Origin of the sequence: Pseudozobellia sp. WGM2 (genome assembly GCF_017810075.1) — a bacterium.
Lineage (GTDB): Bacteria > Bacteroidota > Bacteroidia > Flavobacteriales > Flavobacteriaceae > JADNYK01.
Window position 1 is genome coordinate 519,041 of the sequence record NZ_JADNYK010000004.1, and the last position, 57,671, is coordinate 576,711.

At 40.9% G+C, this 57,671-nt stretch carries 51 protein-coding genes, 2 tRNA genes and 1 pseudogene (2 of these 54 running past the window's edge); 13 read left to right on the forward strand and 41 right to left on the reverse strand.

What is annotated here, in order from left to right; translation table 11 throughout:
- On the reverse strand, nucleotides 1-450 hold the 5' portion of the coding sequence (locus IV512_RS12005) for a site-specific DNA-methyltransferase (protein ID WP_209403655.1). It extends 1,413 nt beyond the left edge of the window; 450 of the gene's 1,863 nt are visible here — the first part of the coding sequence; its start codon is at nucleotides 448-450; its stop codon lies off the left edge, out of view.
- A 103-nt stretch (nucleotides 451-553) separates the two neighbouring features.
- Nucleotides 554-2,434, reverse strand: a complete 1,881-nt coding sequence (locus IV512_RS12010) for a DEAD/DEAH box helicase (protein ID WP_209403657.1) — start codon at nucleotides 2,432-2,434, stop codon at nucleotides 554-556.
- Nucleotides 2,435-3,259: 825 nt separating this feature from the next.
- Here IV512_RS12010 and IV512_RS12015 point away from each other — a divergent pair.
- The 7 genes from IV512_RS12015 to IV512_RS12045 all read left to right on the forward strand — a co-directional run bounded on the left by IV512_RS12015 (nucleotide 3,260) and on the right by IV512_RS12045 (nucleotide 8,813).
- Complete coding sequence (locus IV512_RS12015) at nucleotides 3,260-3,607, forward strand: single-stranded DNA-binding protein (protein WP_209403659.1); 348 nt, start codon at nucleotides 3,260-3,262, stop codon at nucleotides 3,605-3,607.
- A gap of 75 nt (nucleotides 3,608-3,682) precedes the next feature.
- Nucleotides 3,683-4,138 (forward strand): RadC family protein, encoded by a 456-nt coding sequence (locus IV512_RS12020; protein ID WP_209403661.1) that lies wholly within the window; start codon nucleotides 3,683-3,685, stop codon nucleotides 4,136-4,138.
- A 6-nt stretch (nucleotides 4,139-4,144) separates the two neighbouring features.
- Complete coding sequence (locus tag IV512_RS12025; RefSeq protein WP_209403663.1) at nucleotides 4,145-4,363, forward strand: hypothetical protein; 219 nt, start codon at nucleotides 4,145-4,147, stop codon at nucleotides 4,361-4,363.
- 380 nt (nucleotides 4,364-4,743) lie between these two features.
- Nucleotides 4,744-5,340 carry a BfmA/BtgA family mobilization protein gene (locus IV512_RS12030; RefSeq protein WP_209403665.1) on the forward strand — a complete coding sequence of 199 codons (597 nt, stop codon included), beginning with the start codon at nucleotides 4,744-4,746 and terminating at the stop codon, nucleotides 5,338-5,340.
- Nucleotides 5,310-6,335, forward strand: coding sequence for a MobB family relaxase (mobB, locus tag IV512_RS12035; protein ID WP_209403667.1), 1,026 nt, complete (start codon nucleotides 5,310-5,312; stop codon nucleotides 6,333-6,335). The genes IV512_RS12030 and mobB overlap by 31 nt, the downstream gene beginning before the upstream one ends.
- Nucleotides 6,336-6,347: 12 nt before the next feature.
- Nucleotides 6,348-7,922 carry a type IV secretory system conjugative DNA transfer family protein gene (locus IV512_RS12040; protein WP_209403669.1) on the forward strand — a complete coding sequence of 525 codons (1,575 nt, stop codon included), beginning with the start codon at nucleotides 6,348-6,350 and terminating at the stop codon, nucleotides 7,920-7,922.
- 129 nt (nucleotides 7,923-8,051) lie between these two features.
- Entirely contained in the window at nucleotides 8,052-8,813 is a 762-nt protein-coding gene (locus IV512_RS12045) for a phospholipase D family protein (protein ID WP_209403671.1), read from the forward strand.
- A 139-nt stretch (nucleotides 8,814-8,952) separates the two neighbouring features.
- Here IV512_RS12045 and IV512_RS12050 read toward each other — a convergent pair whose 3' ends face one another.
- From IV512_RS12050 to IV512_RS12150, 21 genes and pseudogenes are all read right to left on the reverse strand, one after another.
- The gene (locus IV512_RS12050) at nucleotides 8,953-10,920 is read right to left on the reverse strand and encodes a heavy metal translocating P-type ATPase (RefSeq protein ID WP_209403673.1); all 1,968 of its coding nucleotides are present in this window, start codon (nucleotides 10,918-10,920) and stop codon (nucleotides 8,953-8,955) included.
- Between the two features lie 41 nt (nucleotides 10,921-10,961).
- Complete coding sequence (locus IV512_RS12055) at nucleotides 10,962-11,378, reverse strand: Fur family transcriptional regulator (protein ID WP_209403675.1); 417 nt, start codon at nucleotides 11,376-11,378, stop codon at nucleotides 10,962-10,964.
- A 22-nt stretch (nucleotides 11,379-11,400) separates the two neighbouring features.
- A complete protein-coding gene (locus tag IV512_RS12060) occupies nucleotides 11,401-12,600 on the reverse strand; it encodes an efflux RND transporter periplasmic adaptor subunit (protein ID WP_209403677.1) in 1,200 nt (399 codons plus the stop codon).
- A gap of 1 nt (nucleotide 12,601) precedes the next feature.
- Nucleotides 12,602-16,945 (reverse strand): CusA/CzcA family heavy metal efflux RND transporter, encoded by a 4,344-nt coding sequence (locus IV512_RS12065; RefSeq protein WP_209403679.1) that lies wholly within the window; start codon nucleotides 16,943-16,945, stop codon nucleotides 12,602-12,604.
- A 137-nt stretch (nucleotides 16,946-17,082) separates the two neighbouring features.
- Entirely contained in the window at nucleotides 17,083-17,391 is a 309-nt protein-coding gene (locus IV512_RS12070) for a DUF6660 family protein (protein WP_209403680.1), read from the reverse strand.
- Between the two features lie 99 nt (nucleotides 17,392-17,490).
- Nucleotides 17,491-18,789: pseudogene (locus IV512_RS12075) on the reverse strand (efflux RND transporter periplasmic adaptor subunit); the annotation flags it as partial.
- Nucleotides 18,790-18,795: 6 nt separating this feature from the next.
- Nucleotides 18,796-19,272, reverse strand: a complete 477-nt coding sequence (locus tag IV512_RS12080; protein WP_209403684.1) for a DUF305 domain-containing protein — start codon at nucleotides 19,270-19,272, stop codon at nucleotides 18,796-18,798.
- A gap of 26 nt (nucleotides 19,273-19,298) precedes the next feature.
- Nucleotides 19,299-21,800, reverse strand: a complete 2,502-nt coding sequence (locus tag IV512_RS12085) for a heavy metal translocating P-type ATPase (RefSeq protein ID WP_209403686.1) — start codon at nucleotides 21,798-21,800, stop codon at nucleotides 19,299-19,301.
- A 3-nt stretch (nucleotides 21,801-21,803) separates the two neighbouring features.
- On the reverse strand, nucleotides 21,804-22,373 hold the full coding sequence (locus IV512_RS12090; RefSeq protein ID WP_245224777.1) for a DUF3347 domain-containing protein: 570 nt from the start codon (nucleotides 22,371-22,373) through the stop codon (nucleotides 21,804-21,806).
- 53 nt (nucleotides 22,374-22,426) lie between these two features.
- Nucleotides 22,427-23,644, reverse strand: coding sequence for a TolC family protein (locus IV512_RS12095; protein ID WP_209403688.1), 1,218 nt, complete (start codon nucleotides 23,642-23,644; stop codon nucleotides 22,427-22,429).
- Nucleotides 23,641-27,408, reverse strand: a complete 3,768-nt coding sequence (locus IV512_RS12100) for an efflux RND transporter permease subunit (RefSeq protein WP_209403690.1) — start codon at nucleotides 27,406-27,408, stop codon at nucleotides 23,641-23,643. Before IV512_RS12100 ends, IV512_RS12095 begins: the two co-directional genes overlap by 4 nt.
- A 108-nt stretch (nucleotides 27,409-27,516) precedes the next feature.
- Complete coding sequence (locus tag IV512_RS12105; RefSeq protein ID WP_209403692.1) at nucleotides 27,517-27,939, reverse strand: hypothetical protein; 423 nt, start codon at nucleotides 27,937-27,939, stop codon at nucleotides 27,517-27,519.
- A gap of 82 nt (nucleotides 27,940-28,021) precedes the next feature.
- Nucleotides 28,022-28,585, reverse strand: a complete 564-nt coding sequence (locus IV512_RS12110; RefSeq protein WP_209403694.1) for a recombinase family protein — start codon at nucleotides 28,583-28,585, stop codon at nucleotides 28,022-28,024.
- A 47-nt stretch (nucleotides 28,586-28,632) separates the two neighbouring features.
- Nucleotides 28,633-29,460 (reverse strand): DUF4138 domain-containing protein, encoded by an 828-nt coding sequence (locus tag IV512_RS12115; protein ID WP_209403697.1) that lies wholly within the window; start codon nucleotides 29,458-29,460, stop codon nucleotides 28,633-28,635.
- On the reverse strand, nucleotides 29,457-30,383 hold the full coding sequence (gene traM, locus IV512_RS12120; RefSeq protein ID WP_209403699.1) for a conjugative transposon protein TraM: 927 nt from the start codon (nucleotides 30,381-30,383) through the stop codon (nucleotides 29,457-29,459). Before traM ends, IV512_RS12115 begins: the two co-directional genes overlap by 4 nt.
- A gap of 6 nt (nucleotides 30,384-30,389) precedes the next feature.
- Nucleotides 30,390-31,013 (reverse strand): conjugal transfer protein TraK, encoded by a 624-nt coding sequence (locus IV512_RS12125; protein ID WP_209403701.1) that lies wholly within the window; start codon nucleotides 31,011-31,013, stop codon nucleotides 30,390-30,392.
- A 10-nt stretch (nucleotides 31,014-31,023) separates the two neighbouring features.
- Nucleotides 31,024-31,854 (reverse strand): hypothetical protein, encoded by an 831-nt coding sequence (locus tag IV512_RS12130; protein WP_209403703.1) that lies wholly within the window; start codon nucleotides 31,852-31,854, stop codon nucleotides 31,024-31,026.
- Nucleotides 31,855-31,864: 10 nt separating this feature from the next.
- Entirely contained in the window at nucleotides 31,865-32,446 is a 582-nt protein-coding gene (locus IV512_RS12135; RefSeq protein ID WP_209403705.1) for a conjugal transfer protein, read from the reverse strand.
- Between the two features lie 10 nt (nucleotides 32,447-32,456).
- The gene (locus tag IV512_RS12140; RefSeq protein WP_209403707.1) at nucleotides 32,457-34,883 is read right to left on the reverse strand and encodes a TraG family conjugative transposon ATPase; all 2,427 of its coding nucleotides are present in this window, start codon (nucleotides 34,881-34,883) and stop codon (nucleotides 32,457-32,459) included.
- Complete coding sequence (locus tag IV512_RS12145) at nucleotides 34,873-35,154, reverse strand: hypothetical protein (RefSeq protein ID WP_209403709.1); 282 nt, start codon at nucleotides 35,152-35,154, stop codon at nucleotides 34,873-34,875. Before IV512_RS12145 ends, IV512_RS12140 begins: the two co-directional genes overlap by 11 nt.
- The gene (locus IV512_RS12150; RefSeq protein ID WP_100871509.1) at nucleotides 35,154-35,441 is read right to left on the reverse strand and encodes a hypothetical protein; all 288 of its coding nucleotides are present in this window, start codon (nucleotides 35,439-35,441) and stop codon (nucleotides 35,154-35,156) included. The genes IV512_RS12145 and IV512_RS12150 overlap by 1 nt, the downstream gene beginning before the upstream one ends.
- A 185-nt stretch (nucleotides 35,442-35,626) precedes the next feature.
- On the opposite strand from IV512_RS12150, the gene IV512_RS12155 reads away from it, so the two are divergent.
- On the forward strand, nucleotides 35,627-36,259 hold the full coding sequence (locus IV512_RS12155) for an N-acetylmuramoyl-L-alanine amidase (protein ID WP_209403711.1): 633 nt from the start codon (nucleotides 35,627-35,629) through the stop codon (nucleotides 36,257-36,259).
- 228 nt (nucleotides 36,260-36,487) lie between these two features.
- Here the strand turns inward: IV512_RS12155 and IV512_RS12160 are convergent, their stop codons facing one another.
- From IV512_RS12160 to IV512_RS12170, 3 genes are read right to left on the reverse strand one after another with little or no spacing between them, the layout of a single operon-like run.
- The gene (locus IV512_RS12160; protein ID WP_245224779.1) at nucleotides 36,488-37,753 is read right to left on the reverse strand and encodes an IS256 family transposase; all 1,266 of its coding nucleotides are present in this window, start codon (nucleotides 37,751-37,753) and stop codon (nucleotides 36,488-36,490) included.
- Nucleotides 37,754-37,791: 38 nt separating this feature from the next.
- Complete coding sequence (locus IV512_RS12165; protein WP_209403713.1) at nucleotides 37,792-38,841, reverse strand: LPO_1073/Vpar_1526 family protein; 1,050 nt, start codon at nucleotides 38,839-38,841, stop codon at nucleotides 37,792-37,794.
- 5 nt (nucleotides 38,842-38,846) lie between these two features.
- On the reverse strand, nucleotides 38,847-39,017 hold the full coding sequence (locus IV512_RS12170; RefSeq protein ID WP_209403715.1) for an LPXTG cell wall anchor domain-containing protein: 171 nt from the start codon (nucleotides 39,015-39,017) through the stop codon (nucleotides 38,847-38,849).
- A gap of 220 nt (nucleotides 39,018-39,237) precedes the next feature.
- Here IV512_RS12170 and IV512_RS12175 point away from each other — a divergent pair, with 220 nt between their 5' ends.
- Nucleotides 39,238-39,582 (forward strand): transposase, encoded by a 345-nt coding sequence (locus IV512_RS12175; protein ID WP_209403717.1) that lies wholly within the window; start codon nucleotides 39,238-39,240, stop codon nucleotides 39,580-39,582.
- Between the two features lie 22 nt (nucleotides 39,583-39,604).
- Here IV512_RS12175 and IV512_RS12180 read toward each other — a convergent pair whose 3' ends face one another.
- Together IV512_RS12180 and IV512_RS12185 are read right to left on the reverse strand one after the other, a co-directional pair.
- On the reverse strand, nucleotides 39,605-39,940 hold the full coding sequence (locus IV512_RS12180; RefSeq protein WP_209403719.1) for a hypothetical protein: 336 nt from the start codon (nucleotides 39,938-39,940) through the stop codon (nucleotides 39,605-39,607).
- Nucleotides 39,937-40,197 carry a hypothetical protein gene (locus IV512_RS12185; protein WP_209403721.1) on the reverse strand — a complete coding sequence of 87 codons (261 nt, stop codon included), beginning with the start codon at nucleotides 40,195-40,197 and terminating at the stop codon, nucleotides 39,937-39,939. Before IV512_RS12185 ends, IV512_RS12180 begins: the two co-directional genes overlap by 4 nt.
- Before the next feature lie 123 nt (nucleotides 40,198-40,320).
- On the opposite strand from IV512_RS12185, the gene IV512_RS12190 reads away from it, so the two are divergent.
- Entirely contained in the window at nucleotides 40,321-41,097 is a 777-nt protein-coding gene (locus IV512_RS12190; RefSeq protein WP_209403723.1) for an SOS response-associated peptidase, read from the forward strand.
- 17 nt (nucleotides 41,098-41,114) lie between these two features.
- Here the strand turns inward: IV512_RS12190 and IV512_RS12195 are convergent, their stop codons facing one another.
- The 11 genes from IV512_RS12195 to IV512_RS12245 form a co-directional block, all read right to left on the reverse strand.
- Complete coding sequence (locus tag IV512_RS12195) at nucleotides 41,115-42,218, reverse strand: endonuclease/exonuclease/phosphatase family protein (protein ID WP_209403725.1); 1,104 nt, start codon at nucleotides 42,216-42,218, stop codon at nucleotides 41,115-41,117.
- 10 nt (nucleotides 42,219-42,228) lie between these two features.
- Nucleotides 42,229-42,885 carry an ATPase gene (locus tag IV512_RS12200; protein ID WP_209403727.1) on the reverse strand — a complete coding sequence of 219 codons (657 nt, stop codon included), beginning with the start codon at nucleotides 42,883-42,885 and terminating at the stop codon, nucleotides 42,229-42,231.
- Nucleotides 42,869-43,540 carry a hypothetical protein gene (locus IV512_RS12205; protein WP_209403729.1) on the reverse strand — a complete coding sequence of 224 codons (672 nt, stop codon included), beginning with the start codon at nucleotides 43,538-43,540 and terminating at the stop codon, nucleotides 42,869-42,871. The genes IV512_RS12200 and IV512_RS12205 overlap by 17 nt, the downstream gene beginning before the upstream one ends.
- A gap of 8 nt (nucleotides 43,541-43,548) precedes the next feature.
- A complete protein-coding gene (locus tag IV512_RS12210; protein ID WP_209403731.1) occupies nucleotides 43,549-43,827 on the reverse strand; it encodes a helix-turn-helix domain-containing protein in 279 nt (92 codons plus the stop codon).
- 305 nt (nucleotides 43,828-44,132) lie between these two features.
- A complete protein-coding gene (locus IV512_RS12215) occupies nucleotides 44,133-44,969 on the reverse strand; it encodes an RteC domain-containing protein (RefSeq protein WP_209403733.1) in 837 nt (278 codons plus the stop codon).
- Between the two features lie 200 nt (nucleotides 44,970-45,169).
- Complete coding sequence (locus IV512_RS12220) at nucleotides 45,170-46,045, reverse strand: response regulator transcription factor (RefSeq protein ID WP_245224781.1); 876 nt, start codon at nucleotides 46,043-46,045, stop codon at nucleotides 45,170-45,172.
- Between the two features lie 54 nt (nucleotides 46,046-46,099).
- Nucleotides 46,100-46,588, reverse strand: coding sequence for an asparaginase domain-containing protein (locus IV512_RS12225; protein WP_209403737.1), 489 nt, complete (start codon nucleotides 46,586-46,588; stop codon nucleotides 46,100-46,102).
- Nucleotides 46,589-46,873: 285 nt separating this feature from the next.
- Nucleotides 46,874-48,139 carry a site-specific integrase gene (locus tag IV512_RS12230; RefSeq protein WP_209403739.1) on the reverse strand — a complete coding sequence of 422 codons (1,266 nt, stop codon included), beginning with the start codon at nucleotides 48,137-48,139 and terminating at the stop codon, nucleotides 46,874-46,876.
- Between the two features lie 226 nt (nucleotides 48,140-48,365).
- Nucleotides 48,366-48,440: transfer RNA gene (locus IV512_RS12235), tRNA-Pro, on the reverse strand.
- 30 nt (nucleotides 48,441-48,470) lie between these two features.
- Nucleotides 48,471-48,554: transfer RNA gene (locus IV512_RS12240), tRNA-Ser, on the reverse strand.
- A gap of 126 nt (nucleotides 48,555-48,680) precedes the next feature.
- On the reverse strand, nucleotides 48,681-50,729 hold the full coding sequence (locus IV512_RS12245) for an HD family phosphohydrolase (RefSeq protein ID WP_209403741.1): 2,049 nt from the start codon (nucleotides 50,727-50,729) through the stop codon (nucleotides 48,681-48,683).
- Nucleotides 50,730-50,843: 114 nt separating this feature from the next.
- Between IV512_RS12245 and IV512_RS12250 the strand changes: the two genes are divergently transcribed.
- Both IV512_RS12250 and IV512_RS12255 read left to right on the forward strand, forming a co-directional pair.
- Nucleotides 50,844-52,016, forward strand: coding sequence for an acetyl-CoA C-acyltransferase (locus tag IV512_RS12250; protein ID WP_209403743.1), 1,173 nt, complete (start codon nucleotides 50,844-50,846; stop codon nucleotides 52,014-52,016).
- A gap of 27 nt (nucleotides 52,017-52,043) precedes the next feature.
- On the forward strand, nucleotides 52,044-52,796 hold the full coding sequence (locus IV512_RS12255) for an NlpC/P60 family protein (protein WP_209403745.1): 753 nt from the start codon (nucleotides 52,044-52,046) through the stop codon (nucleotides 52,794-52,796).
- A 65-nt stretch (nucleotides 52,797-52,861) separates the two neighbouring features.
- Here IV512_RS12255 and IV512_RS12260 read toward each other — a convergent pair whose 3' ends face one another.
- Together IV512_RS12260 and gyrA are read right to left on the reverse strand one after the other, a co-directional pair.
- The gene (locus tag IV512_RS12260) at nucleotides 52,862-54,124 is read right to left on the reverse strand and encodes a tetratricopeptide repeat protein (RefSeq protein WP_209403747.1); all 1,263 of its coding nucleotides are present in this window, start codon (nucleotides 54,122-54,124) and stop codon (nucleotides 52,862-52,864) included.
- A 48-nt stretch (nucleotides 54,125-54,172) separates the two neighbouring features.
- Nucleotides 54,173-56,710, reverse strand: a complete 2,538-nt coding sequence (gene gyrA, locus IV512_RS12265; protein ID WP_209403749.1) for a DNA gyrase subunit A — start codon at nucleotides 56,708-56,710, stop codon at nucleotides 54,173-54,175.
- 260 nt (nucleotides 56,711-56,970) lie between these two features.
- On the opposite strand from gyrA, the gene IV512_RS12270 reads away from it, so the two are divergent.
- On the forward strand, nucleotides 56,971-57,671 hold the beginning of the coding sequence (locus tag IV512_RS12270) for an ATP-dependent Clp protease ATP-binding subunit (protein ID WP_209403751.1). Its footprint extends 1,855 nt past the window's final position; 701 of the gene's 2,556 nt are visible here — the first part of the coding sequence; its start codon is at nucleotides 56,971-56,973; its stop codon lies beyond the right edge, outside the window.

Sequence of the window (57,671 nt, forward strand, 5' to 3'; positions counted from 1 at the left end):
ACTTTCCTGCTTATATTCTTCGCTATCCTGAGTAAAATTATCTTTATACACGAAGTCCTTACCCGTATTGTAAGGCGGGTCTATATAAATCATTTTGATTTTACCCAAATAGCTTTCTTGAAGTAATTTGAGCACCTCCAAATTATCCCCTTCAATATAGAGGTTCTCTGTATTGTCAAAATCAACAGAGTCTTCTCGTATAGGGCGTAAGGTTTTGGTGGTAGGGAGATTTGCCGTTACAATAGCCTCTTTCTTGCCCGGCCATTCCAAGCGATACCGTTCTTTATTTCCCTCAACTACCGCATGGTTTAACTCTTGTTTTAGCAAATCAAAGTCTATGGCTTTACCCTCGGCACTCTCTGTAACGCAATTGGGAAAAAGTTCAGCGAGCTTTTCAAAGTTCTCATTGACTAAATCTGGGGAGGAAAGGTCTAGTTTTTCTGTGGTCATATTTTGGTCCAATTGTTAGTCAATATTTTAAAAGTAATTCTTATCACAGTTGCAAAAATAAGATAGCATTAAGACTTTACTATTGAAAAGAGATTTTGGTTTGTTATTTTTTAAATCTTTGATACCATTTCAAATTTTCAAGCTCTTTTATTTTTCTATACTGTTCATCGATTTTATCATATAAATTATTTGCTTCTGAATGCAAATAATTAATGTGCTCCTTAAATTCTTCGTTCTTGATTTTTAATTCTTTGTTAGATTGTGCCAAAAATTCATTTTCCTCTTTTTGAGCTATAATCTCATCATTCTGTAAATCCAAACTCAGCTTAAGAGCCTTATTTTCAAGTATCCGTTTTTGTAGTTTTTTATATTGAATTGGCGATGTCGAGCCTTTTATTCTATTGAGATAAACAATAATATATCTCTTGAAAGTATCAGTGTTTAAATCATTTCTCAGCTTTAAAGCTTCTTGAAGTTTTTCAAAAGCGATACCAAATGAACCTGCATTAAGCGCATTTCGTGCTTCCTCATATTTTCTATCAGCCATACCGGAGTTAAGAAAATTATCAATCAAGGTATCAGGTGTCTTTGTTTTTGCAAATTCCATTACCCTTGGGTCGGTAATAATTGCCGAAGGAGGAATTTCAGTTTTTAATTTTAACCCACTAAATGTTGTGCACCTGCTGAGCGCAACATATACCTGCCCTGAAGAAAAACAGTTTGCTAAGTCGGCATATACTTTTTCAAAGGTCAACCCCTGGCTCTTATGAACCGTAATTGCCCATGCTAATTTTATGGGAAACTGTTCAAACGTGCCTAATACAACTTCTTCTATTTTCTTTAGCTCTTTGTTCCATCGATATTCAATATTCTCCCATTCTGCTCTTTCAACTGTAATTTGAGACTTCTCACTATCATCAAATTCCGCAATAATTTCATCATTTGAAAGCGATACGATCTTAGCGATTTTACCATTGTAATATCTTTTAGATTCCCCTGTATCATTCTTAATGAACATTACCTGAGCACCTTCTTTTAATTTTAGAAGATCTTCAGATGGCTTTCTATTATCAGGAAATTGACCCGTTATATTTGCATGAAATTCAAAAAGCTCGGAAGTTAAAGAATTCAACTTGGTCAAATTGGTACTATTTACAATCGCATTATGGCTAGCTAAATAGATATAATTTTCGTTTTCTTTTGCGTTAAATGTAGGCTCGTGTTTCTGCTTTAAAATCTTGAAATCAGAACTATCCATCTGGTTTATCCTGATTCTGTTTAAAAGACCTATGAATTCCTTTTCATTTTGGCGATAAATCTTCTTCAATTCGATGTGACCCCATTGGTTAACACGAATAGCTTCCTCCACAATTTTGGCGCTAAAAAAGAAAGGGGTTTTATAGAATTGGGATAATATTTTCCACTCATTATTCATAACAACTGGTGGAAGCTGAAATGTATCTCCTATTAATACCACTTGCACTCCGCCGAAAGGGATGTAATGCTTGTTTCTAAATGTTCTTAGTAGATTGTCTATAACATCCAATAAATCACAACGAACCATTGATATTTCATCAATAACTAGTAGTTCAAGCTCTCGCATTATTTTTAAGCGGTCCTCATTATATCTAAACGTGTCGTAAATATTTGCAGATTTTTCTCCCGTTTCCTGGTTGATTATTAGCGATTTTCTACATAATCTTTGGTCATTTGGACTAAAGGGACTGAATGGTATCTTAAAAAATGAATGGATGGTTACGCCTTTGGCATTGATAGCTGCGACTCCGGTTGGCGCAACAATAGCTATTTTCTTTTTGGTGGTTTTTCTTAGGTACTTTAAGAATGTAGTTTTACCAGTACCCGCTTTACCTGTTAAATAGATAATTTGACCCGTATGTTCTACAAGCTTTATGGCCTTGAGAAACTCTTTATTCTCTTGATCAAGTTGGATGTTATCAACACTGAAGTTTTCGTTATTGGTCAAATTATATCAGTTGTTTTGGCGTAGGTATTTGTTTCTAAAGAGTATAAAACGCTAAAAATAAGTTAGTAATGCAAGTTTAGCAAAATAATTCCTACAAAAGATGGGATAACGATAATTGAACCATATAAGATAATTTCTTTACGGTTTAATGTAAACATCTTGCTGAGAAATTGCCATGGTTCCTATCAGATGTCATTAAAATATTTAAAAACATTTATTCGCCCCAACTAAATCCTATTCAGCCCATTCCCACTCCATTCCGTTGCTCTCCATTCCGGGAAATAAGCTTCATATATCATTATCTTAGACACAATCCCCGCTTTTGACTTTCCATTCCGCTAACCCTTCCCGATGCTCTGGGAAGGAACACTCCATTACAAGTCAAAACCGTGAATTAAGTCCGCTTGAACTCAAATTGATATTTAGTGTTTTGTTCCGCATCAAGAGGCTATTGAAACTTCACAATTTTAGGTTTTGACCCACTACCCGAACCGCCACCATTACCCTTTTTTGACGGCGAAAAAACAACATTCATTCTTGCACGACGGCATAAACCAGGCTCGTGCCTCGCTCTTTTTTATACGTCTTACCAAGCCTGAATATTGTAAAGCATTAAGCAACAAAAAAAAGGTAACAGCGACGGCTCTGTGGGAAGTAAATCAAAACCGGAAACCATGAAATCATATCAAATCCTCAAAAATGAAGCGGAACAAAAGTTAAAAAACAACAAAAAGGAAAACGCTCTAGGTGTAATAAGTAAATCGATTTTAAATGCTGTTCGAAGGGTTCGGACAGGCGTATTAATTAATCCTAAATTTTTCAATTATGAGTAGTATCAAAAATTATGTGCATCTGTTAGGGAACATCGGGGATGACCCTAAAGTAACCAAACTAGACGGTGGTAAAAAAGTAGCTCGTTTTTCATTGGCTACCAATGAAACCTACAAAGACCGAAAAGGAGAAAAGCAACAGTTAACGGACTGGCATACGGTCGTAGCTTGGGGCAAGACTGCTGAAATCATTGAAAAATATGCGCACAAGGGCAAGCAAGTGGCGGTAGTCGGTAAACTCAAAAGCAGAACCTATACCGAGCCTAAAGAAGGCAACGAAAGACGGGTAACGGAAGTAGTTGCCGACGAAATCCTGTTATTGGGCGGTAAGTCTGATAATTAAACCATAAAAACAAAGAGGGCGACACCGTGGAAAGTTACGCCCTCTTTTTCATCGTCTAATCTTAATAATAAAACAATGAGAAACGAAGTTAATGAAATTCAAATAAGCTATTGCGAAAAATTAGGGGTACTCAATTCAGAACCTGCGAACTCCTCCGATAGGGTTGCCGAATTATTGTATCAAACATGGGATAAAAACACTATCGGACTTCATGAAACCTTTAAAGTGTTATTGCTTAATAATGCCAATAAGGTCAAAGGCACCTTTCAAGCTTCCACTGGTGGATTGACGGGCACATTGGTAGATTTGCGAATACTTTTTGCGGTTGTACTCAAAACTCTCTCCACGGCCATCATTTTGGCGCACAATCATCCATCGGGTATTACCAAAGCTAGTGGTGCCGATATCGCATTGACCAAAAAAATAGAAAAGGCTGCCGAACTTTTTGACATTCGAGTGTTGGACCATCTGATCATACTTCCAGATGGCAACTATTTTAGCTTTCGAGATAATGGATTAATGAAAAATTAGAAAGTGATGGATATACATATTGATATACCTTTTCGTCTAAATTTCAATAACCTTGACCTTGAAACGCAAGAAAAACTCATGCATCAATCCAAGCAAGAGGTAGAACACAAATTCGGTGAGGACTTGAAAAAGTACGCAGATGAAAACTTCCTGGATTACGATTCGCTTTTGGAAGAAGAAGCCATTAAAAACCTCTATAACCACAAATTCAAGTTTACCATCTAAAGTAACACCATTTAGATTGATACAAGGCAGCCTTTTAGGTTGCCTTTTTCATTTTAGTATTCCCATCATTTATATCCCAAACCTGAAAATTCCTTAAAAGTCATCATTACAAACTCTTAAAATTTTGAATATGAAATCCGCCTTACGAACTGCAAACTAATTTGGGATGAAGGCTGGATTTTTCTCCTGCGGAGTAAAAAGGAAGAGCAAGAGGGTAACGCGCTGGCGCGGCGTTACTGGATTTCAGTTCATTACAACGTACTGAATATTAGTGTTTTAACTGTATTTAGAGAAAATTTATCGCTTAAAAATAGTCCTGTTTTGCGTCAAACGCCCTGAAAAGGCCCATAAACAGGCAAAAGTTTGAGTCAAATTGTATCATGTCAAGCAAAGAAACCTTTAGTACCCTTCGGATAAAAATTCCAACCGCAGAAAAGTTCAGGAAATTTTCCAAGCAGCTTTTTAAGACCCATTCCGATGCTTTACAAACCATGCTTGATTTTTTCCATTACAATGAAATTTCACCCTTGGAACGCTTTGGACCCACGGCTAGAACCTTGGAGACGCTAATAAAAAAAAGATTTAATGCGATGGCAGCTATCATGAAGGAAATGGATAAACGAGGGATAACACCTACCAAGGCCATGATGGAACTACTCTTCGAACATGCCCCTCAACAGAACAAGCCGCAAAAATCTCCATCATCCAATAAAGGTGATGCGCCCGTTAAGGATGATGCTTTCTTTAAGTCGGCTTTTGAAACCATTGAACTGCAGAAAGCGAATTCACTCATGGAGCAAAATCTCCAACAATTACAGCAACAGTTTCTGGATACCCTGAAAAAGGTGGAAGTGACCAAATCAAGCTTTGGCAAATCCAAGTTGTACTTAAATATGCCGATAAGGGAATACGAACAATTAAAAGCATCACTAAAACAGACTGAGCCATGTACATCAGTATTACAAAACAACATTTAGGAGACAACTTCTCCCAAAGTGCTTCTGATTTTATCGACTACCTAGAAAAAGAAAATGAAGGGGTCTTACCTGAAATGCAAGAACCTTTTTTTAATCAAACGACCGACGAAATTCCACCAGAACAGGTCATCAAAGAAATCGATGGGAATACCGCCAAGCTTAAGAAGGTCGAACCCAAATTTTATTCACTGACCATCAATCCGAGTCAAAGTGAACTAAAGGCCATAAATAACGACCCTGAACTACTTAAAAAATATGTTAGGGAAGTCATGAAAGATTACGCGGCTTCCTTTCACAGGGACCAACCTGTTACCGTAGACGAAATCAAGTACTTCGCAAAAATTGAACACGAGCGAACCTTTAAAGGTTTTGACCGCGAAATCCGGGAAAATCAGCCTTACCGTGCGCAAATCGTAAGACTCGAAAATGACATTCGGAAAGTGGAGCGAGGGGAACTCACTGGCAATGTAGCGGCCATGCAAAAAAAAATAGCAAAACTGCAATCTGAAATTCCCCATAAACTGCAAGGAAAGCCTATTGAACAGGGCATGAAAAAGCCAGGTTTCCAAACTCACGTGCATATTATCGTAAGCCGAAAGGATGCGAGCAATCGGTATAGCCTATCCCCAGGAAGCAAATACATGGAATCGGAAAGCAAGTTGAACGGTAAGATTGTCAAGCGCGGTTTCAACCGTGATCTATTCTACAAAAGGGCCGAAAAAACCTTTGATACCCTATTCGAATACAAACGTAATTTTGTGGAAACTTACGAGGCCAGAAAATCCTATCTCAAAGATCCCCATCAATATTTCGCACACCTACTCGGGCTTCCCACGAACGAGCGCAGCGCAGCATTTAAAATTTTGAGCAAAGCCGGGGTACGGGTTCCCCAGGTGAACATTCCTACGAATAAAGTCCAAATGGCGCTTAAGACCATCAAACAGTTCAAGAAGGCTATGGACTTGGCCCGGTCATCCAGTTCTATAGGAATCTAACAAAATAGGCAAATGCTTTCGACTATTCTTCTATATTATGTTTCCGCTTCCGGATTGATTCTCCTTGTGCATCGCTATTACCGCCATGCCTTTCTCAGTCTTGCCATGCTTTTTTTGTACTTGGGTATTCTGGGTTGTTTTGGAAACAGTTTCCGATACGGCTTATTCTTTTGTTTCCAATGGATTCTGCCTTTGTACGCCATCAGTATGGTTTGTCATGCCGCCTTAATTGAAAGCGATATGACCAACATGCCTAAAAAATACAATGCCAAGTTTCGGCTTAGAAACGGAATATTCAACATGAAAAACATCCGTAGGGGTGTTTCGATCATTGGATCAGCAGGAAGCGGTAAAACGGAATCGGTTGTCTTCAATTTTCTCAAACATTTCAACCGGCATTCATTCTGTGGAGTCATTCACGACTATAAACATTTTGAGATTACCGAAATGGCCTATCCCTTATTCCAGGATTCGAAAGTTCCTTTTCATATCGTTTCCTTTGATGATATCTATAAACGGGTCAATCCCATCGCTCCACGTTATATGGAAGATGAGGAAAGCGTCAATGAAATATCGCGGGTACTATTGGAGAACCTTTTGGAGCAAAAAGAATCGGTCGCCTCGGGATCTTCCAAGTTTTTCAACGATGCAGTGGAAGGCCTTTTGGGCGGATTGATATGGAGGCTTAAAACGGCACATCCCGATTACTGTACCTTGCCCCATCTGATCGCGACCTACCAATATCTGGATACCGAACAGCTTGTTGCTTTTCTTAGTTCGGACTTTACTTCAAAAGCCATGGCCGATGCCTTTATTTCCGGAATCGATTCCGAGCGGCAAACGGCTGGGGTAATGAGTACTTTGGCGAATGCCCTCAAAAAAATCAGTACTCCACGTATCTTTATGACCCTTTCGGCTGATGAAATTCCTTTGGATATTAATAATCCGAAGCATCCCTCGGTAATCGCCGTTGTCAACAATCCAAAGTTCGATACGGCATACTCCCCTGTAATCGCTACTATCATTCACACCATTACCAAACAAATGAGCGTTCGCAATCGGCTATCTTCCTTCTTCCTTGCGGAGGAAGCCTCCACTTTTCGGTTGTTGAACATGCAACGGATCCCGGCTACCTTGCGGAGTTATGATATTGCCACGGTTTACGTGCTCCAGGATAAAATTCAAAATGATCTGATGTACGGGGACAAGGCCAGTAAAGCCATATTAAGCAATCTCTCCTACCAGTTCTTCGGGAAGGCCAATGACCCCGATACGGCAAAATACTATGAACGCTTTTTTGAAATTATCAAGCAGCCCACCCGAAGTATCAGTAAGAGCAGCAATTGGAATTTCGATGCACGGATTACTAAAGGGGAAAAGGATGTTAGCAAAATTCGCGCAGATGTTTTTTTCCGATTGAAACGCGGGGAATTTATAGCCTTTGCCGATGGCAAAGACAAGCGGGTCAAATTTGATAGGCCTGATATAAAACGAGAGCTCCCAAAGCCGGTCTATGCCCAAAACCATCCTGAGATTCGCGCCAATTTTCAACGTATACATCTTGAGGTTCGAAGGCTATTCTCCTGATGGGAATTGGACCCAACGACATCCAATCAAGATGAAATTTTCTTCATTTTGATGGTGAAATTTCGTATATTTAATGGTTAACCCAATCCCTAAATCGTGTGGTTTAATCAGGCAAAATGTGATATTTACATGGGTACCGGAGCCGGCACCAAATTGTTGAAGGAAATCGGAAATGCCCAACATTCCGTGAAAATTTCCTCGCCCTACCTATCCCCTAAAATGGTCGATGAATTGGTTTGGTTACATAAAAAAGGCATAAAGGTCACCTTGATTACCTCCGATAAATTTGACAGTAGAAGTTATCGCCAGGAAAAGAGTATTCAGCCATTGGTGGTTCAGAACCGGCATTTAAATGAGAGTGCTAACAGAATCAGAAAACGATGGCTGTTCACCCAAAAAGTATTGATAGTTGGCATTATTGCCTTAACTCTATTTCTAGTTGTATTAACCATATTATCGTACGATTCAGCATATATCTACGGACTAGGCATTGCTCTCCTCCTTTTTTTGTGCTCCAGATATGCGAGGAGAAAAACTAAGAATATCAAAATTTATTCGTATACTTATTCATCGCTTTTTCCATTTAAAGTTTTCGTTGCCCCGGATTCTTACCAAATCAATGATATGTTTATCCATGGTAAAATCTATATAATCGATGGTCGTACGGCTTATTTGGGTTCGTTGAACTTTACGGAGAGCGGTACCAAATACAACTACGAAACTAGAATTCGAGTTACCGATATTGAAGCCGTTAGACAAATTGAGGAAGAATTTGATGTCTTATATGACCATCCCGATTTGGCTTTTTTTGGTATTGAAGAATGGGGCAAATCAATTTATGCTGAACCTATTAATCAAAGTTCTTCGGAATTAAGAGTAACTTTTAGTTGATTTTTAGTGTTCCTTAAAAGGTAAATTAAGGGGACTATTAAATGAGACCGCAATTGAGACCTTTGATTACCAGGTTCTAAAGAGTAGGCAAACTGTCTTATTAATCGGCCAATTTTTGGAACTTGGTTAAAAGCGTGTATTACGCCCACTTCATCTTTTGTAACCGTACCGCATTAAGAATAGCCAATAGAGCCACCCCCACATCGGCAAAAACGGCTTCCCACATGGTAGCTAATCCACCTGCGCCAAGAATAAGCACGATAATTTTTACACCAAAGGCCAAACCGATATTCTGCCAAACAATGCTTCGGGTAGAACGCCCAATTTTGACCGCCCTTGCAATCTTGCTCGGTTGGTCAGTCTGGATGATGACATCAGCTGTTTCGATTGCTACATCACTGCCCAGACCGCCCATTGCGATCCCTACATCGCTGGCGGCAAGTACTGGAGCATCGTTGATACCGTCGCCCATAAAAGCTACCGTAGTATCAGGTTGTTTCTTGAGTTCTTCGACCTCGTTCAGTTTATCTTCGGGTAGCAGACCGCCTTTTGCCCAATCGATGTTGAGTTCCTTGGAAATCTGTTGGGTAATGGAATCCTTATCGCCGGATAACATGATGATCTTGGAAATACCAGCTTCCCTTATTTGCTGTATGGCTTGGTGCGCATCTTCCTTAAGCTCATCGGCAATAGTCACGTAACCAGCGAATTTCCCATCAATAGCAACCATCACTATTGATTCTACAATGCTGTCGGTTTCAGAAGGTACTTCGATGCTGTTTGAGGTCATCAAGGCTTTGTTTCCGACCAAAACAGTTCTTCCGTTAACAGTTCCTTTTAGGCCCTTTCCAGCGACTTCGGAAACTTCGGTCGCTTCCAAATCTGCACCATCTGCCTTGTACTCCAAAATTGCCTTTGCGATGGGATGGGTGGACTGTTCTTCCATGGCCATCAGGTATTGCATAAATTCGGCTTCCGCAAAAGCAGACTTGTTGACCACTTCCTTAATTTTGAAGACCCCTTTGGTCACTGTTCCCGTTTTGTCCATTACCACGGTGTTTATTTTGGTCATTGCATCGAGAAAGGATGCGCCTTTGAACAGAATACCATTGCGCGATGCCGCACCTAGACCACCGAAATACCCCAATGGAATGGAAATGACCAATGCACAAGGACAGGAAATCACAAGGAATATTAATGCTCTATACAGCCAATCCCGAAATATATAATCATCAACAAAAAAATAGGGCAAGAATGTAAGACCGATAGCTAGGAAAACAACGATAGGTGTATAAATTCGCGCAAACTTTCTGATAAATAGCTCCGTTTTGGACTTTCGTGCGGTAGCGTTCTGTACCATATCCAAAATTCGTGCTATGGAACTATCCTTGAATTCCTTGGTCGTTTCCACTTCGATGACCCCATCGAGGTTGATGCTACCGGCAAAGACCTTTTCATCCTTTGCAATGGTAGCGGGTTTGCTTTCGCCTGTAATGGCCGCTGTATTTAGCGACGCTTTTTCAGATAAAAGAATGCCATCCAAAGGAATTTTTTCGCCCACACGCACCTGTATCTTTTCTCCAATTTCCACGGTTTCGGGATTGACGGAAACAAAGTCGCCGTCACGAAATACCAAAGCTTCGTCCGGTCGTGCGTCCAGCAAAGCCTTGATGTTTCCCTTCGCCCGATTTACCGCAGCGTTCTGAAACAATTCGCCCACTGCATAGAATAGCATCACGGCCACACCTTCTGGATATTCGCCTATGGCAAATGCCCCCAAAGTGGCAATTGACATCAAGAAAAACTCCGTAAAGAAGTCGCCTTTTAAGATGCTGTTCCAACCTTCCTTAATGACAGGAAACCCAACGGGAATGTAGGCAGCCGTGTACCATACGATTCTGACCCATCCCTTAAAGAATGGAACGGCATCGAAGTAGTCAACGGCAATACCCGCAATGAGCATTACAAAGCTGAAAATGGCAGGTAGATAGGTTCTGAAATTGGATGCTGCTTCCGGACTGCTGTGGTTGTGCCCGTCATCGTGACTGTGCTCGCCCTGGTGTTCTTTAGGGTCTAAGTCACGTAAGTTTACTTTTTTCTTTTTCATAGGTGCAATTTCCAAATTTGTTAAATGCAACGGAAGTGCATTTATTGTCCGCTGCATTTCTCACAAATTCCTTTCAGAACCAAATTCGCATCTTCCGCAATGTACCCGTCCGGAAGGTTGATATGGGGAATTTTATGTTCCGTCAAACAAACGGTCTCATCGCAATTATTGCAATGAAAATGCAGGTGCAAATCCTGTTCGAGTTCGCAATTGCACCCTGGTTCGCACAGGGCATATTTCTGTATTCCAGTGCCGTCGTCTATTTGATGTACTACGCCTTTATCCTCAAAGGTTTTCAGGGTACGATATAAAGTTGTCCTGTCAGCTTTCGCGAAAGCGGTCTCAATATCCGTTAACGAAGTCGCTGCTTCTTTTTCTGCTAAATACTTATAAATCAATATTCGCATTGCAGTAGGACGAACGCCATTTTCGGTAAGCCTTTGTTCTATTTCTTTCATTTTTTAGTAGTGTTTATCAATATCAATGTCCCTCTTCGGATTCCCCTTTTTTCAGCTCTGCCATTAAGTAATATGCATTATTAAACGCAAATTTGACATTCGGTGCAACTTTTGATAAAAAGTTTACTGCAATCCATTCCCCATCTTGGGTACCCTTTGTAATTTCAATGGGCGTAAACGCCCAATTATCGGTTTCCTCTTTAGCTGAAAAAACAAAAAACCTATTGCCGTCAGCGGCTATGGCACTTTCGGGCAATGCGAATGTTTTTGTATTGTCCGTTTGAATCCGCCCCTGAATATACATTCCGGGTATCAAGTTGCCTTCCTTGTTCTCGATTTCTGCGTGGACGTGAATCGCTTTTGGATTCTGCTCAAAAGTCTTTCCTACGGAATAGATTTCCGCAGTAAGTTCTTTACCGGGAATGGATTGGACATTGAAAATGACTTTCTGCCCTTCCTTAACCTTGTGCACATCCTTTTCAAAAACCATCAGGTCGGCGTGTACGTGGTGTGTGTCTACGATTTCCATTAGGTCGGTCTGGGGTTCTACATACTGGCCTGTTTTGATTGCTACCTTTTCAACAAACCCTTCAATGGGACTTCTGAGTGCCACCCGCTGATAAATTGTTCCACTTCTTACACCGGATGCACTGATGTTCAACTGTTGCAGTTGCGCTTCAAGACCGCTGGCCATACTTCGGGATGCCTGATATTCTGCTTCCGCCTTCTGAAAATTGGCACCGCTGCCCACACCTGCATCATAAAGGGTTTGTTGTCGTTCATATTCCTTTTTAAGAAACTGGCTGTTACTGTGGGCATTTAGGTAATCCGTCTGTTTTTGGATGATGTTGGGATGCGATAGGTAGGCGACCGTTTGTCCTTTATTGACATTATCGCCCTCGATGACCTCGATGGACACCACATTTGCACCCACCACCGTTGTGATGGTGGCCTCGTTCTGTGGCGGAACCTCCAGTTGACCGTTGGCTTTTACATACCCGCTCATATTTCGCATTTGCAACGTGTCGATTTGCATTTGTAGGGCATCGAACTGTTTGGCCGTAAGCATCACTTCCTCAGCTTCGCCTTTGGAATGTTCATTTTCCATTTCGGAATTTCCCTCTTTATTCTCTGCGGCTTCGCTGTTGGAATTGCCACAAGAGGTCAACCCTAGGAGCATCATCAATAGACCTATAGCCGTGTATTTAGATAGATTTTTCATTTTATTGTTTGAAATATTGTAGTTCGAAAACTGATTTTAGATAATTGTCGAGCGAATCCAGCGCATCCATTTCGGTCTGTATGGCATCCCGTATGATTTGGGTAAAAGCCGCATAATCGACCGCACCTTCCCTATAGGCCAGCAATGCGCCTTCGCGTTGCTCTTTGGCAAGCGGCAATGCCTTATTCTTGTAAAATTGCCAAGATGCTTCCCACTTTTGATAGGCTTGTATGGATTGCCGATATTCCGATTGCAACTGCCGTTTTGCAAATTCTGCGTTGGTCTTGGCGATTTCGCTGTCTAATTTGGCTGCCTTGGCCTGACTGCGTTCCGTACCTGAAAATAGCGGAAGGGAAATTCCTGCCTGATAGGTGTAAAATCCGCTGCTTCCGTTCACTTGTTGCAATCCTCCCTGAAGGTTGAGGTTGGGCAACAAATCGGAACGGGCTGCTTTATAGTTGGCTTCGGCTTCGTCGATTCGCTTTTGCGAAAGTTCCAGTTCGGGATGATTTTCTATACGTGCGGGTATTCCCAGCACCGCCACTTCACTTTCGTCTAGGGTGTCGGGAACTGTATAATATATGTCCGAAACCAACCAAAGATTGAGTTTTTGAAGTGCAATGGCATAGTCGCTTTCGGCCTGTTGCAGTTTATTGTTGATTTGCAATGCCTGATTGGTCGCTGATGAATATTCCAATCGTGAAATGGCCTCGACCTCATAATTCAATTCGATGGCTTTTTCAAACTGCGAATAGATGGAATTCAACTCGCGGTACAGTTCAAATTTCCGTCGTTGCTGATACGCTTGCGACCACGCCTTTTTGACCTCTTGTTCCACTTGCAGTCCGGTTAGGTCAAGAGCGGTTTCCGCCAAGGCGATGCGCTGTTTCTGCAAACGCTTCTTTGCACCGATGCCGAACAGATTGATATTCTGCTGACCTACGCCCACCACAGTGTAAATTCCCTGACCGTCGCCGACTTCTTCCCCACCTGTGAAAACTTGTGTGTTCCCTAAATCATACGCTGTACCTTTTAGGGCATTCTGCTTTTGGATTTCCAACTGTTTTGTTTTCAAAAGTGGATAATTTTCTTTGGAAATTTCCACTGCTCTTTCCAGTGATACAATGGGTAGCGAATCTTGCGATTGTATTTCTTGCGCTTTCGCAAAAGTGGAAGTAAAAAGCAAGCACACCATTGCCGTTGCGGTTACGAATTTAGGATTGATTTTCGTCTTACGTTCCGAACGTTTTTCGACCCATTGATAAAAGATGGGCAGGATAAAGAGCGTCAAGAGCGTAGAGGTTATCAATCCACCGATGACCACGGTGGCCAAAGGTCGCTGTACTTCAGCCCCTGCGGATGCAGAAATGGCCATTGGAAGGAAACCTAAAATATCGGTAAAGGCCGTAAGCATAATAGGGCGTATCCTGCGTTTTGTTCCTTCCACGATACGGTCTTTCAAGTTGGTCACACCTTCCTCTTTCAGCTCATTGAGTCCGCTTATCATTACCAAACCGTTCAGCACGGCAACACCGAACAATACGATAAAGCCGACCCCTGCGGAAATGCTAAAGGGCATATCCCTGAGCCATAGTGCAAACACACCACCTATGGTGGCCATCGGGATAGCCAGATAGATCATCAAGGTCTGCGGAAAGGATTTTAGGGCAAAGTAAATCAGGATGAATATGAGGAACAGTGCGATGGGCACTACGGTCTGCAACCGATTGCTGGCACGCTCCAAATTTTCGAATGCACCCCCATAGCGGATAAAATATCCCGGTGGCAGATCAAGGTTTGCATCAAGCTTGACTTTAATCTCATTGACCAACGATTCCACATCGCGTCCACGTACATTTACGCCTACGTAGGTTCTGCGGTTGGTGTTGTCACGGCTTATCTGCATCGGTCCCGGTGTGTACTCGATCGCGGCAAGTTCTTGAAGCGGTATCTGTGAACCGTTCGGTAAATTGATGAACAGATTCCTGATGTCGTTGATATCCGTACGGTTCTGCTCGTTGAGCCTAACGACCAAATCGAAACGCTTTTCGCCCTCAAAGATGATCCCTGCATATCCTCCGGCAAAAGCGGATTGGACTATCATATTGAGTTGGTCAATGCTCACGCCGTATTGTGCCAGTTTATCACGATTGTACCTTATGGTCATCTGCGGTAAACCTGAGGTGGCTTCCGCCCTCATATCGCCTATGCCTTCGGTACCTGCCATGATTTTGGTAATCTCATCCGTTTTGGCTGCAAGTACATCGATATCCTCGCCATAAATTTTAATGGCCACATCCTCACGAATGCCCTCCAACAACTCATTGAAACGCATTTCGATAGGTTGGGTAAACTCATAATTGACACCTGGTAGTATACTTACGGCATCCTTCATCTTATCGATAAGTTCGTCCTTTGATTCAGCGGATACCCATTCGTCCTGTGGTTTAAGTATGACGAATACATCGGCAAAGTCCATCGGCATCGGGTCGGTAGGAACTTCGGCGACACCGATACGACTCACAATTTTTTCCACTTCGGGAAATTCGGCCTTTACGATACGCTCTATTTTGGTAGTGGTTTCAATCGTCTCGCTGAGCGAACTACCGGGTTTAAGAATAGCGTGAAAGGCAATATCGCCCTCATCCAATTGTGGTATGAATTCGCCGCCCATTTTCATAAACGTGAAAACGGCCACCGCAAATATGGCAATGGCAATTCCTACGACCCACTTTCCTTTTTTCAACGCGCGTGTCAATAATGGTTCATAGTTGCGCTGTACCCAAAAAACAAAACGGTCGCCCCACGATTTTTTTTCGTTTTTAGGTGGCTTCAGAAACAGGGCGGACATCATTGGCACATAGGTCAGGCATAAAAACATTGCCCCTATCATCGCAAAGATGAATGTAAGTGCCATTGGCCGGAACATCTTTCCTTCAACACCTTCCAATGCTAGAATGGGCAGGAATACTATAAGAATTATCAACTGCCCGAAGAAGGCCGCGTTCATCATTTTTTTTGAGGCATTTGCGGCAATATCATCACGCTTTTCCTTATCTAAAGCTTTCTTTTTAATAACATAACTACTCAAAAGGAATACGCTTGCTTCCACGATAATGACCGCCCCGTCCACTATGATACCAAAGTCGATAGCCCCCAGACTCATCAGGTTTGCCCATACGTCAAAAACGTTCATCAGTATAAAGGCGAACAATAAGGATAGGGGAATGGTGGAAGCTACTATCAATCCGCCTCGCCAGTTCCCTAACAAGAAAACCAGTACGAAAATTACGATGAGTGCGCCCTCCAATAAATTATTGCGTACCGTTCCGGTGGTCTCACTTATGAGCTTACTTCTATCCAACAAAGGCTGAATGATTATCCCTTCCGGTAGGGATTTCTGGATTTCGGCCATCCTATCCTTTACACGAACAATGACCTCGTTTGAGTTTGCACCTTTAAGCATCATTACCAGTCCACCAACGACCTCGCCTTCGCCATCCTGTGTCAATGCCCCATAGCGTACGGCAGAACCAAAGCGTACATCGGCAACATCGTTTACAGTAATAGGCACCCCATTTTCATTTTTGATAATGATTTTTTTGATGTCATTAAGGTTGCGTACCAAACCTTCGCCACGGATGAAGTTGGCTTGGCGGTTTTTTTCAATGTAAGCACCGCCCGTATTTTTGTTGTTCGCTTCCAAGGCTTCGAAAACATCCGTGATCGTAAGACCAATAGCCTTTAGCTCATTGGGGTCAACGGCTACCTCATATTGTTTTATTTTTCCGCCAATGGCGTTGATTTCAACAACCCCAGGTACCATTGCCATTTGTCTTTGGACAATCCAATCCTGCATCGTACGTAAATCGGACAGGGAATATTTGTCCTGAAACCCAGGTTCGACTTTCAGGGTATATTGATATACTTCGCCCAAGCCTGTTGAGATAGGCCCCATAGAAGGTTGGCCCAGTTCTTCGGGAATTTGCTCGCGCACTTCCGTTAGTTTCTCGGAAACAAGCTGACGTGGCAGATAGGTTCCCATATCATCATCAAATACGACCGTAACCACGGAAAGTCCGAATCGTGAAATCGAGCGGATTTCCTTAACGTTGGGAAGGTTGCTCATCGCAATTTCTACGGGATAGGTCACGAATTGCTCGATATCCTCTGTACCTAGATTTGGCGATTGCGTGATGACCTGTACCTGATTGTTGGTAATATCCGGCACGGCGTCGATGGGAACCTGGGTCATACTATAGATACCTGCACCGATTAGAGCAAGCGTGAGCAGACCGATAATAAATTTGTTATTGATTGAAAAATCAATGATTCTGTTGATCATAGATTCAGGTGTTAATTCAGTTAAAATGGAATGTGGCCTTCCTGCCGACCGAACTGGCGGCCGCGAAAGCGAAAACAGCCTTGAAACTTCCACAAAGGAATTTCAAAACAGGATGTAACTATCCTATGTAAACTGAATTAAACCCGTGGGGGCTGAAAAAGAGAATGGGAAATATCCTTGCCTACACTATCGAAATGGGCAAAGCTGTTTTGTGGAATGGTAGGTGGAAGCGGCGCGAATTGAGCGATACCAAAATCTATGGTATGTACGTGGCAACAATGGCACTGACAAAATGGCGAGCATAATTCGCAATCTTGGTCGTGGTCGCCATCAAAATCTACAATCGAAGCGATTTGGGAATCATCAGAAACATTTCCTGCATCGCTACAAGGCACAAAATTGAGTGCCAGGAAATACACTGATAATATGATTGCCAAAAAATTCACATTGCAAAGATAACAAGAATTAGGTGCAACTGTGTTGCAAAGATTCCATGATCAAGAAGTTCTACAAAAGGAATATTTTTAAGGGCAGCAATAGATTTACTTCATCCCTTCATGTCCCTCATGGCCAGTCATGGTTTTTCCACCATCTTCGTTCATCATCGATTTTTTGCCTTTCAATTGTGCTGCCGCATCAACCGTGAAAGTACCATTGGTCACGATTTCATCCCCGTTTTCCAAACCTGAAAGAACGACATACCCACTATTGACAACATCGCCCACAGCAATTTCCCGCATTTCGAAGGTTGGACTTTCCGTATCGGTCTTGACATAGACCACGGAGCGTTCCCCTGTCCAAAGCACCGCACTTTCGGGAATTATAATCGTATCGTCTTTTTTGTCGGAAGACAAGGTCAAAGTTCCTGCAACGAACATTCCGGGTTTAAGTAGCCCCTTGGAATTCTGTAATACCGCCCTTACTTCAATGGTTCTTGTGGATGAATTCAATACCGGGTCTATAAAGAAAATCTTTGCATCGAATTTTTTATCGGGATAGGATTTGGTAACAATCTCAATCTTCTGACCTTCTTTTAAAAGCGAAACCTGATTTTCATAGGTATCGAAGACTGCCCAAACTGTTCCCAAATTGGCAATTTTAAACAAAGCCGAACCCTTTTTTACATAATCCCCGGCCTCGACCATGATTTCGGATACCGTACCGGAAACATTGGCATATACGGGGAAATTCTCCTGAACCTGACCGGATTTTTCAATCTGTTCAATCTGTTTTTCGGAGAGTTTCCATAGCTTCAGTTTGTTGCGCACCGCTTTGTATAAAGAAGGTTGAGATTCTTTTAAACTTGCGGCGGTTATCAGTTCTTGTTGGGCAGAAACCAGTTCTGGGGAGTAGATGGTTGCCAATTGTTGTCCATTACGAACTTCTTCGCCCTTAAAATTGACAAAGAGTTTTTCTATACGACCATCGAAATAGGAGGCTTGGGTAGCAACCGCTTTTTCATTTTCTTCAATCGTCCCTGAAAGTTTTAGGGTATTGTCTTCTGCAGCCCCCCAACCGACCTTTGTGGTTCTAATATTGGCTAGGGCCATGGCGTTTTTCGTCATTTTAAATTGACCCATCGCCAAACCCTCTTCGCCTGATTCGGTGGGAATCAGATCCATCCCGCAGATGGGGCAATCGCCCGGTTCTGGTTGCATGATCTGGGGGTGCATAGAGCACGTCCACATCTCGCCTTGTGACTCCGAGGAATGATCGTGACTATCGGACATATCCGAATTATCCTTATTCGACATTGACCCATCCGTGGAATCCCCAAAAATGAGCCAACCGCCAAGTAAGCCTACGAGCACTGCTATTGCTATATATAAAATATTTTTGTTCATATCTGTCTATTTATTTTCCAAACGTTCAATCATCTGCTTCATTTCCTCGATTTCCTTTCGTTGTGCTTTGATGATATCCTCAGCCAGTTTCTTGACTTCCGGGTCTTTGATATCGGCACGTTCACTTGTTAAGATTGCTATCGAATGATGCGGAATCATTGCTTTCATCCAAAGTACATCGCCAATGATGGGTCTTTGCGCCCTAACCAATGCCAATGCACCGACAAAAAGAACGAGGCTGCCTACGTAAATGCCCAGGTTCTTTTTCTTGTTCCTGTACATTTTGAGCATTAGCGATAACATAATTACTGCCATTGCCGCAATTCCCAGACATGACATATAAAATCGGGTAAGGCTAAAATAAACGTGGTCTATTTCATAAGTATTCAAGTACATCGTGATGTACATTGCTACGAACGATAATCCCAGCATTAAAAAGAACCTGCCATAATTGCTTTTTTCCATTTTGTCATTGTTGTCCATATTTTTTGGCTTTTATAGTTACTACATCAATTAATCGATTTTGTTCTTAATCTAAGGGCATTTGCGATGACCGAAACGGAACTAAAACTCATCGCCAAGGCCGCAATCATAGGGGAAAGCAGAATTCCGAAGAACGGATAAAGTAATCCCGCGGCGACGGGTATTCCCAAAGTATTGTAAATCATTGCAAAAAACAGATTTTGCTTAATGTTCCGCATAACCGTATCACTTAGATTCCGTGCCTTTACTATACCGTGCAAGTCGCCCTTGACCAAGGTAATGGCAGCACTTTCAATGGCGACATCGGTTCCCGTTCCCATGGCGATACCGACATCGCTTTTTGCGAGTGCAGGGGCATCATTGATACCATCCCCTGCCATGGCAACTACCTTCCCATTGCCCTGCAATTTTTCCACTTCTTGCAACTTATTTTCAGGTAGCATTCCAGCCTGAAAATCCGTAAGATTGAGTTCGCTGGCCACAGCTTGGGCGGTGTCGTGATTATCTCCTGTTAGCATGATGACATCGATACCTTTGTCCTGTAAAGCTTTAATAGCCTTCTTACTGGTTTCCTTGATTTTATCGCCTATCACGACGTAGCCCACGGTAGTACCGTCAATGGCGAGATAAGAAACTGTCTTACCCTGTTTTTGATACGATTGGGCTTCATCTTCCATCGCCTCGGAAAGTTCCACATTGGCCTGCTCCATCATCTTGGCGTTGCCCAGAGCCACTTTCTTTCCGTTTACGGTTCCTTCCACACCTTTTCCGGTAACGGCATGGAACCTTTCGGCCTTTAGGAATTCCTTTTTTTGTTCCTTACCGTATTTTACCGTTGCTTCGGCCAAAGGATGTTCACTTTGACTGTTGAGCGAAACGATATATTGAAGTACCTCGCTATCGCTAAAACTTTTATCAAATAAACCCACTTTTTCAACCGTCGGTTTTCCTTCGGTAATCGTCCCGGTCTTGTCAACAATAAGCGTATCTACTTTGTCCATCTTTTCGAGGGCTTCGGCATTCTTTATCAGAACCCCGTTCTGTGCGCCTTTGCCCACACCGACCATGACCGACATGGGAGTGGCCAGACCCAAAGCACAGGGGCAGGCGATTATCAATACGGCAATCGCATTTACGAGTGCGTATACATAGGCAGGTTCTGGCCCCCAAATCGCCCAGACAGCGAAAGTTACGACCGCGATAATGACCACAATGGGCACAAAATACCCTGAAACCGTGTCGGCCAGTTTTTGGATTGGCGCACGGCTACGGCTGGCATCGTTGACCATTTGAATGATTTGCGAAAGCAAGGTGTCGGCCCCAACCTTTTCCGCTTTCATCAGAAAAGATTGGTTACCGTTAATCGTTCCGCTGCTCACTTTATCATCGACGGATTTGTTCACGGGAATAGGTTCGCCCGTAATCATCGATTCATCGATGGAAGTTTCCCCTTCGGTTATCACACCATCTACGGGAATCTTATCGCCCGGTTTTACACGAAGCACATCGCCCAATTCAATGTTGTCGATAGCCACTTCCTGTTCTTCCCCATCGACTATTTTAATGGCCTTATTTGGGGCAAGTTTCAACAGTTCCTTAACGGCGGAATTTGTTTTGCTATGTGCCCGTGCTTCCAATACTTGCCCCAATAACACAAGGGTCAAGATGACCGTTGCCGCCTCAAAATAGACGTGAACCGTTCCTGCTTCGGTCTTGAACTGGTCGGGAAAGAAATCGGGAAAGAACATTCCGAAAATACTAAAAAGCCACGCCACGCCAGCCCCGATACCGATCAGCGTAAACATATTCAGGTTCCAAGTCTTGATACTTCTGTACGCTCGTTCAAAGAACATCCAAGTAGCATAGAATACTACTGGAATGGAAAGTACGAACTGGATCCAGTTCCAATATTTCAATTCCAAAAAGTCGTACAATGGATTATTGGTCAGCATTTCCGACATGGCTATCAGGAAGATTGGCAGTGTAAAGGCGACAGCTATCCAGAATTTTTTGAGTAATTTCTTATAGGTCTTCTCCTCTGCGGAAACGTCAGGTTCCATGGGAACCAAATCCATACCACAGATAGGACAGCTTCCCGGTTCGTTCTTCACGATTTCGGGATGCATGGGACACGTATATTGTGAACCTGAGCTTTTCGAAAGGTTTTGTTCTTCGACCAAATCCATTCCACAAACGGGACAATCGCCCGGTTGGTCATAGGTCTTATCGCCATCGCAATGCATGGGACAATAAAAAGTGCCCGTTCCTTTGCCTTTTGGCTTTTTAGGTTTTTGTTCTGAAGTATAGTTATGCTTCCCCGGTTTATGAATGGAATAAGAACCACCATCAATTTTAAGGGCATCCTGAAATTTTTCGATGGGAATATGGGATTTCATTTCTATGGTTGCCTCTGCCTTTTCCAAATCGACGGAAACCGTAGTCACACCTTCCACTTTAGAAAGTGTCTCGGCCACATGCTTTCGACAGCCGTCGCAGGTCATTCCGTGTATTTGATAGGTGTGCTTCATGGTCTACTTTGTTATGGCTTCTGTAACCTTACCACATTTCAACATCTTCTCGCCGTAGTAAGGATTTCGAATTTCATCCACATTGGAAATCCAATACCCCCCTTTACCGTCAAAGGCCATCGGACAGAATTGTTTGTAAATCGTTCCTTCGGAGATGGATTCCTTAAACATAGGTTCGACCTTTTCTGTGATGTCTGAAAAGAGTTCACGCTGTTTTTCAATATCCGTTGCTTCGGCCATGGCGATGGCTATTTTTTTAATGTCTTCCCGTTCTTCGGAAAAACTTTCGGCAAGATTTCCAGCGGTGGTTTGCACCCCATCGGCATCGGAATCGACCAACGCCATTCGTATCTGTTGATAATTCTGGAATACCTTTCCCGTCATTCCATCGGAGAAGGAAGCGTCCGCGATATCCGCGGTTTGATTCTTTGGCTGTTCTATTTCCTGTTGTGTACTGATTTCCGCATCTTGTTTGGTTTTCTGCTCTCCACAGGATGCCAAAGTCATGGTAACTGCTGCGGTTGCGGCTAATATCTTGTTTCGATTCATTGTGTTTATTTTACTGATTTTCATTTTTATTGAATTTAGATTAGACATGGATTTTCAATTAATTGTATTCCTTATTTTTATTGATTTGTTAAATAGTTGATGACCGCCATTTGCGAATAATAGTTTTTTACGGCCTCGATTTGGTTCATCTGAAACTTCAGTTGCAGTTCCTGAATGTCGAGCACGTCGTTAAAATCGATAGTTCCCGTTTCATAATTTTTAATCAGGATTTCCTCTGCATCCTTGGCTTGTTTAAGATTCTTTGTTTGCGTGTTGAATTTGATTCTGGCCGCTTCCTTATTGCTTATGGACGTATTTAAAATAGTTTCCAGTAGATTTCTCCGATTCGATTTTTGCGCATTGATTTCGGCTTGGCGCATTTCATTTTGTACTGAACGGGATTTGTATTTGTTGTTGAAAATGGGAATGGAGAGTGAAACCATTGGCATCAATATATCCTTACCGTTATCGCTGAAATTCATTCCGGCCCTATCGGCAACGGGAATATAATCCAACCCAAAACCCAAATTGGGGTTCGCTTCCTTCTGGTTCAATAGTTCGGATTGTGTTACGGATTCATAGAGCCTATCGTATTTTTCGAGTTCGGGATGCAGTTCCAATTCCGTGGTTATTTGTTCCATATCATTTTCGATCGTCAAGCTATCAACGAGGTCGATGGCAAGCGTTTCCTGTCGGTTTAGTAGGTTGTTGAAAACACTTTGCTCCGAAAGATATTCCTGTATCAATATTTCCTTTTGCTCTTGCAGTTCATTTTGAAGTATCTGCAAACGCAATACATCCACTGCGGAGGCATTGCCCACTTCTACCGAGGTCAACGCCAAGCCTTCATAGGTTTTTAGCAATTGGATATTTTCGTCCAGAACTTTCTGCTTTTCCTTGATAGCGTAAAGTTTGTAGTAGGCTTGGGAAACGGATAACCGCAGTTTTCGTTTCGTAATGGATATATCCAGATAATCGACTTCGGCTACGGCACTTGCATAATTTTCCCTGGCGGTTATAGTGCCGAACCAAGGAAGCATTTGTTTAACCGAAAACCGTGCCTTTTGTGCCCCTGTACGGGTTTCAGGTTCGCTAACAAAGACCCCTGCACTTAGCTCCGTGTTGGGCAATGCATTCGCTTCTTCCACTTTTTCTTTCGAAATGTTGTAGCGTATTTCAAATGCCTGTACTTCGGGATTATTGGCTTCCGCTTCTTGAATATATGATTCCAAGTCCTGGGCATTTACAATACCCATGGCCAATAACCCAATCAGTATGCTTCCTATTTTCTTCATTGATTTATTCTTTTAAGTTGCCATTCGCTTTTCCAACTGTACAGCACCGGAACCACCAACAGGGTAATCAGCGCAATCAACATTCCCCCAAAAGACGGAATGGCCATGGGTATCATAATATCACTACCACGACCCGTTGAGGTCAAAACGGGCAACAATGCCAAAATGGTGGTGGCCGTTGTCATAAGGCATGGGCGTATCCGTTTTTCCCCTGCTTCAACAACCGATGCCCTGACCGCTTCCAAAGTCCTTGGTTTGTTCCGGTCAAAAGTCTGTGTCAGATAGGTGGCCATGACCACGCCATCATCCGTCGCAATACCAAAAAGCGCTATGAATCCTACCCATACCGCCACACTTAGGTTGATGGTATGCATTTGAAATAGGTCGCGCAGGTTCTCCCCGAAGAAATTAAAATTCAGGAACCAATCTTGGCCATAGAACCAAATCATCATAAATCCTCCGGCAAAGGCCACGGCGATTCCGGTAAATACCATTAGCGAAGTGGTTACCGAACGAAATTGAAAATACAGGATTAAAAAGATGATGAACAAGGCCAAAGGCACAACCACCGATAAGGTTTTTTCCGCCCGTAACTGGTTTTCATAAGTGCCTGTGAATTGATAGTTGATTCCTTTTGGCACGACCAATTCGCCGTTGGCAATTTTTTCTTGGATGAGGGCTTGGGCGTTTTCAACCACATTCACTTCCGCAAACCCATCCAATTTATCGAACAGTACATAGCCCACCAAAAATGTGTCCTCACTTTTGATGACCTGTGGCCCTTTTTCATAGCGGATATTGACCAATTCGTTCAAAGGAACCGGACTGCCTTTCGCAATCGGGACATAGATGTTCTTGATATCCGTCGGATTTTCACGAAGCTCCCTAGGGTAACGTACCCGCACTCCGTAACGTTCCCTTCCCTCGACGGTCTGGGTCAGGGTCATCCCGCCAACGGCAACCTCCAATACCCTTTGTACGTCCTCAATAAGAATTCCGTATCGCGCTAAAGCTTCCCTGTCAATATCGATTAGGAGATACGGTTTACCAACGATTCTATCGGCAAATACGGCTTCGTCTTTTACCCCTTCAGCTTCTTTCAAGATATTTTCCAGCTGGATTCCAAAAGCCTCGATTTGTCGTAGATCCTGACCTTTTACCTTAATGCCCATGGGCGCGCGCATTCCCGTTTGGAGCATGATCAATCGGGTTTCGATGGGCTGCAACTTTGGTGCGGATGTTACTCCGGGCAATCGTGTTACCCTTACGATTTCATTCCAAATGTCATCCGGGGATTGAATTTCCGGCCGCCAGTTTCGGTAGTATTCGCCGCTGTCATCCGGGATTAGATTTTCATAACGGATTTCCGAGAAATCCTCGATATCGGCGTCGGTATACTCCGAAGTTTTTTCTTCAAGGGTTGTATTCGGGTTCAATAGGAAATTACCATCCTTGAGCACAAATAAGCCATCATCATTGACCTTAAAGCGTTGGCGATTTCCGGTTTTGTTCTGCATGTACTCCGATTTGTATTGGATGATATTTTCGTACATGGACAAAGGCGCGGGATCTAATGCAGATTCCGTTCGTCCCGCCTTGCCTACGACCGTTTCGATTTCTGGGATGCTGGCCACGGCCATATCCAATTGTTGCAGCACTCTTTTGTTTTCCTCGACACCCGCATGTGGAAGAGAGGTCGGCATCAACAGGAAAGAACCTTCGTTCAGGGCAGGCATAAACTCCTTGCCCGTATTCTGCATAATCAGTACCCCGAAAACAACAATGGCCATCGGTATGGCGAGAAAGGCCAATTTATTCCGCAACGCCCAACGCAGTATTTGCGTATAGTATTTTCTGAACAGGATGAAAACACCCAACAATCCAAAGCATATCAATCCTACAAAAATCAGGTTGATAAAAATACTTCTGTCCAAGCCCAAGGGTCTCCAGTAGGTCGCCAATAGGAATACAATAGCTGTAGCGGAAATAATGATGTTCAACAGGCTGGCCTGTTTGTCGGATAGGGAAAATCCGCCGAAGAAACGTCCGGCCAATTCAGCATTCTTTAAGGGTCTTATCGTTCCAAATGCCATGAGCACAAGTCCTAACCAATAGCCGTACACTACCGCGATAAGTCCGATAACGATGAGTAGTATACTGAATAAGTAACCCATAATACTCTTGCTGCGCTTCTTTCTAAAGAGGAAAGCGGCAAATGGAGGAATTAAAAAGAGTGCAACTATAATGGAGGCCGTTAACGCAAAGGTTTTTGTAAACGCCAATGGACGGAACAATTTTCCTTCGGCACCTATCATCGTAAACACCGGAATAAAACTGATAATCGTTGTCATTACCGCTGTTAAAATGGCACCCGAGACTTCAGCGGAGGCGTTGTAAACCACTTCGTTGATGGGGAGCTTATCCTTATTTTCGTCCAGATGTCGAATAATGTTTTCTGAAAGAATGACACCAACATCGACCATGGTTCCGATAGCGATGGCGATTCCAGAAAGGGCGACAATATTCGCATCAACTCCGAATAGCTTCATGGCAATAAAGACCATTAGTACGGCCACTGGCAACAGCCCTGAAATGAGCACAGAAGCCCGAAGGTTGAACACCATGATGACGATGACCAAAATGGTAATCAATATCTCCAAGGTAAGGGCCTCATTGAGCGTTCCCAAGGTTTCTTGAATGAGTTCTGTGCGATCGTAAAAAGGTACAATCGTCAATTGCGATGTACGGCCGTCGCTCAATTCTTTAGAGGGGAGTCCGGAACTGAGCTCCTTGATTTTATCTTTGACATTGTTGATTACCTCCAACGGATTGGCACCATATCTGGCTACCACGACCCCGCCTACTACTTCAGCACCTTCTTTATCCAGAATACCGCGACGAACCGCTGGGCCAAGGGAAACATTGGCAATATCCTTAACACGAATAGAGGTAAAATCCTCAGAAGTGACTACCGCATTTTTGATATCATCCAAGGACTTTACATAACCCAGACCTCTTACCAAATATTCCGCTTGGTTGATTTCCAAGGTCTGTGCGCCGATATCACGATTGCTTTGCTTGACGGCATTGACCACCTGATGAAGACCAATATTGTACTGTTTCATCAATTCGGGGTCTACATCGATTTGGTATTCCTGAACATAGCCCCCAATGGATGCTACTTCGGAAACCCCATTTGCTGCCGACAAGGCATATTTCACATAATAGTCTTGAACGCTACGTAACTCCTGTAAATCCCAACCACCTGTGACGTTTCCTTCTTCGTCCCTTCCTTCGAGGGTGTACCAGAAAATTTGGCCCAATCCCGTGGCATCCGGTCCCAGAGCCGGGTTTACGCCATCCGGTAAAAGATTACTGGGAAGCGAATTCAGTTTTTCAAGGATTCGGCTACGGCTCCAATAAAACTCTACATCCTCTTCAAAGATGATATAGATGCTGGAAAAACCGAACATCGAGGAACTCCGAATTGTCCTGACCCCTGGAATACCCAAAAGCGATGTGGTCAAAGGATAGGAAATCTGGTCTTCGATATCCTGCGGCGATCTTCCCGGCCATTTGGTAAAAACAATCTGTTGGTTCTCGCCTATGTCGGGAATGGCATCCACGGCAACAGGGTCGCTTGGTAAAATGCCTGTATCCCAATTAAAGGGAGCATTGACAGTACCCCAACCTACAAAAAGCAGGAGCATCAGTACCGCAACAAGTTTATTCTCGATAAGAAATTTAATGCCCTTGTTCAGCATAAGAATTGATTATTAAACAATTAGAAAACACGTTGAGAAAACAATGCGTATAACAGGTTCAGCCCAAGAACAGCATGGCTGTTGGGCGTATTCTTCTAATGTTTAAAATCAAATGAGGAAAGTCTGATCAAGGATCTGTACATCCCGTATCAGTGGAGGAGGCGAATAGTCTTTAAAATGAATTGAATTTTCTTCAAGCCCTTCAAACAAATTTATATAGGAATAAACGAAAGAGGCAACAAACACTTGTTGGTTGAATGAAAGCTGGTCAAATGAAATTTTCAAATCATCTTGACCTTCGAAAACGACTTCGATATCGGTACAGCAGTCCATCTCCATTTCCATAACTTCACAGGAACTAGAGGTTTTGGTCATTTCGGCCTTCATCATGCAAGTATCGACCTTATCATAAATGCTAAAATCCACCAAATGGTCGCCACAATAGTGCATGTCTGCCGAAAAGGACATGGTAGAGAAGAGCACTGTAAGTGCCATCGCAATGGATGTTATTTTATGCAAGGTTTCTTTCATTTGCTTTGCAAATTTACGAATTTCTTAAATGCAATCGATTTGTTTAACAGAAGTTTAGAAAGAGTCCTTTTAAACGAACCAATTATAGGACTTTTTCAACACGATAAAAGGAGCTTTTACTTATACCAGCTTTTTCACATGCCGTTTTTATGGGTAGGTCTTGTTTATCGTATAGGTATTTTGCAAAATGGTATTTCTCAATAGTTTCTTTTTTAGAACCAGTTGGTCTGCCCAATAATTTGTTTCGTTTCCTTGCGTTGGCAAGCCCGACTTTAGTTCTTTCACTGATAAGGTTTCTTTCGAACTCCGCAACGGCAGCAAATATATGTAGTAAGAACTTCCCGTTTGCCGACGCGGTATCGAACTCCGGTTCACTTAAGCTTTTAAAGTGAACCCCTGCCTGATTAAACTTATCTATGAGCTCAACCATATTTTTTAAAAAACGAAACACTCGGTCATTTTTATAGGCGATAACAGTGTCCCCTTCGCGCATATATTTGATCAATTCATTTAGCCCCTTTCTGTCACTCCTGGCACCGCTGGCAACGTCCTTGTATATTTTTTCACAACCGGCTTTTTTAAGTAAGTCTATCTGAGATTCTAGATTTTGATCTTGGGTTGATACTCTGGCATATCCAAAAATCATGATAGTTCAGTTAAATTATAGCTCATAATGATTCGGTAAAAAGGGTGTCAATCGTAAAACAATTGTAATATTCGATTCCCCCTATGCTCTTTGAGTTCCAGCAATAGTTTTTCTTGATCACCGAAGGTAAATTTGGGTACAGTTAACACAAAGCTTTGTCTCTCACCACCTTTTATAAGCTTTGGAAGGTTATGCTCGTATATTGGCCCGATTTCAATTTTTTGGTAGGATGATTTTTTCCGCTTGTTACCATTTACCTTAAAAACTTTCAGGTAATCCATCTCAAAGTCTATTCCAGATCTGTTTTTAATCTCGATAAAGACATAGACCTCCGTTCGGTCGTAAATTAGGTCCCTCAGATGTAGGACTACACCCTTTTTTACTTTGCGTTTTAGACTGTTTCGATTGTGCTTCAAATGAAATTCGCTAAATTTTTTAAAGTATTCTAAACGATTAGGGAAATCATTTCGGGGGGTCTTCATCTTCACAGAATCCTTTAATAAGGATGCCGATTGTTGAACTGGTGCAGGAAACAAAGGGCTTTCAAAACCAATACTTTCATTTCTATGGACAAAATAATTCAGAGTATCCACGTCATTCAGATACTTCAGTTTATAGGCATAAACTTCATCCGTGGCCGTTATTACCAATAGGTTGCTTTCATGGCCCTTTACCCCCTGTAACAAACCTACATGCTGAGGGTTTTCTTTATAATAACTAAACGTAAAGTTGGGTGAACCTACGACCGCCTGGCGAATTTCATTTGGAAAGAAAAGTGCGACCACCTCCCTTTCATTTGTGCTTATAGTCCTCAACTCTTGTGCACTTGATTGACCTAAAATCAGTATCGAAAATAGGAATAGGATTTTTTTCATAAAGCAGGTTTTAATATAAGCTGATATTGATTGTAAATGGTCACTTTCACATTACGATTGTTCCTTCGAAAGACTTGTTTGATACCTCCTACTTGTGGCACACCGGGAATATTTATATCCTCTACTACATCCCCGATAACCTCCGTGGTGGCCTCACCCGTGAAGCTGTTCCGTACATAAATACCCTCATTGCCATCCAATAAATCGAAAGCTTTTAAATCGACCGATTTGTTGTTGATGTTCGTAATAGTGATGAAAACCCGGTTAGCCTTAAATCGGACAAAACCATAAACCAACGAATTTCTGGGAATGGAATCGCCGTTGACTATCGCATCTACAGCCAGACGTAATTCCAATCGTTCGTCGCTTTTCACCGTTTGTTCTCCGTTGACTTCCACCATGATAAAGTCATCGGTCCTTCCTTTTTTTGTTTCCAAATCAACCATTGAAACCAGTTTGGGTTCGTAGGAAAAAAACTCATGATGGGTCTTTGCAAAATCAATGACCGTTTCTTCGATTTGATTTTTTGATGTGCTAGCCATTGGTTTTGATGAACTCATGTTCACTGTATTATTATATTCTCCAGATTCGTAATTTATCCTTCCTGTGGCATAGATACTGTCCACGATACGTTGACGCTCTTTATCCTGATACATAGGATCATAAAGTCCTGTTGAATCCAATAGGGATTCGTCATAAATACTTGGAGCATTGGGCTCCCTTACTTCTTTCAAGTCATTGATGGCATCCAACTTCGAGGAATACTCTTTTTGTTCCTCTTTCAGTTCCGGCACCACTGGCTGGGTCAGTTCTGACTGCTCATCGTCCCCCTCTCCCATTACGAGAAATCCATAGCCGACTATAAATAGCACTACCAAGGTGACTATGGTGATAAATATCATTTTGTTTCGATCTATATTCATTTGAAGCTATTTTTGAATGTTGAGTTTTTTAAGAGTGTTTTCAAAGAAGTTGGTTATCAATAGACCATGGGTATTATTCGGGAAATTTCTATCTACCTGAAGCAGATTGCCTGTGGTTATTAATTGGTACCTATCGATAATAGATCCCCGATTAATCTCAAAAATGGTTTCCGTTTGAAAGGATATGCGTTCCCCATTTAGAATAAGTTCCGTATGGACCGAGATAACCTTTTGCACCAGGGAGTACTGCAGCAACCTGTTGTAAACCCCATCCGCTTTTTTCTGCCGGTAGACATTATCGACAGTACTATCTCCTAACCATAAGGCCTTTTCAAGATTTTTTTCATAATTACTTTCATCGATACCGTAGAAATAGTTGTGGAATAAATCGAGATGGGAAAGCGCCTCCACTTCCATATTTTCCTTTTGCGAAACCAATTTCAAGGGAATTATAGAGCCATCCGTGTTCACGGCAAAGGTGCTGTTCAGCATACGTTGATTAAAACGATAGACTGTAACCACTGCAAAAATGATGGTCAATAGACAGGCCAATACGACTGCCAAAACGATGAAACGGTTAAGTTTCAATACGCTATAGATATTTTTATAGGGTGTTATTTTATTTTTCATGGTATTTAGATTACTCAACAAAAAGCCTTAAGGTGAAACTGGTAGCACGCTTATAAAGTTTGAACTTCAACAGAATGATGAACCCCACTCCTGCCAATTCAATGACCGGGGCAAAGAGTTCATTACCGAAATCGGTTCCAAAAAGATTGGGCCAAAAGTTTTCCGTGATTTCTTGATACAGCTCGTTTACAAAAACATTGACCAGAAAGAATGCGGGTACGATCATATAAACAGCCGCGTACAGCTTAAAAAAGCGATAGCCCATTGGTCTGAACTTTTCAAAAACAGCCATGCTGATAACCAGTGGAAAAAAAGCCTGCATGATCCCCAATAGAAAGTAGCGTTCCGCCAAAAACAAGGGATAGATGAACAGATCCAACACCCAAAGAAATAGTCCTAATGCTAGCGCAATCATACGTATTCCCAAGAAAGGGGTGGTAAGCCATTCATACAGAATGCCCATCGCCTTTGTCGTTGCATCCAAAAGGCCCAAATCCTCTTCTACTTGGATATCCTGTAGTTCCAAGGGTAACAGGACAGGGGCCGTTCCTCTATATTGACCCTCTATGGCCACTAAAATGGAGTCAAAAGCATCCAATACTTCCGTAGAGAAAATAACCACCAGGACGACCGCAAAATTTTTAATCAATTCGGTGGGTGTCAATCCCCATGTAGTTCCTTGGATGGTCGCTCCTCCTTCGTAATACTTTTTCAAAATATTGATTAGAAAGAATAAAACGGCCAGCACTTTCATTCCACCGATTACATAGGATGCAAAATCACTATCCTTAATGGTCTGAAAAACGGAATCGACATATTCCAAGCCGATGGTTAAAAACATGAATAGCTATTTAATAGTTGGTTTCCCGATTATTGATTCTGTCCTGCATCTCTCGAAAGGAAATGATGAGCTTATACCTCTTATTCTTTAAGGTGATGTCCGCTATCATTTTTTGGGAATCGTCCCAATGTGCTTCCAATATTTCCAATCGCTCGGCATCGTTGAGTTTTAGAAAGTCATTGGAGAGCACTTGGTTCATAAATTCCAGATTCCTAAGTGACCCATCAATGATGGTATTAAAAGCGTTGGAAACGGCATCAATTTCGTCAGGGCGGATGTAAGGAGAATTTAGAATTCCCCTCAAATCATTTCTGACCATATTGACCAAAACCTCATTGTTTTCATTTATTTCCTTGACGGCCTCATATTGTGCCACCGCACTGTTCACTTTTTCAATGGTCTCTTTGGCCTGTTTGAGAAACTTGACTGTTTTGATCATTTCACTGGTCTGCTTTGCGGATTCAAACAACTGCTTGATCAACGAAAGAAAATTGGTGTTATCATAGACCGGAATTCCCTGCGCTTTCATTTGACCTGTGCTCGCTATAACCAAGAATACCGATACGATAATGGTTTTAATTGTAATTTTCATAATGTCTTTTTTAAGTGTGTGAATATGATTTTTGAAATTTTTGTTTTACAAATTCCATGATGGCCGTTTCCATACAATTATGAGAACTATAAAACCGCATTATGCGGTCGTTCTCGTAGCCGTCAGTGAGATAAGCGGCATACACTTCGGGGGGAACTTCCAACCGAAAGATGTTGCTCTCCTTCCCTATCTTGATAAAGATCTCAGTGTATTTCCGCTGCCCTTTCAAGTCGTTCTTGATGGATTTCAATTGGTTCAGGTCATGACTAGAAAGGCTTAGCCTTTTGACCAATTCGGAGTACCCCTTTTCATTTCGAAGGCTATAAATGACCTGGGTATTTTCCAGGATACTTGCCGAAGTGGAATTACTTGGTAATTGGTTGATGGACTGAAGTATAATACCAATCGCCCCATTTTGCTTTCGTATGGCCTGATAATAGAACTCGACACTTTCCAGTACGTTTTCAAACTTCAATTGCTTTGCGAACTCATCGAACAGGATAATCCCTTTTTCGGCACGGTTGCGCCAGATGGTCCGCTGAATGGCAGATTTGATAAGCTTCAACATTACGGAAAGGACTTCCTTGTTATCCTTCACTTCATCCAGTTCAAAAACTATAAGTCGTTTCTCCTCGATTTTATAAGACTGGTCTTCACTTACCTCGAATAAAAAACTGTAAAGTCCGTCCCCTACATATTCCGACATGATGTGCAGAAAGTTTGTGGTATTGAAATAGGCCTTATCGATGCCCAAATCATCCAATAGGGTTTCTTTGTTCTGCTGAACGAAACTGTAAAAGGCCTCCAATGAATGGGTCTCGCTTGCATTGCGTTTGTAGTAATGCTGAAGGATTTTCTTCAATGCGACTTCTTGCGCTTTGGCGACCTTAAGACCCGAAGCAAAGAGCTCCAAAAGGAAGACGGTAAGATCTTCCAACCGCTCCGGGCTTAGGTCATGTAGACTATTGATATAAAAGGGATTGATGCCCAGGTTCTTTCCCTGTTCGTAGCGTAAGGTGATGTATTGATCTGGATAGAGCTTTGCAAACTTGGTATAACTCCCTCCCAAATCAATGATGACCAACCGCACCCCATTCTCAAAATATTGTCGAAGGATGTTGTTCGCCAAAAACGACTTGCCCTCTCCCGTGGGAGCAAAAATCGCAAAGTTCCGGGCCTTGATGCGCCGCTTCTTCTCGTCCCAAACATCCTTTAGTACGGGTATGTTATGTTGCCGGTCGTTGAAAATGATACCCGTAGCATCCGATTTGTAATTGGTATTGTTGATTAGCAGACAAAGTGAATGCTTCAGATCGGTAACATATAGATCTTCGTCGGAGAAGTTTGAAATATGACAACAATAACTATTCAATAAATAGTGCTTCCGCTCCTCCCCTTTTGGATAATACGGTATGATATCAAGTTCCTTGAACTCCGTTTTGATTCGAGAAGTAATTTTACTTAAATCAGCCAGGCGTTCGCTCCAAAAAACCACATTGAGATGACCTCGAACGATTCGGGCATTATCGTCCTGGTTGATTTGGTCCAGAATGGTACTGATTTTACCATGTACGACCTTGTTCTGCGTACCGAAGTTGGAACTTTTGCTCAGTTCTTCTAAACGCCTTTCCAACAGTTTTCTCCATTTATGCTTATCGTCTAAATAGATAACTTGGTTAACGATATGGTTTTCGTTCAGATTTAGCCCTAATCCATCGATAAACCCCTGATGGAAAACAAAATCGTCGGAAGTAAAAGCATCATTGGTTTTGCTGCTACTAACCGTATCACCAAAACATAATTCGTTGTTAACGGCCAGTACATCAAAATAATGATTGCCTATTTGGGCATGGTCTTTATTGAGGACAATGTCGGTATCAAACCCCCGATTGAACCCATTGAAATAGGTGTCGGTCAACAAAAGGATTTCATTTTCCTTAAGTGGTGTAAAATCAAGTTTATAGCTGTTGTTGAGAAAACCGACCGCATCGCGAACGGCAGCCGTAAAACTTTCTACGGCTTCCGTCATTTTTTCAGGAATGGCTTTTGAAATTCTTTTAAACGGGTTTACATATTTTGATTTGTTGAGCCCTCTGTTCTTGGGCCACACGAAGAAGAGATACGATTGATGTGAAATGTTTACCCTGCCCTTAAAATGTTGATGGGTAGCCCTTTCCAAGAATGTAGTATTCGGTAAACGTTCGGCTGAATAGTGCAGCTTTTGATAAATGTCCTGTTTATGGATAACCGTTCCGGCCGGCAGCGATTTCAGGGCTTGAAACCAACTGCCGTGCAAGTCCTCAAAATCGGTTTCCGATAAGGAATAGACCTCCGGTAAATCTGCCTTATAACACAATACCAGGTTACCATTATTGGAAAAGACCAGATTGTCCTGAATATCCACTATCGGATAATTTTGGGTAAGATTAATCCTCATAACAAAGCGCAGTTGTTTTTTTGTTGGAAATGGCCCTCGGAAAAACCTTTTGAAGGTGCAGTATATGTGGTTGATGCGTTACTTTTAGAAGCAACACATACAACGTAATATTGACACCTAGGCCACCCACAACCAAAAGGAAGCTGAAAGAGAATATGATCACCAAAAGCGAACCGATAATCGCCGCCATTTGTAATGCGAACAAGGAAACGGGAAGTCCAAATATCAATGCCCGTTTTCGAATGTTGCGGTAAATTGGGTAACTCTTCATTATACGACTAGTGTTATCAGATAGGTAAAGATGCCCACCACGGCACCGGCTATAAGTACAAATACCAAAACACGGGTAATCCCTTTTTTAAGGTCAGCGTTTTCACCAAAGAAATGTCCGGCATTGAACAGGAAACCTACCAGGAAAATGACCCCGAGAATAATGGGGAAAATGGTACGTATGGTATCGGAGATGTCGTTGACCGAATCTTCGATACCACCAATTTGGGCATAAGTAGGGGCCGTTGCCAACAGCAACAACCAGAGTACTTTGTTTATTCTTTTCATCACTATTCGTTTTAGTGCCAGGAGAAGGCGGTTGATATATTGTTATTGACGAATTTGAAATGAAAAGGAAGGAATGCAGAGAATAGGATAAAAATTAACAGTCTGGAACGTTAAAATTTTTTGGATTTTAAATCAATCGTTCAAATCGATGAAAATTGTGCAACACGCACTTAAATTTTTAGCGAATGAAAAGCTATTGCTTTTACGTATTGATTTGGACAATGTCAGCCGGTTTACATTGTGTATCAGGACAAGAAAAATGTCTAAAACCCATTGTTATTATTGACCCTGGTCATGGTGGTTCTGATACTGGCGCGATTGGCACCAATGGCCTGAAGGAAAAAGAGGTGGTCATGAATATTGCTAAAGAAATAGTTAGGCTTAACCGAGCACTGTTCAATGATTCATTGGAAATATATCTTACCCGATACTCGGACACCCTAATTTCCTTAGGAGATAGAACCAAACTCGCAAAGGACCTAAAAGCCGATGTGTTTGTTTCTATTCATTGCAATCAAGCTGTTCGAAAAGCAGCACAGGGAATTGAAGTCTATGTAAAGCAGGGCGATACCCGATCTGAATTTTTGGCTGAGCAATTTGCATTTGGTCTTACCGAAAAACTAGGCTTTAAAAATCGTGGGGTAAAATATGCCAATTTTCAAGTGCTCCGGGAAACGACCATTTGTCCTGCTGTTCTATTAGAACTTGGGTTTTTATCTAATTTGGAAGAAGCGCAACATTACGAAAAAGGGCACAGTCTCACTGGTTTTGCGCTTTTAATTTTAGAGATGCTTATTAAATTTTCAAAACATGTTTGAAATCACAAAATATATGGCAGCATTATTAAGGGAAATTTTATTTAAATACATAGCTAATTTTTCCAAAATATTCAGTAAAACTCAAGAAACTTCAAAAAAGGCGGAAGATTAGGGTTCCTATTAGATGCGTATTTTACAAATCTTCATAAGTAGAAACTCATGCTTTGCAAAATTTTACAACCATTCTTCAAGACTCAAAGGAATATTTATTTTTCTTGGGTCTGTAAATTAAACTCTGTCCGGTCTTTCAATTCCTCCGGGGCTAGCCCCGGAGGAATTGGTTTTTAGGGAAAGGGGTATCCGCTCCCCAAATTTAATATAAAGCTGCTGGATTACAAGGCTCCAGTTCTGCAGGGGCGATGTCCATTTTTTCTCAATGTTCCTGGTGGCCAGGTATACCAGCTTCAAGAGGGCCATGTCGTTGGTAAAGGCCCCTTTGGTCTTGGTCACCTTGCGCACCTGGCGGTGGAAGCCCTCCACGGCGTTGGTGGTATAGATGAGCCTCCTGATCGGCGCGGTGTACTGGAAGTACTGCGAGAGTTCCTCCCAATTGTTCTGCCAGGACTCGATGACCACCGGATATTTCTTGCCCCACTTTTCCCCGAGGGCCAACAGTTCGTCCTCGGCCGTTTCCTTGTTCGTCGCCCGGTAGACCAGCTTAAGGTCGCGAAGGAACTCCTTTTGGTCCTTCGAGGCGACATACCGCAGGGAATTGCGTATCTGGTGCACGATGCACTTCTGCACCTGGGCCTTGGGGAAAATGCCCGTTATGGCCTCGGTAAAGCCCTTGAGGTTGTCCGTACAGGCGATAAGGATGTCCTCCAGTCCGCGGTTGTTCAGGTCGGTGAGCACCGACAGCCAGAAATTGGCCCCTTCGCTCTCGGATATGTACATGCCCAGGACCTCCTTGTACCCCTCCTTGTTGATGCCAAGTATATTGTAAAGGGCCCTGTGCTCGATCTTGCCCTCGACCTTCACCTTGTAGTGCATCGCATCGAGCCATACGATGCAGTAGAGCGGCTCCAGGGGGCGGTTCTGCCATGCCTTGACGTCGGGTATTATCCTATCGGTGATCTGGCTTAAAACGGTATGGGAGATCTCCGTATCGTACATCTCCCTGATGTGGGCCGAGATGTCGCGGTAGCTCATCCCGAGGCCGTAGAGGCCTATGATCTTCTCCGAGAGGTTGTCCGCCAAAATGGTCTGGCGCTTTTTGACGAGTTCCGGTTCAAAGCTGCTTTGACGGTCCTGGGGCGTCTCGATGTCGAAGGTGCCGAAACCGCTCTTTAGCCTCTTCTTTCCCTTCCCGTTGCGCTTGTTGCCCTTGGCACGCTGATCTTCGTCCAAATGGGACGCCATTTCCGCCTCCAGGGCCTTCTCGATCACATTCTTCAGCATGGGGGCGAATGCGCCTCCCTCGCCGAAAAGGTTCTTGCCGTTCATAAACTGGTCAAGTACCTTTTTTTCGAATTCCGTTTGTTCTTTCTTTGTCATGGTTCTGTCTGAATAAAAGTAAAACTTAAAATCTTTTTTCAGACAGAGTTCAGTTTACACCCTCTTTTTCTTCTAATATTCGCTTTCGCAACTGCAAGACCAACACTCGTCAAGGTCATTTTTTTCATTGAACTTGTATTCCAAAATAAAATTAACTCACTCATTTTTCCTTTGTCAAACGATTCCAGTATCTGAATAAGTTCTTTATCATTTATTGAACCTCTAAGAAATAGCGTTTTTGACTTTGCAAAGTCTCTTTCACAATGCAATGATACTAGGATATCGCGTAAATGATTTTCATTTCTTGCGTGAAAATTATATTTTGAATCGTTTAAAGAGCTATTGACAATTATCTTTTCACTTTTATAATATTCAAATTTGTCTTCCCCAAGGCTTTTTCTAAAATCACTATAACTAAAACCTTTGGTAAAGAGCTTTGTGTAGTTGGCTCTAAACAAATGTTGGATATTTTCTACTTGTTGATACACTATACATCCGCTAAATTCAAGATGAAACAATAGTGATTCTTGACGTTGGAAAGTGGAAATAAATGGTGTCAAATAGTGTTTAATGAAATCTTTTAATTTTTTATGCGTTAAAACATCATCCTTTTCAAAATATCTCAGTAGGAATATCAGACTGAGTACATTCATTTGTTCTATCGTTAGTTTTGAAACTATCGATATGCTTTCATCTAATACGATTTGCATCAAACTTCTATGATTGTTTTGTGCTCTCTCAACCAGAATATCAACTAGTATATGAGATAATTCTTTTTCTCCCGTTTTAGCGTATTCTTTTTGAACATTGTAAAGTGAATATTGAAATCCTGGATTTTCCAAACTACTTAAAGAATTTGGACTGATTTTTTGTAAGTTTATCAAAAAGTCATCTACAATTTCTTCTGCTCTTTTTTTGGCGGTTATGGTAGCTTTATTTGATAGTTCTAGAAAATTTGATTTAAAAACATCAAGGGCTATCGCTTTGGCATCTGAATAACTTATACCATTATTAATAATTATAGACTCCCCCTGTAAATTGGTTGAGTCATTTGCCCCTACCTGATTTTTTTTATTTGAGCCAAGCATTCTCTTTAATTAATATTTATATCGCCACCAGCTTGTAAGTTAGTTGAGTTTTTACCTCCCTTCTGCATTTGTTCTTTATTTCTCTTCTTTCTCCTTATTAGGTAATAGCCAAACCCAATAATAGAAATGCCTAAACCGCTGAAAAGCCAATCCTTATTCTCTATTATCCAATCCATTTCTAAATAATTTATTTAAAAATAGAAAATTATTCATCAATCGATATGTAGAACTAAATGCCAGATTTAATAATTCATTGATCACTAGTGAATATTTAAATAAAAGCAATGAAGTGATTTATCCTTTTTTATATTGAAAGAGAGGGTTGCGGATATTTGTGTTGTGAAACATAAATAAATCCAAAAACAACCCCTTATAAAAATAGTATTTGACAGAGATATGATAGAAAACGAGATATTGCGATATATTCCCAAGGTAAGCCGAGGATTTCCCCCTACGATGTGGTTGCACGAGGATGTGAACGCGATCCTAGACAAACTGAAGACGGGGGTTCACTGGCATTTGCTCCCGGTCGGCTCATTTTTCGGGAAAAAGGCCCTAAGCTGGCAATCGGTCTACCACCATTTTCGAAAATGGAGCGTATCCAATGCGTGGATGGACAGCTACCACTCATTGCGGAACAGTTTCGATACGACGAGCCAAAGCTGGAAAGGATTCAACTATCTGGCTTTAATAGTTATAGCCCTGAAAAAACTCAAGAATAAAATCAACAAAAAAGTTTAAATCACTTATACGATAAAGTTCATTATTTTTTTCTGGTATAGTACTTAATATGATTTCCCTTCTTTGGAAAGCCAAAGCAATGCCAGTTTTTGGCATCTTGGCAAAATGTAAAAAGAAGTAGCCCATTAAAACGTATTGGTTCATGTTCGTACATTACTGAGACATACTTACCATTGCTAATGACCATGGTGCATTTGGCAATGACATCATCTTCCCATTTCATATTTTGATCTGCCAAAGCCATGTGAACATTGCTCAGTATATCCTCCGATATGTATCTTTTAATTGTTAGTCCTTCAATGAGATGCAATGTACGCATGCCAATATTGATTGTGCGTATGTCCTGATTCTGTTTCATTGCAAACGAACCCTTACCCAACCCGAATCAGGTAAATCATATCGGTCAATGACCATTAGCCCCCAAACGCCTTTTTGAGGGTAATTATACTTTAACATCGTATTGCTATCCCCTGCCTCTATGTAGAACAGAGCCAGTCTTTTTGGAAAGTTTAAATGCTTATTTTCGCATTCCGTACGCAGTCGGTGCTCCCCTATTTCCTTCAATAAATGCTTAATGGCATACCTGTCATAATTTCTAAAAACAACATCCCTCATCAAACTCTTAATTATTGGATTATTTCCTTTTTTATGGAATATTTCCAAATATAAAAAATGATTTTTTGTATATTTCAACTTTAACAATCTTCCGTTAAATTAGTGTCCCATAAAGTATCTGTTATGTGCTACGACATCAAAACACAATTAGAAACACAGCTTAGAAGAGCGCAACGTGACGGGGACGTTCATGCTATTGAGGAAATAATGGAAAAACTTTTGCCATTGACGGATTTACCCATCCATCATACCTCTGGTTTTAAGCACCCCTCTGTTCTTATCTATACCAATGAAGACCCTTACTTTCCAGTAGTATCTACTTGGGGGCTTATCCCCTTTTGGGTAAAGGACGAAAAGCAAAAAAATGGAATCTGGAACAAAACCTTAAACGCCAGGGGGGAAACAATTTTCGAACTTCCCTCTTTTAGGGATTCCGCTAAGAAAAGAAGATGTTTGATTCACGTCGACGGTTTTTACGAGCACCATCATTTTGATGGCAATACCTATCCATTTTTTATTTCAAGAAAAGATGATAAGCCCCTGACCTTAGCTGGGCTTTGGAGTGAATGGACGAATAAGGAAGATGGTTCACGCTGGAATACTTTTTCAATTGTAACCACTGAAGGGAACCCATTGATGTCCAAAATTCATAACAATCCCAAACTGGAAGGCCCAAGAATGCCCTTAATCCTGCCTGAGGAATTAGAGAATGATTGGATCGAGCCTTTTGACGAAAATCTTTGGAAAAAGGGGCAGAAAAAAGCCATTGAAGAATTGATTCATTCTTATCCGGAAGAAGAGCTTAAGGCTCATACAGTAGCTCGGTTGCGCGGTAAGGAATATGAAGGGAATGTGCCAGAGATTTCAAATCCCGTCGAATATGAAGAATTAGTGTTTTAATAAAACCAAGTTGAGAATCAATTGAAATCAGCCCAAATTAAAGGATGTTCGCTTGCTGCATGTTCCTTACTGGCAATTGATGCGTACATCCTCCATTTCGGTTTGCGTTCGGGCCAGGTTCCCATTCTATTCATCCCCGAATTTGCAACCATCTCAAAAAGCTTGGGAGATAACATGAGGTAATCTTTTTGTTTGATATTGACCCCCATTCGGTAGGCGCCCAAACTGAAATAATTACCACTAGTTCCATTATCCCTGTCAGTTGTAAACCTTTTGTGCTTCGAGACATCAATTAAATCCGTTTCCTGAAGCAATGGAGCCAAGCAATGACTGTAGGATACGTCATTCAATGTTCCGCTGACAATAACCAAGTCCTTTCCATTCCTTAGTTTTTGTTTATATATTTCAGACACCCTTTGGGCTTGCTTTTGGCGTTGGCCCTCTTCTGCAGAAAAGTGGTTGTTCATAACCCAGATAGCATTGCCGTTGGGCGTAATAATCTCGTATTCCTGACAATCAATATCGAATATCGAATACCCTTCTTCATCCAAATCATGCAGATGATTTTTAAATCCGTTCAAGTGATAGCCATCTTTGAGGAGAATGCCCATACCCAAATCCCTATTATCATTGGTTTCAAACACCATAACCTCTTGGTAGGGCTTAATTTTTAGTAATGGCAGGAATTCGGAATTGAACTCCATCAAAGAGGCACGATTTTCCACTTCCTGTAAAACAAGAATATCTGGATTGGTTTCAGCAATCATGTACGCCTTACTGAATATCGCCTTTTCGTGGATGGGTCTATTCCCTAGTTTTGTCCAACCCTGCCAGTCCGTAAGAAAGGATGCTTTGGTTGTATTCTCCAATACCTTTCCTTTAAAACACAATTCCCCAGCCCGTCTTTTGAGTATTGCATAGGGACTATCTTCCGTTTTTTCAAAACCCAGAAGAAAGGACAAATTATTGATTCGCTCACTATCGTCTATGGATTTGTTGGGTTTGCGTAAAAGACAGTCCAACTCCGATATCCAATCGGTAGCATTTTTGGTTCTACTCCTTGAAACCAAATCCCGATGCCTATGGAACAGATTCTGAATGTTGAAGGTCGCTATTTTCATATTTTACTTATTAAGTTCTCTTATCCTTGGTATTCTTATCAAAAGCTATCAGGTTAAACATTTGACGCATCCGGCTTCGTACTCTTTTTCCATATCGTTCTTCCAATTCCTCCGCATTTAAATTTGTGGTAGCATGCGTTGGTATTTTGGATGATAAAAAGAGTTCATATCGGGAAAGGATAATTTCGCCCATCACATTACAATCCTTTCCAAAGTGACGACCCAGTGGCTCTACCCCTAAGTCATCAAAGCAGTAAAATCTTCCATTGCCGTAGTCTTCTATAATCTTGAAACCGATATGATTAAACCCAAAAGAAACATTTCGGGCAGGAATTAACTCGTAAGGCCTTCTGTGGGGTACGATATGGCGTATTAAACGCATCAGACTGGTTTTACCGCAGCCGACCGGTCCCGTCAACAGAATACCCTTGTCAGGATCAATTCCATACTTCGAACAGTTGTCATAATCTTTGACCATATAATTGCAAAGCCTTAAAAGAACACCCTTGTCTTCTTCATAGATTTTGAAATGCTTACCAAAGAGCATTCTGCCTTTTGCCTCTAAGTAAATAAGCACTTTGGTAAAATCGTATTCTACTTTTTTACCTTCAAACTCACCCAGAGAGTAGACCACACTACCTTCCTTTATTTTAGAGGGGTTCTCCATAATTCTTTAGCTCGTTGGTAATTAAGTAATCGGTATTTTTTGACACGATCTGGAGTGTGGGATTTTCTTTTATCTCCTCTGCCCTCAGCATCCAATTGGATGCAATGGCCTTCCAATCTTCAATCTTTGTTTTACCTCCGATTTTCCAACCCACTCCCTGGTAATGGTTAAAGAACTTAACAGCATTCAGGGAAGACCATTTTTTCGATTTAAAATATTCAATAACCTCCAATTCATTTTTTGGCTTTCTCTCTTTAGATAGTTTATATTGTTTTGAATGTTTTATATATAAGGTAAGTGGTACATTTTTGGGACAGTAGCGTTCCATTAGTGTACCAGCTTGTCCCGTTTCTGTACCACTACTGGTACAGAATTGACACATTACCACCATAGTATTTTTATTGGGATTTTGGGTAGGTAGGTATTGTATATATTTCCATTCGGAAAGATCTTTTATTAACCGATGATACGTAGACCGCGAACCGATTTTGGCCAATTTCATGAGTTCGGTACGATTGGCATAAAATTCGTTGGGGAAGCGATGCAAATTCCAATAGTAAAAAAGAGCAAAGTATAAACTAAGGTGTGCGTAATTGAGGCGGTCATCCCCATAGAACTTATGAAATGCAGCGTTCAAATGTTTGATATAATTCATTATGCCACTTATTGATTGGTAGACTGACCTTCGGTTAGCACTTTGTCAATTTCAGCGGCATCATAAAAATAGATGCCCTCAATTCTATGTGTGGTCAGTATGTTTTTGTTTCGTAAATTTTGCAAGGTACTGTGGCTGATTTTGAGCATTTTTTTGACATCGGAAGACCTTAACCATTTTTTTGGGGTGTCTTTTTTCAAGTAACTCGATAATAATTCCTCAAAATCTTCTAAGAGTTCCAGTTTAAACTCCCGTAAATCGTCGGTCGTGATTATACTTGTTGGCATCTGTTCCAGTTTTTAAAATCCCACCGCTGGTTAATTTTTTTAGTGCGGTGGGATTACAGCAATTTGACTTTTCGTGAACAAATTTGAATAGGTTTACTCGGTTTTGTTCACCAGTTCAACCGGAGTCAGGTGAAAATTTAACATTTGTGTTTATTGGGGAAATATAGGCTATATTATAGCTTTGCTTGGCAAGTTTGACGTTCAAAAAAGACTAATTAGCACCCTAAAAACCATTCATAGGCACTTACCGGAGGTTGACCGGAGTACGGTAATTAAAATCAAGGTTTATGGGACTTAACAGACTTTTATAAATCAGTGCTGTCCATATGTGATTGCAATCCAGAAGCCAGATCATCAAGAAATTTCGTGCGGCTTATCTTCCTGGATTTGATTTCTGAAAATATTTTATAGAAATCCCCTAAATCAAAATGTAGTACTTGCTGAAATGCGGACGCAATTTCCTTAATATCCGCATTACCATTATTGATGACTCGATTATAATGTAGGGCGTAGATCAATTCGGTCAGTGCGGATTTATTTGCCGTCCACTGGAGGTTTAATTGATTGTTCAACTCTTCAGCCTTTACCCTGTGTAATTTTGATTTATCTATCATACGATTTTGGAGATAAACCAACATGGAATCATAGGCCTTGAATTCCGACAATAGCATATCCCTTGGGGTGTTGAAATCCAAATCATGAAAATAAATATGCGATAAATTAAGTGGAAATGAACTAAGGTATTTCCTGGTAAAATACTGTTCATCAAAATGGGTTCGCCCTGAAGTTATATACTCACTGAAACCGGTATGGTTGCGATAAAAACGATTGATTCGGTTCAATCGTTTTTTAATGAATTTACGTTGTGCATTTTCATCTCCCCTGGGGAATTCTAGTTCAAATGAACGTATCTGGGAATGATAAATTAATTGTGAAGCAGGAATAGTTTTGTAACTCTTAAAAAACTCTATTTCCTTTTCGATCGATTCAAAACCATCCTTAACAACCCTTTGTTTAAATAAAGACAGTAGTGAATGACATAGGCGAATTGAATGATTGGCCCTTTTAATAACATTGGGAATATTTACCTGGGCCTCTTTCAAATCTTTTTGAAGGCCATCGATGAAGGGCTTAAAATCCATAGCACCTCTTTTACAATTATAACATTGTATAGAGGTCAATTTTTGGTAAGGTTGTATAGTGGTTTGGGGGTTGACCCTCTATACCCAGACAATTACTATCTAATATAGCAACTTGGTAATCAAGACCCAATGATATATAGCGTATTTATATACGGTTCAATCCGTATTTATTCTACGGAATTAATATTAGTGCCACTGGTTTATGTCCTTGTGGATTTAAATCGATTTAAAAACTCGATTCGACTCCTAACATCCAATTTTTTATAAATATTGGATGCATGTTTTGAAACCGTACTTTCGGCGATATGGAAATCATCTCCAATTTCCTTGTAGGTGCGACTATCCAAAATAGACATCGCAATTTCTATCTCCCTCCTCGTAAGTCCTCTATTGAAAAACTTTGGCTCTAGAAGATTGTCCTTTATGTCCTTATAATATCCAAACACTTCAATCAATTTGTTTTTGTGTTCGAGGAAAAACAGATATCTGTCAATTTCAATGGCGGTTATAGCAAAGAAAGAAATATTGATTATTGTAAAGGTTAGCCATTGATAATCGCCTATTACTGTAAGTACAGGGAGGAGCACCATACATGTTACACTCAACAAGGCAAGTTTATTTCGCCTGAGCACAAATTCATTAGGGTTTTTAGAGTTTGAAATTTTTTTATTGAAAGCCCAAAGAAAATAGAAAGAAATAAGTGAAACCGGGAAAGTGAATGCCATCCTTGCAATGTCTATTGAACCAGTAAGATAATAGGGTAACAAATAAAGCCCAAGAAAACATAATCCACCAAAAATTGAGATATTTGAAATGGTTAAATGGACGTTTAAAAAGGTAATGTCATATTCCCTGTAAATGTAATAAAAGAGATAAATACCCATGGTCATGGCCACTACATATGTAATGATGTACTGCAAAATAAATGGTCCGGGGAAACCTTCAAAAGGTAGAAATCCTCCTGTAAAATTGTAAAGGACGAATAGTACCGCTAAACCAAGATATCTTTTTAAATTATTATGTCTTAGGCGTGCATTCTGGAAAATGGCGAAGATCAATATGAAAGTATCAATCAACAGATAGAAAAAGGTTGTCCAATGTATAGAAGTGCCGAACATAACAATTACTCATTAGAATTCCTTTTCAAATTGGTTAGACTGTAAATTCTTTCGGACATTGTCCCAGGTAAAAACTTTTCCATTCATGGCGACATAGACACCATATTCCAGAAAATCCAAAATCCCAAAGGCAAAGCCCAAATTGAATGATGCATCAGAATCCTCATCAGTTCCCAATTTAAGCGCACCCACCAACACTATAGTCTTCTCCAAACCAAGTTTTCCTAAAAATTTCCCGGTTTCAGCCATAGTCAAAGTACCGTGGGTAACAAGAATTTGATTTGAAGAGGCAGCTGTTATTCGCTCGGCCAATTCCAATCTATCCTCATCGGTAATGAATCGACTGTCTTTTTGAAAAACTCTCTCAATAGTATAGGGTGGTGATACTTTTGCGGAGTTAAGAAAATCCTCAATGGAGATAGTGTTTTGAAACGATGCGTCCTTTGAATTGTCATAATCCAACCCTTCAATAGTACCACCTGTAGTGAAAATATGTATCATTTTCTCACGATTTATGGAATTCAGAATCAGAAAGAGTAAATGGGATATTTCACTACATACAATAGATAGGGCTTCCCATTATTGGAAATGTAATTAGCTATAGACATTATGAATTCGCTAATACAATGTCTTTAAACAGGAATGGTTAGTGTAAATAGATACTCTGTAATATCGACTTTGAATTCAAAATATACTTAAATATAAGAATTTTCTTTCGTTCAAATAATCGTAAGTCATTGAGATGGTGGTGATTCACAGTTCAATATTTCAAGTTTAAATTAATACTTAGGCTATTTTTATCTCTAATCGATTATCTTTTCTAGTGGAGGATTCAAGCCTAGTTTTTAGTACCGCAATATCTTCGCTGATTTTCTTCTCCATAACCCGCGCATATATTTGAGTGGTGGATAGTCTTCGGTGTCCTAAAAGCTTAGATACTGTTTCGAGAGGAACTCCATTTGCCAATGTAACGGTAGTCGCAAAGGTGTGCCTGGCAGCATGAAAGGAAATATGTTTATCGATTCCACACTTGCCGATAATTTTCTTTAAATAGGAATTGCATTTTTGATTACTATAAACGGGCAATAAAAGGTCATTGTTCCTCCCATATCTATCATTAGCATATTTATACAGAATTTCTTTAGCCTTGCTGAGTAAAGGGATTTTCACAGCCGTTTTGCTCTTTTCTCTTTTCGTATATATCCATTCTCCACCATCTATTCCAACAACTATCTGTTCAGGTCTTAGCCTTTTTAAGTCAATATAAGAGAGGCCGGTGTAGCAGGCAAATATGAAACAATCCTGGACCTTGGCTAGACCAGTATCCTTGAACTGTACCTTTTCAATGATTTTCAGCTCTTCAATTGACAGATACTGCCTATCATACGGAGTAAATTTTGCGTTGTAGAAGGCGAAGGGATCTTGTTTGATACAATCAAGTTTATAAGCAATGGTCGTCATCTTTTTGAATCGCTCCATATGTTTCATAATCCCATTATTATTTAAGGGTTGGGATTTCATGAGGGGTTTACAGGTACGGAGATAATCTTCAAAACTCATTATGAATCCGTAATTAATCTGACCCAAGTTTACATCTGTCGTTTTGTACCTGGTTTTAATGAATTGTTGAAGATATTTTTCAGTTGCGGAATAGTTTTTTGCAGTACCCTTTTCCAATTTTTTTAACTCGCGCTCCTTATGGTATTTTATTAATTCCACAAGTGTTGACAACGGTTTATCAACTCCTAAATATCGTGATTTAATTAGCTGAGCGGTAATATATATACCTTCTCGTTTTAAACCTTTTTTACATTCAACAAGGTCCGAATGTACTTGGGATAAATTATCATTAATTTTTTGGGCACCTTGCGCACGCAAAGTCACCCGTCCTGTTTTGGAACACCAACACTCAGTTCGTACATACTCCTGTAAGCTTAACTCGGCACGCTGACCATTAACAGTAATTCGGACGTAGATTGGGGATTTCCCGTCTTTTCTTTCAGCTTTTCTTTTGAGCCAAAAATGGATACTAAATGTGTTTGTAGTTTTCATCACTTTCGTTTTTAAAAGATTATTGAATCAGTTAAACGAAAGCCAAATCGCCTTGAAAAGTAGATTGCGAACGAGCAAGTTAAAAAATTAATACCTAAAGTAATAGGTAACCGAATAGGTCTCGCTCAAAATGGTATTAAAACTATTCAAATGAAACCAAGAATTATTTAAATTCTTGGTTTTCATAAGATTAGTACAAATTTGGTGTCTTTTGACACCCTTTTTGTCGGGGTGGCAGGATTCGAACCTGCGACCTCCTGCTCCCAAAGCAGGCGCGATAACCGGGCTACGCTACACCCCGAATAAGTTATCTATATTTTAAAGAAAATTGCGGAGAGAATGGGACTCGAACCCATGCGACACTTGCGCGTCGACAGATTAGCAATCTGCTCCGTTACCACTCCGGCACCTCTCCATTAATTTTTTCTTAAGAACGTAACCCTATTTCCAGTGGGTCAAAATGCGGATGCAAATGTACTTTATCAAAACGGCTAACGCAACTATTTTTGAAACTTTTTTTCTCAATGAAATTACTACTCTGTCACTCAGGATATTCCACCCTTAAATGGTAGATATTAGTTAGCTTTTGCTTAAAGATTTTTTTGATGGCCTCAATTTCCTTAAATGTAATATTTGCATTTAAAAATTGACCGGCATTCATCTGGCCCGCGATTATCTTATCAACAAAATCATTGATAATTATATAAGTGGGGTTCTTTAAGCTTTTTGATGCGGCTTCTACGGAATCTGCCATCATTAAAATAGCTGTTTCCTTTGAAAAGGGTATCGGACCAGGGTATCTAAAATTCTCTTCACTCGTATCTGCATCCAACTCCTGCTGTTTTTTAAAAAAATAGTAGACCAGAGTGGTTCCATGATGAGAACGTATAAAATCGATTACTCTATCTGGTATGTTGTTCTTTTTTGCAATTTCAATCCCATTGATAACATGATCTAGAATAATCTTGCCGCTATCCGCTGGCGATAACTCGTCATGAGGGTTTACATTAGTAATTTGATTTTCGGTAAAATAGGTAGGGTTTGACATTTTACCAATATCATGATAAAGCGCCCCAACCCTAACTAACATAGCATTGGCCCCTATTTCATTGGCAGCGGCCTCCGCCAGGTTAGCTACTTGTAATGAATGATGAAACGTGCCAGGAGCCTTGTTCGATAGTTCTTTCAATAATTTTGAGTTGGTATCGGAAAGCTCTAATAATGAAACATCAGAGACTAATCCGAACAATTTCTCATATACGTAAATTAAAGGCTGAACAAAAAGAGTTATCATTCCGTTCAACAAGAACAGACCTAATGCAAACCAAGCGATATTGTCAAGATTACCCTCATGAATTATATGAAAGGCCAAGTAACCTACCATATAAATCAATGTAATCTGCCCTACAGAAATAAATAAATTAGCTCTTTTATACAGCTCTGAAACCGTTAATATTGTTACGATACCCGCTACAATTTGCAAGAATATATACTCAAAACTATTGGGTACCACAAAGCCTAAAATTAGAATAGTTAGTACGTGTACGAACAAACCTAGTCGAGCATCGAAGAAGGTCTTTAGAATAAGCGGAAGTATACACAGCGGTACAACGAACACAAACGCCTCATTATATTTTACAACCATGGTAGTAACGAATACCATAAAAAGAATATTGAAGAAAATGAACGTGACCTTTGTGTTGTGTTCAAAAATATCAGGCCTATACTTTTTCAGAAACAGTAACAACATAATCAATACCAAGGCAACCAAAACTGTATAGCCGAAAAGAATGTAATAGTAATTATGGGCGGTCCATAATTCGGACTCATATTCAGATTTTAAAGAATTTAGTATATGTAGGTTTTCTGCCTCAACGACTTCACCCCTAGCAATTATTAATTTACCTTCATCTACATTACCACGGGTGTGTGAAATTTTGGAAAGTTCATCTTGCAAGGTCCTTTCCGAAAGTACAGCGTCATAACTCACATTTGGCTGGATCAAATCAAAAAACAGCTTTTCATAAAAATCGCTATAATCACCTAAACGCTTCTCGCTTAAAATTCTTGCAACAACTTCATTTACTTGAGAAAGACGCAGAAATTGATTGTATTTGACCTTCTTTGCTTCATTATTTCGAAGCAAATAGGTTTGTCCCCCGTTTGGCTTGGAAACGGTCTTTTGTAGAATTCCGAATTCATATAAACTGTCTAGAATATCGACACTTGCCGATTTTAGAACAGATAGTTCATTCGTCTCAAAATATCCCTCTTCAAAAATTACCGAAAAGTTCTGTTCAACATCTGCATACACCGCATTTTGAATAGAATCGTTATATCTAAAGTATATATCTTGTTTTTTACGAACCTCATCTTGTTCAATTGCAATCTCATCAACGCCCTTTTTAATAGAAAAATCGAAGGGAGCATACAGGTTTTCGTATTGCCAGGGCTTACCTTTTTGAAATTCATATTTGAATTTACCTCCCTTGGGAAAGAAAAAAACAATACAGATCACTGAGACTACATAGAGAAAATACTTGTAGATAAGGGATTGATTCTTAAAAAGGTTGTCAAGAAATTTACGCATGTTGGCGGTATCAGTTCCAAAAATAGAAAATTAAACCATGAATTTAGCTTTTGAAAGGTACAGGCCCAACATTCCTCTTTATTTTCTTAATTTCGCAAGAATTAATTTTTCTATATGAAAGAGGTTGTAATTGTCTCCGCAGTACGTACGCCCATAGGTAGTTTCATGGGCGCCTTATCGTCAATACCTGCACCAAAATTGGGTGCCATTGCCATAAAGGGTGCACTTGAAAAAATTAACTTGTCACCTGATTTGGTCGAAGAGGTTCTGATGGGTAATGTGGTGCAGGCGGGTACTGGCCAGGCCCCAGCTCGACAAGCAGCTATTTATGCTGGCATATCTGATAGCGTGCCTTGCTCTACCATAAATAAAGTTTGTGCTTCAGGAATGAAAGCTGTTACTCAAGCCGCTCAAGCCATTGCCTTGGGCGATATATCGATTGCTGTTGCCGGTGGAATGGAAAACATGAGTCTAATTCCACATTATGTACATCTAAGAAACGGACAAAAGTTTGGCCCCACTACTCTAATCGATGGTATGCAGAAAGATGGTTTAGTTGATGCATACGACCAAAATGCAATGGGTGTATGTGCAGATGAATGTGCGAAAAAATATAATTTCAGCAGAGAAGACCAAGATAATTTTGCGATACAGTCTTACCAACGTTCAGCTGATGCTTGGAGCGGTGGTAGATTCGATGATGAAGTTGTTCCGGTAGAAGTTCCTCAACGACGTGGCGAACCTGTTCTTGTAAGGGAGGATGAAGAGTTCAAAAACGTGAAAATCGATAAGATACCTCATTTACGCACCGCTTTTTCAAAAGATGGAACAGTAACAGCAGCTAATGCCTCTACCATAAATGATGGGGCTGCCGCTCTAGTACTTATGAGTGCCGAGAAAGCCAAAGAACTTAATTTGACGCCGTTGGCAAAGATTAAAAGCTATGCCGATGCCGCCCAAGAACCTAAATGGTTTACCACGGCACCTGCAAAGGCATTACCGAAAGCCATTTCGAAAGCGAATATATCTTTAGATGATATCGATTATTTTGAATTTAACGAGGCTTTTTCTGTCGTGGGCTTGGCCAATATGAAATTATTAAAACTCTCTGACAAAAACACAAATGTGAATGGGGGTGCAGTATCTCTGGGCCACCCGTTGGGTTGTTCTGGAGCACGTATTCTGGTAACCCTTTTACATGTTCTTAAACAAAAAGAAGCTAAACTGGGTGCCGCAGCCATATGCAACGGTGGTGGTGGCGCTTCAGCAATTATTGTAGAACGATAATTAATCCGTATTTCGTTAGTAAAAATTATGCAGTACGGTATCTGTCATCTTAGCGTTGTTTCAGTTAGGGTTCAAACGAACGATTCTTCTGAAATGCTCACCCAACTTTTATATGGTGATCATTTCAAGGTGCTAGAGCAACGTAAGTCTTGGAGTCGTATTAGAACCGCTTTCGATAAATGTGAGGGTTGGGTGCTCAACCAACAAATTACGCTCATAGACGACGTTACGTTCACCTTTATGGAAACCGACAAGAGGGTAAGGCACTCGTCTGACCTTGTCTCTTTTATAGAGACCAAAGAATCGGTACTGTTACCTATTTTGTTAGGCTCTTCGGTCGGCCATACAGGACAATTGGCCCATAAGTTCGATGGTAGCTATTTTGAAGGTAAAAAGGAGAAAAATAGCTTAATCAACACCGCCTTATTGTACCTGAATACACCCTTTCTTTGGGGTGGCAAAAGTCCGTTTGGTATCGATGCCTCGGCATTTGCGCAAATGGTTTATAAGATCAATGGTTACAATTTATCGCGAAAGGCCAACGAGCAAGCTTCACAGGGTGAACCGTTAAGCTTTATTGAAGAGAGTGAAGTCGGCGATTTGGCCTTTTTCGATGATGCCGATGGTGAGATCTACCACGTAGGCATTATCATGGAAAACAACTATATTATTCATGTGGATGGTAAAGTGCGAATTGATCGCTTAGACCACACCGGAATCTTCAATGTCGATACTTCTAAATACTCCTTTAAACTAAGGGTGATCAAGAAAATTATTTAAAACAAAAAAAAATCCTTCTAGATTCTCTAGAAGGATTTTTTTTGGAAAACATTATAACTTTAACACTACTCGCCCAACAACTTTTTGACGCGCATAAAGTTTTCATTATCTCCCATTGCACCGTATATATTCTTAAGTTGAGTAAGAATACTTTGGTTATCAGGGTTCATTTTTAATGCATCTTCAAGAACAGTAGCGCCTTCCATAAAAAGGTCATCTTTCTTCTTCTTCAATTCATCATACTTGGCGATATCAGCCTTTGAATTACCAAGACTGTTCATTTCATCAATCAAAGAGTTACCCTCGTTTACATAAGTAGTAGAAAGGTTCAACTGGGCGTTTGTGTAACCAGGATTGATTTCCAATGCTTTCTTATAAGAAGCTCTAGCCTCTTCCAAATTATCCTGCTCCATGTTTATTACACCGATATTATAGTGCAAATCTGCATTTTCAGGAGCCATAGCTGCTGCTTCGGCCATTAATTCTTTAAACTTTTCTTTATCACCTAATTTGTAGTGAAGGTTAGCTTCGTTCAAAATTAAGTTTACATCATCAGGATTGCTCACACGGGCTGCTTTATAAGCTTCCAATGCTTTATCATCTTGTCCTAACTGGGTATAGATAAGTGCGGTATTCTTAACAATTTCGGCTTTTTTAGAAGGTGTGTTCTCATCAACTGGGTCCTTGTAGGTACCAGACTTGACCATGAGATCTCTTTGCGTCTTTTCCATCTCTTCAATTTCGCCAGATTCTACATTGGTAGCTTTATAGACAACACCGCTACCGTCATATCCGATTTCTTGCAACTCTTCGTAGTATTGAAGAGCTTCCTCATAATGACCGCCATTCACAGCGCTACTGGCTGCATAATAAAGGTAAGATGTATCTTGAGGACTGATTTTATAGCTTGTATAAAGTTTCTCGGCAGCCTCTTTGAATTTCTTGTTACCGTTATCTTCTACGGCTGAATTCACCAAATCAGCGCTCAATGCGGTCATATGCTGTTTAGTTTCATCAGAATATTTGTTCTTACCACTTTTTTCTTCGACCTCAATAACTTTTTGAAAAGATGTAGCTGCTTCTTCAAATGCCCCACTATCTCCTTTTTTTGCCAAATCGGCGTACGCCTTACCGCGTGTAAAATAATATTGGGCCTGAAGCTTCTCATCTGCGCCAGAAATTGATCCAGACACCGCATCTAAAGCTGTTTTTGCCGCTGCTGCATCACCACCTTTGAGTGCTTTTTCAGCAGTCTTGATTTCATTTTTCTGAGCAAAGCCTAACATTGAGAAACATAGGCTTGCAAGTATTAAAAATTTAGTTTTCATTTTCTGATCTAATTAATTAAAATGTTAGTGTTTACTATTTATTTAAGATTACTCTTTTGTTTCTTCGCTAGCATCATTATCAAGAGCCGTGCCATCTTCCTCAGGGCTTACGTCAATATCCATGATATCAGCCTCTACGATGTCTTCTTCCTCTTTCATAACTTTAGCCACTGCAGCGATAGAATCATTATCCTTTAAATTGATAAGTCTTACCCCTTGAGTTGCACGCCCCATGACCCTTAGGTCTTCAACGCTCATTCTAATGGCAATTCCCGATTTATTGATAATCATTAGGTCATCGGAATCGGAAACATTTTTTATGGCTACCAATCCACCCGTTTTTTCGGTAATGGAAATGGTTTTTACTCCTTTACCACCTCGATTGGTAATCCTGTAATCATCTAAACTTGAACGTTTTCCGTATCCGTTTTCAGACACCACCAAGATATCTTCCTCAAAATCGTGAACCGAGATCATACCGATAACTTCATCGCCATCATTAGCTAGCGTTATACCCCTAACCCCTGAAGCATTTCTACCCATAGGTCGGGTCTTGCTTTCTTCAAAGCGAATAGCCTTACCTGATTTCAAACCAAGAAATATTTGGCTCGTTCCCGTGGTCAATTTAGCTTCTAGAAGTTCATCATCTTCACGAATACCAATGGCGTTGATACCATTTTGCCTAGGTCTTGAGTATTGCTCCAATGATGTCTTTTTGACAGTACCCTTCTTGGTCGCCATAATTACATAATGGCTATTTACATACTCCTCATCCTTCAGGTCTTGAGTACAGATAAAGGCCTTCACATTATCATCTTGCTCGATATTTATCAAGTTCTGAATAGCCCTACCTTTCGAAGTTCTGCTTCCTTCAGGAATTTCATAGACTCGCATCCAGAAACATTTCCCTTTTTGGGTAAAGAACAACATATATTGGTGGTTGGTACCCACAAATAGGTATTCTAAGAAGTCTTCGTTTCTAGTCGACGATGCTTTTTGCCCTACTCCACCTCTATTTTGTATTTTATATTCAGATAGCGGAGTTCTTTTAATATAACCTGCATGAGAGATAGTGATTACCACCTGTTCGTTCGGTATCATATCTTCAATACTCAAATCGCCACCGGCTAGATTAATTTCAGACCTACGCTCATCACCATATTTTTCACGAACCTCTAAAAGCTCTTCTTTGATAATCGCCATTCTTCTTTCTTTCTTGGCGAGAATATCTTTGAGGTCGGCAATAGTCTTAATAATTTCATCGTACTCAGAACGCAATTTATCTTGCTCAAGACCAGTAAGCTGTCTCAATCGCATTTCGACGATTGCCTTGGCCTGAACTTCAGAAAGCTTAAAGCGTTCCATCAATTTAGTCCGGGCTTCGTCAGCATTCGAAGATGCCCTGATAATTGCAATTACCTCATCAATATTATCAGAAGCAATAATCAACCCTTCTAAGATATGGGCGCGATCTTCAGCTTTCTTGAGCTCAAATTGTGTTCTTCGAACTACCACCTCATGACGATGCTCAACAAAATAATGAATCATCTCTTTGACGTTCAACAACTGTGGTCGACCATTGACCAAAGCAATGTTGTTCACACTAAAAGACGATTGTAAGGCCGTATATTTATAAAGCGTATTCAGTACAATATTGGGTATTGCATCACGCTTTAAAATATAAACGATTCGCATACCATTTCGGTCAGATTCATCACGAATACTCGAAATACCCTCTATTCTCTTCTCATTGATCAAATCGGCGGTCTTCTTAATCATGTCCGCCTTATTGACTTGATAAGGTATCTCGGTGACGATAATAGATTCTCGACCTTGAACTTCTTCAATTATTGCTTTAGCCCTGATTTTTACGCGACCACGACCGGTATGGAAAGCCTCTTTAACCCCATCATAACCATATATAGTTCCCCCTGTCGGAAAATCGGGAGCCTTGATATAAGTCATAATTTCATCTATCTCTATATCGTTGTTATCGATATAAGCTACGGTACCATCTACTACTTCGGTAAGGTTATGGGGCGGCATGTTTGTGGCCATACCCACGGCAATACCTGAAGCGCCGTTTACCAATAAGTTCGGAATTCTAGTGGGGAGAACTGTTGGTTCTTCGATAGAATCATCAAAGTTGAGCTGGTGGTCGACCGTATCCTTATCGATATCGGCTAGCATCTCTTCAGCGATCTTTCGCATTCTAGCCTCTGTATATCGCATTGCTGCAGGGCTATCGCCATCTACAGAACCAAAGTTACCTTGACCATCGACCAGCATATATCGAAGGCTCCATTCCTGGGCCATACGCACCATGGTATCGTAAACCGAGGTATCACCATGAGGGTGATATTTACCCAAAACCTCCCCAACGATACGGGCAGACTTCTTATGGGAACTTGTTGACCTAACGCCCAAATCGTGCATACCATATAACACCCTTCGGTGTACAGGTTTCAGACCGTCTCTGACATCTGGTAAAGCACGTGACACAATGACCGACATCGAATAATCGATGTAGGCAGATTTCATCTCCTCTTCTATGTTAATAGGAATTAATTTTTCTCCTTCTGCCATATTAAAATCCTAGTATATTATTTTAGTTAAAAAACATGCCAATATACGCATAATCATGGCTTTTAAAGCATTACTAAAGTACTTTATTAAACATTTTATCAACACTTTCACCCCCTATAAACGTTGAAACTTTACCCGCTGATTATTTTGTAATTAGTTTCTTTTTTCGTCAATTCAACTTAAGTTATCTAATAATAGGTACACTATTTGCGTTAGATTGGTATAGTTTTACTAATTTTATAGATGAAAGGATAAGATTTATGGATGATAATTTTTCACCAAGAGTAAAAGATGTGATTGCTTATAGCAAAGAGGAAGCACTTCGTTTGGGGCACGACTTCATCGGCACCGAACACCTCATGTTAGGGCTTTTGCGTGACGGCAACGGTAAGGCTATCAGTATATTGGACGCGTTGGAAGTTGATTTGGATCACCTGAGACGTAAGGTCGAGATTTTGAGCCCATCGAACCCCAACCCGAACAGCATACAAAAAGATAAAAAGAACCTGCACCTTACGCGTCAAGCGGAGCGTGCCCTAAAGACAACGTTTTTAGAGGCCAAGCTTTTTCAGAGTTCTTCAATCAATACCGCACACCTTTTACTTTGTATACTAAGAAATGAAAACGACCCGACAACCAAGTTGTTACATAAACTGAAAGTAGATTATGATGGGGTCAAAGAGCAGTTTAAATTTATGATTACAAGTGATGATGATATTGTAGATGCACCGACTTCAGAGTCGTTCCCAAATGACAATGATGACGCTAGCGATGGAAAAGAAGGAAGTTCGTTCGGTGCCGCTACCGGCCAAAAAGGCAATAAAAAATCGAAGACTCCGGTTCTCGATAATTTCGGGCGAGATCTCACCCGTTTAGCTGAAGAAAATAAACTTGACCCCGTCGTAGGACGGGAAAAAGAGATTGAACGTGTCTCACAAATACTGAGTCGAAGAAAGAAAAA

Excerpts from the sequence above, each read along its gene's own strand:
- IV512_RS12015 (WP_209403659.1), top strand. The coding sequence starts at position 3,260 with ATGAGTAGTATCAAAAATTATGTGCATCTGTTAGGGAACATCGGGGAT.
- IV512_RS12020 (WP_209403661.1), top strand. The coding sequence starts at position 3,683 with ATGAGAAACGAAGTTAATGAAATTCAAATAAGCTATTGCGAAAAATTA.
- IV512_RS12025 (WP_209403663.1), top strand. The coding sequence starts at position 4,145 with ATGGATATACATATTGATATACCTTTTCGTCTAAATTTCAATAACCTT.
- IV512_RS12030 (WP_209403665.1), top strand. The coding sequence starts at position 4,744 with ATGTCAAGCAAAGAAACCTTTAGTACCCTTCGGATAAAAATTCCAACC.
- mobB (WP_209403667.1), top strand. The coding sequence starts at position 5,310 with ATGTACATCAGTATTACAAAACAACATTTAGGAGACAACTTCTCCCAA.
- IV512_RS12040 (WP_209403669.1), top strand. The coding sequence starts at position 6,348 with ATGCTTTCGACTATTCTTCTATATTATGTTTCCGCTTCCGGATTGATT.
- IV512_RS12045 (WP_209403671.1), top strand. The coding sequence starts at position 8,052 with ATGGGTACCGGAGCCGGCACCAAATTGTTGAAGGAAATCGGAAATGCC.
- IV512_RS12050 (WP_209403673.1), bottom strand. The coding sequence starts at position 10,920 with ATGAAAAAGAAAAAAGTAAACTTACGTGACTTAGACCCTAAAGAACAC.
- IV512_RS12055 (WP_209403675.1), bottom strand. The coding sequence starts at position 11,378 with ATGAAAGAAATAGAACAAAGGCTTACCGAAAATGGCGTTCGTCCTACT.
- IV512_RS12060 (WP_209403677.1), bottom strand. The coding sequence starts at position 12,600 with ATGAAAAATCTATCTAAATACACGGCTATAGGTCTATTGATGATGCTC.
- IV512_RS12065 (WP_209403679.1), bottom strand. The coding sequence starts at position 16,945 with ATGATCAACAGAATCATTGATTTTTCAATCAATAACAAATTTATTATC.
- IV512_RS12080 (WP_209403684.1), bottom strand. The coding sequence starts at position 19,272 with ATGGACAACAATGACAAAATGGAAAAAAGCAATTATGGCAGGTTCTTT.
- IV512_RS12085 (WP_209403686.1), bottom strand. The coding sequence starts at position 21,800 with ATGAAGCACACCTATCAAATACACGGAATGACCTGCGACGGCTGTCGA.
- IV512_RS12090 (WP_245224777.1), bottom strand. The coding sequence starts at position 22,373 with ATGAAAATCAGTAAAATAAACACAATGAATCGAAACAAGATATTAGCC.
- IV512_RS12095 (WP_209403688.1), bottom strand. The coding sequence starts at position 23,644 with ATGAAGAAAATAGGAAGCATACTGATTGGGTTATTGGCCATGGGTATT.
- IV512_RS12100 (WP_209403690.1), bottom strand. The coding sequence starts at position 27,408 with ATGCTGAACAAGGGCATTAAATTTCTTATCGAGAATAAACTTGTTGCG.
- IV512_RS12105 (WP_209403692.1), bottom strand. The coding sequence starts at position 27,939 with ATGAAAGAAACCTTGCATAAAATAACATCCATTGCGATGGCACTTACA.
- IV512_RS12110 (WP_209403694.1), bottom strand. The coding sequence starts at position 28,585 with ATGATTTTTGGATATGCCAGAGTATCAACCCAAGATCAAAATCTAGAA.
- IV512_RS12115 (WP_209403697.1), bottom strand. The coding sequence starts at position 29,460 with ATGAAAAAAATCCTATTCCTATTTTCGATACTGATTTTAGGTCAATCA.
- traM (WP_209403699.1), bottom strand. The coding sequence starts at position 30,383 with ATGAATATAGATCGAAACAAAATGATATTTATCACCATAGTCACCTTG.
- IV512_RS12125 (WP_209403701.1), bottom strand. The coding sequence starts at position 31,013 with ATGAAAAATAAAATAACACCCTATAAAAATATCTATAGCGTATTGAAA.
- IV512_RS12130 (WP_209403703.1), bottom strand. The coding sequence starts at position 31,854 with ATGTTTTTAACCATCGGCTTGGAATATGTCGATTCCGTTTTTCAGACC.
- IV512_RS12135 (WP_209403705.1), bottom strand. The coding sequence starts at position 32,446 with ATGAAAATTACAATTAAAACCATTATCGTATCGGTATTCTTGGTTATA.
- IV512_RS12140 (WP_209403707.1), bottom strand. The coding sequence starts at position 34,883 with ATGAGGATTAATCTTACCCAAAATTATCCGATAGTGGATATTCAGGAC.
- IV512_RS12145 (WP_209403709.1), bottom strand. The coding sequence starts at position 35,154 with ATGAAGAGTTACCCAATTTACCGCAACATTCGAAAACGGGCATTGATA.
- IV512_RS12150 (WP_100871509.1), bottom strand. The coding sequence starts at position 35,441 with ATGAAAAGAATAAACAAAGTACTCTGGTTGTTGCTGTTGGCAACGGCC.
- IV512_RS12155 (WP_209403711.1), top strand. The coding sequence starts at position 35,627 with ATGAAAAGCTATTGCTTTTACGTATTGATTTGGACAATGTCAGCCGGT.
- IV512_RS12160 (WP_245224779.1), bottom strand. The coding sequence starts at position 37,753 with ATGACAAAGAAAGAACAAACGGAATTCGAAAAAAAGGTACTTGACCAG.
- IV512_RS12165 (WP_209403713.1), bottom strand. The coding sequence starts at position 38,841 with ATGCTTGGCTCAAATAAAAAAAATCAGGTAGGGGCAAATGACTCAACC.
- IV512_RS12170 (WP_209403715.1), bottom strand. The coding sequence starts at position 39,017 with ATGGATTGGATAATAGAGAATAAGGATTGGCTTTTCAGCGGTTTAGGC.
- IV512_RS12175 (WP_209403717.1), top strand. The coding sequence starts at position 39,238 with ATGATAGAAAACGAGATATTGCGATATATTCCCAAGGTAAGCCGAGGA.
- IV512_RS12180 (WP_209403719.1), bottom strand. The coding sequence starts at position 39,940 with ATGAAACAGAATCAGGACATACGCACAATCAATATTGGCATGCGTACA.
- IV512_RS12185 (WP_209403721.1), bottom strand. The coding sequence starts at position 40,197 with ATGAGGGATGTTGTTTTTAGAAATTATGACAGGTATGCCATTAAGCAT.
- IV512_RS12190 (WP_209403723.1), top strand. The coding sequence starts at position 40,321 with ATGTGCTACGACATCAAAACACAATTAGAAACACAGCTTAGAAGAGCG.
- IV512_RS12195 (WP_209403725.1), bottom strand. The coding sequence starts at position 42,218 with ATGAAAATAGCGACCTTCAACATTCAGAATCTGTTCCATAGGCATCGG.
- IV512_RS12200 (WP_209403727.1), bottom strand. The coding sequence starts at position 42,885 with ATGGAGAACCCCTCTAAAATAAAGGAAGGTAGTGTGGTCTACTCTCTG.
- IV512_RS12205 (WP_209403729.1), bottom strand. The coding sequence starts at position 43,540 with ATGAATTATATCAAACATTTGAACGCTGCATTTCATAAGTTCTATGGG.
- IV512_RS12210 (WP_209403731.1), bottom strand. The coding sequence starts at position 43,827 with ATGCCAACAAGTATAATCACGACCGACGATTTACGGGAGTTTAAACTG.
- IV512_RS12215 (WP_209403733.1), bottom strand. The coding sequence starts at position 44,969 with ATGGATTTTAAGCCCTTCATCGATGGCCTTCAAAAAGATTTGAAAGAG.
- IV512_RS12225 (WP_209403737.1), bottom strand. The coding sequence starts at position 46,588 with ATGATACATATTTTCACTACAGGTGGTACTATTGAAGGGTTGGATTAT.
- IV512_RS12230 (WP_209403739.1), bottom strand. The coding sequence starts at position 48,139 with ATGAAAACTACAAACACATTTAGTATCCATTTTTGGCTCAAAAGAAAA.
- IV512_RS12245 (WP_209403741.1), bottom strand. The coding sequence starts at position 50,729 with ATGCGTAAATTTCTTGACAACCTTTTTAAGAATCAATCCCTTATCTAC.
- IV512_RS12250 (WP_209403743.1), top strand. The coding sequence starts at position 50,844 with ATGAAAGAGGTTGTAATTGTCTCCGCAGTACGTACGCCCATAGGTAGT.
- IV512_RS12255 (WP_209403745.1), top strand. The coding sequence starts at position 52,044 with ATGCAGTACGGTATCTGTCATCTTAGCGTTGTTTCAGTTAGGGTTCAA.
- IV512_RS12260 (WP_209403747.1), bottom strand. The coding sequence starts at position 54,124 with ATGAAAACTAAATTTTTAATACTTGCAAGCCTATGTTTCTCAATGTTA.
- gyrA (WP_209403749.1), bottom strand. The coding sequence starts at position 56,710 with ATGGCAGAAGGAGAAAAATTAATTCCTATTAACATAGAAGAGGAGATG.